We start from the raw sequence: 57,671 nt of genomic DNA on the forward strand, positions 1-57,671 counted from the left end.
CTTTGCTTGAAGTGGGAGCTTCTCAGTTCCACGACGAGAGCAACCTTTCGTCTCCCTGAGCGTAACTTCGGGTCGTCCCAACCCTAGGTGTCCGATGTGACAGAAGTTCTTTTGCACCTTGGCTATTTTACGAGTGGAAGGATCTGCTTGGTTTTCGCCGACTCATTTGTCCACTCAACCCCATATAGCCACTTATCAAAGAACATGGTATACATTTAGTTTATCATGCGTTTTGGCTAACGCCAATCGAAATTCATCTCCCGCTTATCGCTGGGCTATGCCCTTCACGCGCTTGAAGCGGGAGACTTCTTTCGGAACTATGTTAAAATTACTCATGTCAGCGGAGACGGAACGGTTAATTTTGGGGATGTATTACAAATTGCACCAAAAAGTACACTTAAATCAAATACTGGCTCTGGCGGCAGCAATAACGGCGATTTTCTTCAAACAAATACGTTTGCGAGCTTTACCAACACCGGCGACCAGGATGTTGTTGATTCCAATACTGCTGCAAATAATTAAAACGCTCACGTTTTTACCACCGCGCCCATACACTATGATAAGAACAAAGAGAAAGGTGCATTCCTTATGCCAGCATTTGTCGGAGTCGTTAAATTAAATAGTATTGCAAGCAGCGGCGTGTTTCATATTGGAGATGTGTTTGCGATTTCGCCTCAAAGCGTTGTCAAAACATTCGCCGGCGCCGGCTCGTTTAACACGGGGGATGGTCTGCATGTTTACAACTATTATAGCAATACAAATATCAATGACGCGGATATCGCCGATGAAAATGTAGTAGCCAACGCTTAAAGGAGGAGAAGAAATTGAATTTTTACATTAATCAAAGTATATGTATTTACCAATTGAAAATTGGCTCTGTCACGAACTCATCCGTATTACAAATCGGCAGTGCAGGCAGCATCCAAGCGCTTTCTACATTAATGAACACAGGAGGATATACGGAACCTGCTCCACAGGCGATCGCTACCGTTCCGCTTGCAGGAGAAGCAGTCGCTCCTCTCGTCCCGCTTCATGGACCAACTCGCTAAAAAAGCATGAAAGTGGTGATGACAACAACTGGTCGTCCATATATTGAAATAAGAAGGGACTTTGGAGAGGATGAGTTCACGATTATGCTCCTATATGATTATTTGATAAAGCTACGACGCTATTTGTCATGGCAAACAAAAAAAATACAGTCGATAGAACAGCGGCTTCTCCTTCTAGAAAATCAGTTAAAAGAACTGGAACAGCAACCGCGCACGACCATTGAACGAATCGAATACAAATTTGATCAATTAAAAGTGGAAACACTCGAAGGAACGTTAAATATTGGCATTACTCCTAACAATGCTGGCAACGTGATCGAAGATTTTGCCGTTCAACCTGAAAAAACAGTGGTTCCAAAGCCGGAACCCGTCTTATTCCGCAACATTCAAGAAAAAGTTCATAATTATTTAGAAAAGGAAGCAAAGGAGACGTTAAAAAGATTCGAAAAACAGTACGCGCATCGTCTTGATGATGCGTATCGTCATTTTATTTTGCAAGACATTGCCCGGCAAGTAGACGAACGTATTCGTTTTTATTTGCACCAAAAAATGAATAACGGATATGTTCCTACATCAGACAATGATGAGACCGTCGTAAACGAAATTTTTCAAAAAATAAAGGTGGATATCGAACAATCGCTTGACCTTTTTCTAAAACATTTGCCAAAACAAGGAGGAGAATAATGAATTATACCGTGATCAACCGCGATGTTCATGTTGGTGATATTCATGTGATAGCTGTAACAAGTTCCGCTATTTTTTTAATCGGGGATGCAGATGTCATTAATATCGCTTCCGCTTTTGACACTCCTCCAGAATCATTAATCATCGGACCGTTCGTTCCACTCATCCAAAGAGGAGAGCAGTGATGAAACGAACATCGATGGTGGAATATTTTCACGGAGAAACTTTTATTATTAGTTCTGTCCTACAAATCGGTGATTCACGAGAAATTACCTCGCGTTCTCGTGTTTTAGCAGTTCAACGACAATATGAATTATTTTTCGGCAGCGAAGGAGAAGGAATTTTTCCTACCTTTACAATGCCAATTCCAAAACTCCAAGCAAACCGTAACCGTATTTCCGTACAGACACTTCATCAATCTCCAATTATTTCGGTTCGCTCCATTCGTGTATTAGCGGCTTCCACTTCTGCTGTCGTTCATATTGGATCGACTTCTACTGTTAATGCAGAAGCAAGAATTAAACATATCCGCCAGCTTGCTCCGAATTTTTCAGCATCTTCTATGAAAAATACTCAAACACCCACACCAATAGTAAAGGATGAGAAATAATGCCTTCTGTCGTCGGGCCCATTAAAATTAATAACGTCAGCAGCGGAGCGGTCGTACAAATGGGAGATTGCCTTTATATCGCCCCAAAAGTGGCAACGAAAACAATGGCTGGTTCAGGAGGATTCAATACTGGAGATTTTGTCATTACGAACAACGGCATCAATTTAACAAACACGTTTGACTCTGATGCGTTTGACAGCAATGTAGCGGCAAACAACTAGCAAAGCCGCCATTCCTCTAAGGAACGGCGGTTTTTTCATGTTTACATTACTTCTAATTTCACACGCGTCCCCCGCCCGGACGGTTCCGCCGGCTCCACGATAAGCCGTTTCGGCAAGCGAGCGCGAATTTCTTGTACATGGCTGATCACACCGACGGAAAGCCGCTGCGAATGAAGTTTCTCAAGCGCAGAAATAACGGTATCAAGAAGTTCGGCATCCAGCGTGCCAAACCCTTCGTCCAAGAAGAAAAACCGGAGCGGATATTCGCCGCGCAATTGAATTTGCGCCGACAGCGCCAACGCAAGCGATAATGACGTTAAAAACGTTTCTCCACCTGATAATGTTGTCACTGGCCGCCTTACTCCGCCATTGGCATCATCGCGAATGAGAAACCCTCCTTGCGAATCGACTTCCAACGAATAGCGCTGTCTCGTCAACGAACTTAAACGTTCAGAAGCCATCCTTGTCACTTGAATGAGCTGTTCTTCCGCCAAAAACTCGACAAAGCTGTTTCCTTTTAAAACCGACTGCAAATGTTTATAACGGTCGACAAGAGCGGTCAGCTCTTGCTGTTTTTTCTCTAATTCGGCAAAACGTTTATGTTTTTCCGTTAATTCTTCCACTTTGTTTTGCGCGGCGCCTACTTGCTGCATCGTACCATCTACCTGTTGTTTCACTTCTTCGTATACAGCCTGCAATTGCTCCCATTGTTGTTGATTGATCGTTTCCCCTCCCATCGCTTCGGCAAGCTGCTCGAGGCGATGCTGGGCATGTTGCACTTTTTGCCAATAAGCTTTGATTTGCTGTTCCCACTCGAAGCGTTTTTCCTCTGCTACTTTTGCTTCTTTCACTTCGTTTTCGTCGGCAAACGCCGTTTTTTCCAATTCCTGAAGCCAACGCGATTTCGCTTCCTCATACTGCGCTTTTCCTTCTTCCAACGACTGCTGTATCGCTTTCGCCTCCGCTTCCAACGTTTGATATTGTTTTTGCGCCTGCAACCATCTTTGATAAGCTTGTTCTTCCTCTTTTTTTAAATGAAGCAGCTGCTGTTCTATTTGCAAAAGTTGCTCTTCCATTTGCACCGTTCCCGCTTTTTCCAACAGCTGTTGCCGATAGCTGTCGATCTGCTGCTGTTTCGCCTTGTGCAACGAAACGAGCCGAACTTTTTCCGTTTCTATTTCCCGCAGTTGTTGGGCCAACTGTTCTTTTTCGCTTAATTTATTGTCAAGAAACGGTATGCTGTCATCGATCCGTTTTTGCAATTGCCGGACGATTTCTTCACGTTTTCGCATTTCGTTGCGGATCGCTTCGATCTCCGTAAAAGAAAAGTCGGCATATTTTTCGCGCCAGCTTGCTTGTAATTGATTGTATTCATTGACGCGATGCTGCCATTCCGTTTGCAACTCTTGTATATCTTTTTCTAGCAATCTTATTTCATGCTCGATCTTTTGTTGCGACGATTCGGCGTCACGCCATGTTTGCAGCGCCTGCTGAACGGCTTCTTTTAATTGTAAGCAATCTTGTTGCAACGCCTTTACTTCCACGGCAATATCGATATTTTCTTCTACCTTCCATTTACTTACGTCGAACCGTTGAAACACCCAACCATTTCCGAGGAATTGCGCCAGTTGCTCCAGCTGCGCTTTTAATGCATGCAGCATTTGCATATACGATTGCCCTTGTTTTACATGCTGTTCAAACATAGCGATTTTCCCGCTGTTGCCATCATGGTGTTCATATACATACGGATTCGGATGCTCACGCGATCCGCAAACAGGGCACGGTTCCCCTTCGCGAAGCTGTTTGGCAAGAACTGCCGCCATCTCCGCAGTTTTCGCCTGTTCCACTTTTTCCCGTTCTTGCTCAAGTTGTTGCTCATACCAATATATTAGTTTTTCTAGCTGCCATTGCCGCTCACAAACAGAATGATAGATTTTTTCTATCTTTTGAAATAAAAGATGCAATTTTTCTTTTGCCACTTCTGCTTGACGTTTTCGTTTTTCCGATTCTTCGTTTGCTTGCTGCTGCGCTTGCTGTTTTTGCGCCAGCCGCTGTTGAATACGTTGGAGCGCATCTGCTATTCTTTCGATTTGCTGTTTTTCATCGTATGCACGTTCAACCACTTCCTTTTGCTCTATGGAAGCTAAATGCTTTTGCAACTCTATTTTCAGCATCTGTTGTTTTTCAAGCCCGCGTTCATATAGCGCTGCCGCTTCTTGCCACTGCTCACGTTTTTTTCGTTCTTCCTCTTCCACCCGGCGAATTTGTTTTTCCATTTCGTTTCGTTCCGCTTCAAGCGAACGAATTTGCGCCGCCAGTTGCTTTGCTTGGGACAGCTGTTCTTTTTTTGCCAACAAGTGGGGTTCGGAAGCGGCTTTTTCTTGGCGAACGCGATCATAATGGCGCATCGCCTTTTCATAAAACGCTTCAGCTTGTGCGAGCTTTTGCTGCAATTCATGCTGTTTCTGCACCGCATTGGCAACAAATCGGCGCGTTTCCTCATACCGTTCGAGATATGGCCATATTCGTTCTGCTTGTTCCGCGCGTTCTTTTTTATTTTCCAACGCGCGAATATGCGATTCTTCCATAGAAAAACGCGCTAGTTCCGCTTCAAGAGTTTCTTTTTCCTTTTGCCATGCCCATAGCTGTTTATTTCGTTCTATTTTCACTTCCATCTCATGCAATTCTGCTTTCCGCTTTTTTAATAACTCCAAAAGCATGTCCAACTCTTGTTTCGCACGTTCGAGCGCTTCATTCGAGGCGTCTCCTAACCCCGTCTTCTCAGCGATCACTTCATTTAATTCACTGGAAATGGCGGCAAGTTTCTCTTTTAATTTTTTGTTTAACTTATCGCCATACGGCTCCAAGTGAAAAAGCCGCTGCAGCATTTGCCGGCGCTCAGCGCCTTTCAATGACAAAAATTCAGCGAATTTTCCTTGCGGCAGCACGACGGCGCGCGTAAAATCTTTCATCGTCAAACCAAGCAATTGCTCTACCGCTTTATTGACTTCCGTCGCTTTATCCGCCAGCACGACCGTTTCTTGTCCAACTTCGATAAGCCGACATATGCCGCTTTTTAACCGCCATTCATCGCCGCGCTTAAAGCTGCGCTCCACCGTATAGCGCTTCGTGCATGAAGCGTTTTCTAATTCAAACGTAAAAGAAACGAACAGTTCGTTTTCCGCGTGATTCATAATCCCATATGTATTGTTTGGCGCGCGTTCCACGCTGCCAAATAGCGCAAGTGTCATCGCGTCTAAAATCGTTGATTTTCCGCTTCCCGTTGGACCGAAAATACCGAAAACGCCGCCTTCGCATAACGATTGGAAATCAATCGTTTGTTTTTCGCGGAAACTGTGCAAACCAGCTATCGTTAACGAAATCGGCTTCACTCTTCCGCCTCCCCCTCTTCTTCCTGTTCCGCCACCAGTTCTAAAAACAAGCGAACAAGCTCGTCGTCCGCCTTGCCGCCTGTTTGCCGCTCATAAAAGCGGCGGAACATCTCTTCCAATGATAATTGCTCCCGTTTGCTGCTCTCAATATGCTCCTCTTTTTCTGGAAAGACCGGACGAATATGGACAAAACCAGAATGAAGCTTGCGCAATCGGTAAATTTCTTCCATCGATAACGGCTGCGAAAGGTGAATTTCTAAATCAATCCATGCGGATCGGTCTTTTCCTTCCTCGCACCAACGATACACTTGGGCAATCCCTTCCGTCGCCTGCCATTTTACTAGCGGTTTGCCAGACGACAATGGAATTTCGGAAACTGCCGCTTTTTCCCCGGGTTTTACATCAATGATCGTAACCGATTTGGCATATCCTGCCTCGGAAAAGCTATATGCGAGCGGCGAGCCGGAATAGCGCGCTGCCGTTTCCGCACGTTTTACATCTTGCGGCCGATGCAAATGGCCGAGCGCGACATATTGGGCTTGTTTTGGCAAACTAGCGGCAGACACCGTGTAGGCACCGCCGACTTCGATCGGCCGCTCCGAATCGGATGTGCTCCCTCCCGCCACGTAAATATGGCTCATGGCTACGTTTACCGTCTTTTCCGAAAACGATGCGGCCATCGTCGCAAACAAATGGCGAATCCGCTCGTCGTATCGATCGCGCAAAGAAATTTCCGAATGTTCTTTGGACAGCAATTCCGCCAAACGCGATTCAGAAGGATACGGGAGCGGAGCGAGCATCATTGTTTCGTCTAACGCCGGCACTTCAATGCGATAGACGGTCGTATCCGGCCAGCCAAGCAAAAGGATGCCGTAATCGGCTACTAGTTTTGCAGCAGCGCTAATTCTTTCTGGATGATCATGATTGCCGGCAATAACGGCGACAGGCCGCTTCCCTTTATCCGAAAGGCGAGCGAGACTTTCGTAAAACAATTGTTCGGCTGCCGCCGGCGGATTCACAGAATCAAACACATCTCCCGCCATTAGCACAACATCAATTTTTTCTTTTTCCACGATATCGACGAGCTCGTCAATAAATTGTTCCTGCTCCGGCAGCCGGCTCCTTCCTTCCAACGTTCTTCCTAAATGCCAGTCGGCTGTATGTAAAATGCGCATACGCTTTCGTTCCTTTCTCACTGAAAAGTGTTGGGAAAGGAGGCTCCATCTTTTCCCTTTTTCCTTAAATCGGGAGAAGATGAGAGCCATCAAATAAATATAAATAACATTCGTCTACGTTCATTTTCCAAATTTGTTCCACAGCGCGGCGGTATAATTGCATTTGTGTTTTATAACGGGAGATCATCACCTGTTTTGCTTCGCGCCATCCTCCTGCGAACCGGTTCGTTATCGCATCGGTTTTAAAGTCGATTAGTACAAGCCCGTTTTCGTCGGCAAACAAACAGTCAATGACACCTTGGACGAGAATTTTTCTTTCTTCGCCAACTCCGTCTCCATATACTTCTTGTGCCGGAAGCGCCAAGCTAAACGGCACCTCGCGTTGAATTTCGCTAGCGGCGCAGAGGCGCTTGCCGATTTCCGTATCGAAAAATGCGACAATGCTTGAAACGTCGACCGTTTCCGCCTGCTCGTGCGTCAATAGTTCCATTTGCACTAATTTCGCGATTTGCTCGCGGACCGCTTCTTCCGTAATCGGCGCTGTGAAATCAACATGCCGCATCACAATATGCAGCGCCGTTCCTTTTTCTGCTGGTGTCAATGTTTTTTCTCTCATAAACATTGGACGTTCAAACAGCGGAGTGGAAAACGAATGAAGCAGCATTCTGTCCGCATTTTCCCCGAAAATTTCACGATGCCGTTTTAACTCGGATACCGTCTGCTTCGCACGGACAAGCGTTTCTTTCTCATATGCATACTTCCATGAAAGGAGGCGCTGCACTTCTTCTGCGCATTCGCCTGCCGGAACACGTTCTCCCCGCATCAGCGCAGTAGCGATTTGTTCATCAAACCGCTCTGCTTCTTGGTCAGCGTCATGCAGCTCTCTAGCTGGAATTATCGTTATATGCCAAACGGACGGATGGGAAGCGATCTCCTCGCACACATGGGACAAGTCGCCTAAGTGATGTCCGTCGCGGTGGCGAATAAGCGCCCTTCCGATCCAATCTAAATAGCAACGCGCAGCGGCGCGGACGTCATCCGGCAAAAGCCAATTTTCTTCGGACGCAGTGCTTTTCCATTTTTCTATTTCCTTTTGCGCATCTTTCACCGCTCCAATTAAGTATAGTTTCTCTTTCGCTCTTGTTAGCGCGACGTATAAAATGCGCATTTCTTCCGCCAAAAAATCGAGCCGTTTCTTCTGTTTGATCGCGATTTGCGGCAATGTAGGATAGCTGATGCGCAGCTTCGGATCGACGAAGCGCGCCGCAAAACCGAGTTCTTTATCAAGCAAATACGATCCATATAAATCCCGTTTATTAAACGAGCGCGCCAAGCCAGCGACAAAGACGATCGGAAATTCAAGACCTTTGCTGCTATGAATCGTCATAATGCGAACAACATCTTCTTGTTCGCCAAGCGCACGCGCCGCTCCTAAATCATCACCGCGCTCTTGCAGGCGCTCGATAAACCGCAAAAAGCGAAACAGCCCGCGAAATGACGTCGCTTCGTATTGCCGCGCCCTGTCATAAAGCGCGCGCAAATTCGCCTGGCGTTGCTTTCCACCGGGCAATCCTCCGACAAAATCGTAAAAATGCGTATCTCGATACAGCTGCCAAATCACATCCGCTAACGAACGCTGCCGCGCCATCGTCCGCCATTGTTTCAGCTGTTCGGAAAAAAGGCGCAATTTTTGCTGCAGCATTTTCTCTTCCTCGTTATCCGCCGCTTTGTTTAAAAATGATATCATCGCTTCGTAAAACGTTCCTTTTTTCTCGTGAATGCGGATCAGCGCCAGCTCATTTTCGTTTAAGCCGACAATCGGAGAACGCAAAACCGACGCAAGTGGTATATCTTGATATGGATTGTCGATCACGTTTAATAGCGACAACATGACAGATATTTCTGTCGCTTGAAAATAGCCGGAAGATAGATCAGCATACACCGGGATGCCTTGCGCGCGGAACTCTTCCATGATTTGCGGAGCAGCCGTCATCGAACGGAGAAGAATAACGATGTCCCGATACATGGCGCGGCGCATCCGCTTCGCTTTGCGATCGTAGATATGGAGCGGCTCGGAGACGATCTCCTTTATTTTTTTCGCCATCATGCGCGCTTCGAGCTGGGCTGCCGCCAGTTCGTTTGCGTCCAATTCCCCGCTTTCTTCCTCTCCTTCGCCATTCCGGTCAATTAAAATCAGCTCTGGCGCGGCTTGCACACTGTCTGGATAGTCGACAGCGCCATATTTTAGTTCCGCCGCTTCGTCATATTCGATTTCCCCGACCGTTTCGCCCATAATTTGCTTAAAAATAAAGTTCGTGCCGTGCAAAACTTCCGCGCGGCTGCGAAAGTTACGGGACAAATCAATTTTCATTCCCGAATGCGCGCCATCTGCCGTAAATCGTTTGTATTTGCTTAAAAATAGCAGCGGCTCCGCCAAGCGGAAGCGGTAAATGGATTGCTTTACGTCACCTACCATAAACAAATTTCCGCCTTTTGTCACAAGCTGCAATATTGCTTCTTGCACCATGTTCGTATCTTGATACTCGTCCACAAGCACTTCAACAAATTGGGCACGATAATCCAAAGCGGCATCGGACGGAAGCCACTGCCCATCAGCTGAATCAGGGTGACGCAAAATTTGTAAACAGTAATGTTCCAAGTCAGAAAAATCGACGATTCCTTTCTCGCGTTTTCGCGCTTGATACATTTCCGTAAATCGTTTTACTAACCGAACAATCGTTTCAACAATCGGTTTCATTTCCCGCATATGGCGAAGCCACGTAGCTGGGCGGAGCGAAAACACATTGTCGCGCAACGATTCCAATTTCTTTTTCGCTTGATCGCGCAATGAATTGGCTTCTTCGAGCAATTGCGGATCATACTCATCGCCGCGGCACGATTTTAAACGCGAGAACGATAATGACCGAAACGCTTCATACAGTTCATCCCATGAGCGGTCCAACAACGTTTCTAAACGGGCAATTTGCTGCAAATCATCGCGATAATTTTCGGCGCGCGGCAATGGACCCCTAGGCAAATTCGCCAGCTGCAACGCTCTTGAAATGAGGCGCTTCGCCGCTGCCAATTCCATCTTTACATACTTTTTCAGCCAAGAAATATATGGAATTTCCTCCAATGGAGTATTTTCATCTACATCATACATTGCAACAAGGCGATCAAGCCATTTGTATGGTTCAGGATGCGAACGGGAAAACTCATGGATGGCTAAAATCATTTCTTGCAGCTCGGCGTCGCTTCGATCTCCTGTATAGCGGTCCACTACGTCAAAAAACGGCTCATTATTTATTTTTCCATATTCTTCTTCGAGAAGCTCCTCCATCACTTCTTCTTTCAGCAATTCCGCTTCCGTGTCATCAGCGACGCGAAAGACGGGATCGATATCGATGAAATAATAATATTTGCGAATGACGTCTAGGCAAAATGAGTGGATCGTGGAAATCGAAGCGCGGTTCAATAGGCTAAGCTGCCTCCGCAAATGAAGCGAGTTTGGCTGTTTGTCCAGTTCGCGTTCGATCGCCTCCGCAATTCTCATTTTCATTTCTGACGCAGAAGCGTTTGTAAACGTTACGACAAGCAGCCTGTCGACATCAACCGGATCTTCTTTCGCCGTAATTTTTTGGATAATCCGTTCGACAAGCACCGCCGTTTTTCCCGATCCCGCCGCCGCCGCTACTAAAATGTCGCAACCGTCCGCCACAATAGCCTGCCATTGTTCATCCGTCCACTGGCTTTCCTTCGGCTTTGGACAAAAAACGTTACTCATTGAAGTCCTTCCCTTCCGATAATTTTCGCACGATTTCGTGATTTTCTTGCGGAACTAACAGGCGATAGCGATTATTCGGAAACGATTCATCAAACTGGCAAACCGACTTAAACGCACAAAACTCGCAAGGCGTCTGTTCATTCAGCTTGTATGGCGCAACATCGACGATTCCGTCAGCAATTTGCATGCCGATCATTTGAAATAGATGTCGGATATGCTGGCGAAGATGCCAAAAATCTTCTTCGCTGACGACAGAAGATTTGGCGTGAATCGCTCCTTTTTTTGTAATTTGCGCCGGAACGATCAGCGACCATTTGCCTTCCTCCATTTGCGTATCCATCAAGCGGATCGCTTCCGCATCCCCGAGCAAAAGCCCGCGCATTTTAAATTGTTCCAGCAGCTTCCGTTCCACTTCTTTTTCATCATGAAGAAGCTGATCGCTTTTAATAATCGGATTGTGCACATGGAAATAAAGAATCCCGGCCGGAAAAGCTTCCTTGCCGACTAGCTGTTCCGCGTAAGTGAGCACAATATCCAAATAAGTGAGCATCTGCAGTGCAAGACCATAGTACACTTCCGTTAAATTGAGCGTTTTGGCGCTCGACTTATAATCAATGACGCGCAACAGCACTCCCCTTGAACTTTCCGCTTTATCAACGCGATCGATGCGCCCGACAAGTTCCATTACCGTTCCGTCCGGAAGGCGGAACGTAAGCGGCGGAAGCGCGCCGTTTGGCCCAAACTCCAGTTCAAGGCCAATCGGCACAAAGCTGCTTGCTTTGGCGTGCTCGCTTAATACGTTCGTCGTTCGCGCCACAACGTTTTGCAGCTTTCGTTTCATATAGTGATAACGATTGGAACTGAGCAACACTTGCTGCTGGATGAGCGGCGCGATTTGTTCCACCGCTTCTTTGGACAACTGCTCGCATTGTTGTTTGGACAAATTGCGCCAATCTATTTTCGCTTCGCGGAGGCGGTCGGAAATGATTTTTAGCGCGTAATGAAACAGTTGTCCGATGTCAGGAGCATCAAGACGAAAAACTTCCCGCTCCTTTAACCGCAATCCGTGGGAAGCAAAGTGGGAAAACGGACATTTTTGAAACTGCTCCATGCGCGATACGCTCGCCTGAATTTTTTTTCCGTATAGCCGCTTGCTAATTTCTTTTTTCAGCGGCGTTGCCTCATTCGCATAAAACAGTCCGGCAATCGCTTTGCGCGCATGACTCCTCCATTGCGGATCGCTTGCGTAAAAGTTATATACATCCCACCAAAGCGGCGCAATCGAATAATGCCGTTTCCATGCTTGCAGCTGCGCCACAAGATATGTCAGCGTCGTCCGCGGAGCGGTGACAAACGCTTGTTGTTCTGCAAGTTCTGCATCAAGCGGATCGTTTCCGCAGACACGCTTTTGCAAATTCGGAAATAAATCGGCAAGATGCTTAATAATGATCGAAGGAGAGAGCGCTTTTCCTTCTTCGTTTGCCAGCGGATATGTCACATATAGGCGCTCGCTTGGGCTCGTTAACGCTAAATAAATGAAAAACGGTTCATAAAATAACTGTTCTCTTCCTCCCGGCGCGACTCTCGTTCCAAATTGCTGCAAAAGTTCACGTTCCGTTTCTGCGAGCAATCCGTCTTCTTTCGCTTTCGCCGGAATGATTCCTTCATTTACACCAATAATAAACGCACATTTAACATCAATAAGCCGCGAACGGTCTAATTGGGCAACAATCACTTGGTCGATCGCAGGCGGAACGAGCGAAAATTCAAGGCGGTCAAGCCCCGTTTCGATGATTTTCGCAAACTCCGCGAGCGGGATCGATTCACTTCCTAACATTTCCACATATTGATTCAATAAATCAACCACCGCATTCCATACTTGCTCATGCTGTCTCGCTTCCATCAGCCTTCCTTGTTCTTCCGCTTCTTTGCTCATTTTCTCTAGTTTTCTCGGAATTTGCAATTCTTCTAAAAACAAATAAATCGCTTCGCAAAGGCTTTTTCCATCTTTTGCTCTGCGCATGCGGCGCTCTAGCATCGAAAGCGGCGTTGCGATCATATCGCGCCATTGATTCAACTTTTCTTCGTATTGCTTTTCCTCATCCGTTTGTGGGATGGATAGTCCTTCTAACGCCTGGTAGCGGCGGTACGTCCACCGTTCTCCATTCGTCCATTTTTCCCCTTTCATCCCGTACGCGAGAACATAGTTTTCTAGCTGGTCCATCGCTTCGCGCAGCGCGGCAGTATCTTCGTCCGCTGGAAATAGTAAATCGGTTTTAATGGCGCGAAACACCGCTTCGTACCGCCAGCGCGATGTAATAACTTCCATGCTGGCCCGCAGCAACTCAATAAGCGGATGGTGGTGCATCGGCTCTTTCTCATCCATGAAATATGGAATATGAAAATCAGAAAAAATCGTTTTTACTAAATCACGATAATCTTCCGTATTGCGAACGATCAAAGCGATATCGCGGTAGCGATATCCTTCGTCGCGAACAAGACGAACGATTTCGCGGGCAACCGCTTCGATTTCCGCACGGCGGTTTGCCGCCTCATATACGATGATGGAATTCGTTTTTTCCGAGAAGGCGATGGCAGGACGTACATGATAATGCGCCTCAAGATGGGCAAGCGCCTTTTCTTGGTGGCGCATATTTTTTTTAAGAATGATTGCATCTTCCATCGCGACACCGTTTAACAACGCCATTTGCCGAATGTCATGATACGTTTTCCCTGTTAAATAAAATAAATGTAACTCATTTGGCAACCGGTCGTCGTAAGGGGCATCGACCGTTAATGAAACAGTGACTCGCTTACAATGAATAAGCAGCTGTTCAAGCACCATGTACTCCTGCGGCGTAAATTGGTGAAACCCGTCAATATAGATTTCCGCATTTCGCAAATAGTGGGAGTGCGGGATTTTTTCGGAAAGCAGTCGCAAATAGTCTTCGGAATCTATATAATGATTCAACAAGCTTCTCTCCAGTTCCTCATAAACGATGGATATATCGTTTAACTTATCGGCTAACACCTTTTCGGCCGGTTTTTGTCCTTGTTCCGTCAGCGTTTTTACTTGTTCGCGAAGATGCTGCGGAGTTACGCAATAGCGTTTGCATTCTGTAATCATATCGTGAAGCTGTTGAATAAAGCCCGCTTTATCGACGGCGCGTCCAAATAATTTCAATTGTTGTTTCCGATGTTCGACAATTTTTCGAATCATCATCTGCATTCCGATATCATTAATATGGTATCGGCTCATTCCCCCTGTTTCTTGCAAAACGCGCCACGCCAACCGCGTAAAGCTAAACACTTGCGCCCGTATCATTCCGTCTAATCCCGGCGTATGTATTAACGCATATTCCGATTGAAACGTCATTTGTTCCGGAACAAGATAAACAATCGGGTTTCCTTTTGGATCTTCTTTTAGTTTATCGCGAATTTCGTTAAGACACGTTGTTGTTTTTCCGCTTCCGGATCTTCCTAAAAGAAATCGGAGCGACATCGGCATCACCTTCATTTTCCACTATTTCCTTCATTCTAGCACATATGTTCGTATTACGGAAGAAAAAATCCCGCTTCCATCCATTTTCATTTCGCGAATGCATAAAGAAACCTATACTAATTGAAAAAAGTATTCACGAGCTATGCCGCGCGATGAATACTTTTTTCTTTAAAAGCGGACGGAAAATTGTTGAACAGGCCAATAGCGCAAATCGACCTTTCCTACTACTTGGCTTATTTTTACAAAACCAAAATGCCGACTGTCCCAGCTGCTTAACCGGTTATCGCCAAGGACGAAGACGCATCCCTTCGGCACTCTTTTTTTCCCTGTAAGTTCTTCTAGCGTAAAATCCCCTGTCAACTTTCCGCCGCTCCACTTATGTTTATATGGCTGCAAATACGGTTCAGCGATTTTCTTTCCATTAATATACAGCACATCATTTTTGTATTCAATTTGCTCGCCAGGCAGCCCAATCACGCGTTTTACGTAATCTTCTTTTTTATTTGCGTGAAAGACGATAACATCAAACCGATGAATGTCGCCGATCTGATAGCTTAGCTTATTGACAATGAGCAAATTTCCTTCCTGTAATGTCGGCATCATCGATTTTCCCTCGACCATATAGTTAGTAAAGCAAAGGAAGCGCAATATCAAAATAAGCGCGAGTATACTTCCAAAAAGAAATGACTTGCGCCGCCGTCTCTTTTCGGCCATCTTCCAATCGCCACCTGTCATTATCAATTTTCATGATCGCGCTGCTTTTCCGTTAATGAAAACTTTGCTTCCACTCTTTTTCCAGCATACCATAACAATGCGATAACAATCGCTATGATGACTGTGCGCAACGGCTGTTTCACCAGTGCAGCGATATCATACCCAATAAAGCTAATCGTAAAAATCATCACCATCTTGCCGCATAATACGGCTAAAATAAACTGTTGATGGCTCATCCGCGATAATCCGGCAACAACATTGACAATTGCCGATGGAGTAAACGGAAAACAATATAATAAAAACACTGGACCAAACCCATGGCGCTCAATCCAATGCATAAACTGTCTCACTTTTCGATGGCGGCTTACAAAATGAAAAAAACGCTTTTGTCCGATTTTTCGCGTAATCGAAAAAACAAGAATAGAACCAAGGCACGCGCCGATCCATGAAATAAGAAATCCTTGCCATAAACCAAATGCTGCTGCATTCGCCATTACAAATACAAACATCGGCAAAATCGGAAGAAAAGATTCCAGTAACGTCGCCGCAATGCCCGGGACCACTCCAAACGAACGATATTGTTCAAGCATTGATAGCACGTTTTCAAGAGTGAACCATTGTTTGATTGTTTCGATGTCCATGCATACTCCCCATTCACATCATGCTATATCTTTATTTTACACATTTGTATGAAGAATTTGAACTACTCTCTTTACATATACTAACTATCGAAATAATGGAATTTGAATGAAGCCGCTCTCTCCCACTTGCCTTCATATCCAAGTGAGAGAGAGTTTTCGGCTTTTTAAAAATTATCGTTGCTGCCATCCTTTAGAACGGTCCATGCGAAATACATATTGCAATTTACGTTCTCTCGCCTCCATTCGCTCTGACAATTTCGTCCGCAACTGCGCCGTGCGATAAAGCTGATTTACAAAAGAGTGATAGGAAACATCAAGCAAAATGCTTTTTTCGTTGGTGAAATAGACGATCGTTTGATCATTTTTTGTGGGTTCATATTTGTATACATGAAGGTGAGAAAGCCAAACACAGCGGGAATCGTTTGGGGAAATCGTTGGAAAAACGTAAATTTCGTTGAGCGGTTCAATCGCGATCGGAGCTTTATGCGTAACGCCAATGACAGCTCTTGTTCCATCTTTTCTTCCGCGAAAACTAGCACCGTAATAGTCACAGCTGCGCTTCACAATATCAAGCGGCCTCATTTTGACAACATACTCTCCATCTTCTTCGACAACTTTAGCATACGAATTGCCGTGCAAGTAATGTGGTAAAATCGCCATGGTGTATCGGCTAATAATAAATTCATCTAGGATGATAAACTCATTTACTTTCATTCCATTTTCTCTCCTCTCTTCATACATTGTACCTATTTCTATCATATCATTAATAGTTATATTTTTCTATATTTTCAAAAAATATAAGCGTTTTTGTGATGAAAATCGCTTAGGAATTATGAAATATTTGCCGAATTTCTTCTTCCGCCAAATATTCGTTCGCTTGTTCTAGCGCTGTATGCTCTCCGACAGAATCCCCGGCATACGTTTCCTCATTCAAAAAAGCTTGATGGAAATGAAAATCTGTACTCATTCGAAATTCAGGTTGTAACGTCGGTCCAAACGGCATTTCTTTTTTTTGTTTTCCTTTTTCACATTGATCGCCTCCTGTGATTATGATGCGTCAATGTTCGTAAATTTATGCAATCATCGCCTTTCGCTATATTGCCATGTCGATTTCGGCCGCCTGCCCAATGAGCGTTTTTGCGCTTTGGATAAGAATATAGTTAAACTTCTGCAATTGGGCACATTTAATAGATTATCCCGCGCTGTTTAGATCCCATGTCGCTCCATAGGCGCTATCGTTTCTCGATCACATAATTTTGCAGTATGTATCTATCGGGACGCCTCAACACGAAAAGGGCACGCTTATATCAAGCATGCCCTTTCCTTTATATAAAATCCCCCATATCCCCCTTATGCTGTGGTAAATTGTTCTTCTTCTGTCGAACCTTTTAGCGCAATTGTCGATGATTGACCCCCAGAGATCACTTGTGCTACTTCGTCGAAGTAACCAGTACCAACTTCGCGCTGATGTTTTGTAGCCGTGTAACCATATTTTTCTGCGGCAAATTCCGCCTGTTGCAATTCTGCATATGCTGCCATGCCGCGTTCTTTGTATCCGCGAGCCAATTCGAACATGCTGTAATTTAACGTATGGAAGCCAGCAAGCGTCACAAATTGGAATTTGTATCCCATTTTTCCAAGTTCTTTTTGGAAGTTAGCAATCGTTTCATCGTCTAATTTTTTCTTCCAGTTGAATGACGGCGAGCAGTTGTAAGCGAGCAATTTGCCCGGGAATTTTTCGTGAATCGCTTCCGCGAATCTGCGCGCTTCTTCCAAGTTTGGCTCGCTTGTTTCGCACCAGATTAAATCCGCATACGGCGCATACGCTAAGCCGCGGGCAATCGCTTGGTCAAGACCCGCCCTCGTGCGGTAAAAACCTTCCGGTGTCCGTTCGCCAGTAATAAATTCATGGTCGCGCGGGTCAATGTCGCTCGTAATTAAATTCGCTGCATTCGCGTCTGTACGGGCGATTAACACCGTCGGCACACCCATGACATCTGCCGCAAGACGTGCCGCAATCAAGTTGCGTATCGCCGTTTGCGTTGGAAGCAATACTTTTCCGCCTAAGTGGCCGCATTTTTTCTCCGAAGAAAGCTGGTCTTCGAAGTGAACACCTGCCGCGCCTGCTTCAATCATCGCTTTCATTAATTCAAACACATTTAGCTGACCACCAAAACCAGCTTCCGCATCAGCAACAATCGGCACGAAATAATCGATATCGCCGCTACCTTCCAAATATTGAATTTGATCGGCGCGCTGCAGCGCTTGATTAATCCGTTTCACCACATGCGGCACGCTATTGGATGGATATAAGCTTTGGTCCGGATACATTTGCCCGGCAAGGTTTGCATCAGCCGCAACTTGCCATCCGCTTAAATAAATTGCTTTTAACCCCGCTTTTACTTGCTGAACTGCTTGATTTCCAGTTAACGCACCAAGCGCATTTACATAATCTTCCGTATTCAACAACTTCCAAAGTTTTTCTGCTCCGCGGCGTGCCAACGTATATTCGATATCGAGCGAACCGCGCAACTTAATGACATCTTCCGCGCTATACGGGCGGACAACTCCTCTCCATCTTTCCTCATTTTTCCAACTTTCTTCTAATTGTTTGACACGTTCTGCAAAACTCGCCATTTTCCTTCCCCCATCTCTATTGTTATAATACATTATTGATTTGTACGTTGTTATTATATAACAGAATCCTAAAAAAGAAAACAGTTTTTTTTGAAATTTTTTAAAAAAACTGCAAAAAACTTTTTTGTTCGCAGAAGATTTTCTCAATAGCAATTCATGAGAAAATCGTTGTCATCGAAACAAAAACCGTCTTCGATCCACAGATGTTTTTCTTGTGCAGCATAGCCTTATTAGCACACCACTTACGCCAAAGAAGTGTCACAAATACCGTGCGTATAAATGGCTATTTTCCTGTATGATAATGATAGGAGAGTGATGACGGTGAAAAAATTATATTTATCGCTAACCATCTTATTGATTCTTTGTATTGGTGCCGGAGCGTTTTACTTCACCATATACCGGCAAGCAAAAATGGAACTACCTAACGATGTCGTCATGGAAACAGCCTGGGGGGAAAAATATCGTCTCAATGATGGGGAGCCGAAAATTCGCTTGCTGGAATTTATGTATACGAACTGTCCGGATATTTGTCCAAACACGACGTTTCAAATGACAAAATTACGAGCAAAGCTAGAACGTGAACATGTATTTGGAAAGAACGTCGAATTCATCACTATTACGATCGATCCAAAGCGGGATACCCGTGAAAAACTACAAGCGTACGCGAAAACGTTTGGAGTCACCAACAGCAAGCAAGGCTGGCTGTTTTTGCGCGGGAGTGAGGCAGACACAAAAAAAGTTGCCGACGCCTTTGATTTCCAATATCGCGATCCCGGAAACGGCATGCTCATCCATACGACGCTAACCTATTTATTAGATGAAAATGGGCGCGTTATTGAACAATTTGGCATGGGAAAAAAACGATTTCACGTACAGGATGTTTATGAGGCGATTATGGACGAAATAAAATAAAGAGCGTCTCAACATTCTTGTTTCATCTATTTCTCATTCAAAAGCTGTCGTCGCCATTTTCTGCATAGTAAAAAAACGTCCAAAGCGGACGTTTTTTTATACAAACAGCGCATAAACGCTCAATACGATAACGGACACGAGAACGACGATGATGACGTTCGCGCCAAGCCACGCCGCTACAAATGCGCTTATCAATCCAAGAATGCCAAACCAAACATCATCATTAATAAAAAAAATTCCCGGAATGATAAGCGCACCTAATGTCGCGTACGGAACATTTTTCAAAACACCTTGCCAAAAAGCTGGCAGCTTGACGCGCTGAAATACGACAAGCGGAAGCATGCGCGGAATATATGTCACAAGCCCCATGCCGATAATCATCCAAATGATCGTGCTATTCATCTTGTTCTGCCTCGCTTTCTTTCGCAAACCATTGCATGATGATCGCCGCCGCTAATGTCGCGATCACAACCGCCCATCCTTTAGAAATATGTAGGAAAATCGTGCATATGGAATTGATGATTGCTGCCATTCCTGCAAGCAAAACCGTTTTCCGCTGCTTTTTCAGCGCCGGAACGAGCAGGCCGATAAACATCGCGTACAGCGCCACGGACATGCTTTCCTGCAAACTTTTTGGCAAGTTTGCGCCAACGATGTATCCGATCGCTGAATTCACCACCCAGCTTCCGTATGCCATCAAACCGAGCCCAAACATGTAAGAAGCATTGACCGTTCCCTCTTTCATCGCCGCCACGGAGAACGTTTCGTCGGTAATTCCAAACGCGTAAAGCGCTTTTTTCCAAAGCGCATCCGGTTCCGCTTTTTCATTTAACGAGGCTGACATTAAAAAATGGCGAATGTTTAAAATAAACGTTGTCATCACAATTTCCAACGCCCCCGTACCGACGGCAAGCAAATTTAACGCGATATATTGCGCCGCACCGGCGTATACGATCGCGCTCATCATAATCGTTTCTACAAGCGTTAACCCCGTCGTTTTTGCAAGCAAACCAAACGTAAGGGCAATCGGCATATAGCCGATCGCAATCGTTGCCCCTGCTTGCACGCCTTGGCGAAATGATGATGAAGCGGTCTCTGTCCACGTTGTCTCCACCGTTTCTCCTCCTATCCTTTTCCACTTGCATATTTTTATTTGTCTAAAAATTTTATCCTTTTTTCAACCGCGCTGCAACAGCCTTGGTTCATTGGCAATCGAAAAAAGATTGTTTACTGCAAAACGAATGGTTACCTCAATCGAATCGAACGAATAAAATATGACTGACCTTTTGTGATATACTCGAATTATTACTACATAAACGAAACATCAGCAAAAGGGGAGGAAGGAAATGGCTTTAAAACCGTACGTGCTGACAGAAAAAAATTTTTTTCTTTATCAAGAAGTAACATATCCGCCCGAAGAACGGGGATTGCAGTTTGGCGACGGCGTTTATGAGGTAGCCCGCATCTACCAAGGAAAATATTTTTTATTGCAAGAACATATCGATCGCCTATACCGCTCAGCGGAAGCGATCCGCCTAGCTGTGCCGTTCGAAAAAGAAGAACTCATTGACAAGCTCGAACAGCTGCGGGAAATGAACGACGTCAATGAAGATGCGATCGTCTATCTCCAAGTTACAAGAGGAAGCTTCCCGCGCACTCACGCGTTTCCGGTCGAAAATCGTCCGAACTTGTACGCCTATATTCGCGAAATGCCAAGAAAATTGCGGGAAATCGAAAACGGAGTGCGGGCGATTTTAACGAGAGATGTCCGCTGGGAATATTGCTATATCAAAAGCTTAAATCTTCTTCCGAACGTGCTGGCCAAACAGGAAGCTACAGAACGCGGAGCATTTGAGGCGATCTTTCATCGAGACGGAAAAATCACTGAAGGTAGCTCCTCCAACATTTTCCTTGTCAAGGGCGGAAAAGTGTACACACATCCGGCGACGGAGCGCATTTTAAACGGCATTACCCGCACGAAAGTGAAACAATTTTGCGATTCATTACATATTCCATTTGTCGAAGAAGCGTTTTCTATCGAAGATATCGCCAAAGCGGATGAAATGTTTTTAACAAGTACGACATCAAGCATCATTCCAATCATCCAAGTCGAAGAGCAGCTCATTGCCGGCGGAAAACCGGGAGAAGTGACAAGAAAACTGCAAGCTGCCTATGAAGAAGCGGCGGGACTTGCTGTGAAAAACGAAAACGCATAACGTGAGCAACTTAGGAAAGCGGGGAGTCACTCCCCGCTTTTTTATCAACCTAGCACCGCGCGGTCGCTGGCGAATTGGCTGCCGCGGATGCGCTGAAATTCTTGCAGAAGCCGTTCGACCGTCAATGATTGTTTTTCATTTCCGCTCGCTTCGAAAATAATTTGCCCCTGATCCATCATAATCAGGCGGTTGCCCAAGCGAAGCGCCTGCTCCATATTATGCGTAACCATCAATGTCGTCAGTTTATATTTTTCGACAATTTCTTTCGTCAATTCCGTAACCAACTCCGCCCGCGCCGGGTCGAGAGCCGCCGTATGTTCATCCAAAAGAAGCAAATCCGGTTTTGTAAACGTCGCCATTAAAAGCGACAAAGCTTGGCGCTCCCCTCCGGACAACAAGCCGACTTTCGCGGTTAAACGATTTTCCAAACCGAGATGAAGCGTCGCAAGCGCCTCGCGGAAAAAATCGCGGCGCTTTTTCGTCACCCCGAATTTTAGCGTGCGCCGCTTCGTACGGTTATAAGCAAGCGCCAAATTTTCTTCAATCGTCATATTCGGAGCCGTGCCAGCAAGCGGGTCTTGAAACACGCGGCCGATATAGCGGGCACGCTCATGTTCCCGAAGCGACGTTACGTCTTTTCCGTTGATCCAGACAGAACCAGTGTCAGGAAAGAGCCGGCCGGAAATAATGTTCATCATCGTCGATTTTCCCGCGCCGTTGCTGCCGATGATCGTGACAAAATCACCGGGAGCTAATGTCAAATTGATCGACCGCAACGCCACTTTTTCATCGATCGTTCCTTCGTTAAATACTTTTGTAACTTGTTTAAGCGCTAGCAACATGCTCCCCCCTCTCTTGCGCTTTCCGCTTTTTGCGCCGCTTTTCTTTTTGCGCCGCGATCATGTTTGGAACAATGAGGGCAATCATGACGATAACTGCCGTAATGAGCTTTACATCTCCAGTTTCCAAAAATTTCACGCGCAAAGCAAGCGCCAAAATGATGCGGTACACAATCGCTCCGCCAATGACCGCCAATGTCGCACGGGCAATCGTGCGAGCTCCAAACAGCGCTTCCCCGATAATAACTGAGGCAAGCCCGATGACAATCATGCCGATTCCCATGCCGACATCGCTAAACCCTCCATATTGCGCGACAAGCGCTCCCGAAAAAGCAACGAGCGCATTCGATAAACCGAGTCCGAAAATGGTCAGCCAATCGGTATTGGCGGAAAAACTGGAAACCATTTGCTTGTTATCACCCGTCGCGCGCAACGCTAAGCCAATTTCCGTTTTTAACAGCTGATCAAGAAGCAATTTGATAACTATAGCAACCAAAGCCATCGTCACAAAAATCGCCCATGTGCGCGGTACAAATCCCGAAAAAGAAAAGATGCCGTTGATCGCTTCATCTAGCCCTGCTTTTTGCCACGCTTCCGTCATCGCCGTCATCACCGTGTCTTGCTGTAAAAGCGGAACGTTCGAACGCCCCATAATCCGCAGATTGATGGAATAAAGCGCAATCATCATTAAAATTCCCGATAATAGCGGATTAATTTTCCCTTTCGTATGCAATATTCCGGTGACTGAACCGGCGACGAACCCGACTAACAGCGCAACGGCAGAGGCGAGAAACGGATTTGTTCCGTTAACAATAAGCACCGCTGCTACCGCCGCTCCTGTCACAAAACTTCCATCCACCGTTAAATCAGGAAAATCTAAAATACGAAACGATAAATACACTCCCAACGCCATAATCGCATAAATGAACCCTGATTCAATCGCGCTAAAAATCGCTGTCGACATCACAACCCCGTCCTTTGAAAGTACATCCCTCCTTGCGTGAGGAGGGATGCAACTATAATTTACTCGATATACTCGGCAATGGAATCCCATTCTGGGTTAAGCTTGATGCCCATGTCTTTTGCCGCTTTTTTGTTAATAAGCAATTTCAGCTTTTTCGGATATTGTACTGGTAAATCAGATGGTTTTTTACCATCTTTAAGAATTTGTGCTGCCATTTCTCCCGCTTCATATCCAATGTCGTAATAGTCGAACCCGTAAGCGGCAAACCCGCCGCGTTTCACGGAATCCAATTCGCCGACAAATAACGGAATATCATGGTCGCTCGCTACTTTAATCACCGACTCGAGCGCGGAAACAACAGTATTATCTGTAATAATGTAAATGCAGTCTACCTTTCCGACAAGCGACTCCGCCGCCTGCTTCACCTCCGCCGATGTCGATACAGAAACAGGAACAATTTTCAAATCTGTCCCTTTCATCGCTTTTTTGACGGATTCCACTTGCGCGACGGAATTTTGTTCTCCAGAGTTATAAATCGTGCCGACGCGATTTCCTTTTACGTATTTATCAATAAACTGTACTGTTTTCGGAATCGCGTCCGGATGCGTATCAGTCGTTCCCGTGACGTTACCCCCCGGTTTTTCCATCGATTGGACAAGCTGCGCCCCGACCGGATCTGTAACAGATGTAAACACAATCGGAATATCCTTTGTCGCGTTCAATGCCGCTTGGGCGCTTGGAGTGGAGTTGGCGAAAATTAAATCGACTTGATCGGAAACAAAATTATTGGCAATCGTTTGGTTGTTGTTCATATCTCCTTGGGCGTTTTGCACATCATAGGAAACAGACAGCTTCTTGTCTTTCAGCGCCTGCTTAAATCCGTCCAGCGCCGCATCCAATGATGGGTGCTCGACAAATTGCGTCACACCGATTTGATACGTTTTCTCTTTATTTCCATCGCTTTTGCTTGTTTCTTTCGCGCCGCACCCGCTCAACAATAAAAAACTTGCCGAACATAACATTGCCATTCGTCGAATTCTTTTTTTCATCATCCCATCCCCCCTAGCATACAATGCTTTATCACTTTTATACTTTTTAGCTTTTATGCATTAAATTATATAAATTTATTATTCTATTTTCAACTATTAATAAAAAAGTACCGAAAATTCGGTACTTTTTACGATTTTGACGATATTAACCGTTCTTTCAACGCACGCCGCAAAATTTTTCCTGTTGTATTTTTCGGCAGTTCATCTAAAAACTCAATCGAACTTGGAACTTTATATTTCGCTAGATGCTGGCGGCAATATTCGATGAGCATTTCCTCCGTTAATTGCGGGTTTTTCGAAACGACAAAACACTTCACCGCTTCCCCGTAATCTGGATCAGGCACGCCGACTACAGCTGCTTCGACTACATCCGGATGGGCGTATAAAACTTCTTCTACTTCACGCGGATATACGTTATAGCCGCCAACGATAATCATATCTTTTTTCCGATCGACAATGTAGAAGTATCCTTCTTCATCCATCTTCGCTAAATCCCCGGTATAAAGCCATCCATCGCGGAGCACGTGCGCCGTTTCTTCGGGCATTTTGTAGTAACCTTTCATCACGTTCGGACCGCGGACAACAAGTTCACCGACTTCTCCGACCGGCACTTCTTCGCCAAATTCGTTTACTACTTTGTTTTCCACATTGATAATGCTTGTCCCAATCGACCCCGGTTTGCGAGGACGATCTAACGGATTAAAGCAAGTTACTGGAGACGCTTCAGACAATCCGTATCCTTCCGAAATAATCACTTTAAATTTTTTCTCAAAGTTTTTCAAAAGCGCGACCGGCATCGAAGAACCGCCCGAAATGCAGAGACGAATCGTTCGAAAATCATCCGCGCTTCCGCCTTCGTATTGGTACAGGAAGTTATACATCGTCGGTACGCCTGCAAAGATCGTTGCTTTTTGTTCCCGTGCAATGTTGAAAATTTTCGCTGGGCTAAACTTCGGAACAATAATCACCGTGCCGCCATTCATTAACGGAGCGTTAAGCGCGACCGTCAAACAAAAGACGTGGAACATCGGCAACGCCGCAATAACGCGGTCGTTTTCATTGATTTTTAAATAATTGGCAATATCTTGAGCGTTGCTATATAAGTTTTTATGGGTTAACATCGCTCCTTTTGGTTTTCCCGTCGTTCCCGATGTATACAAAATCACAGCGACATCATCATCCGCCAACTCCGGACCTTGGAAGTTCATATCGCCAGATTGCAATATTTCTGAAAACGGTTTCATTTGTTTTTGTAAAGAAATACCTTTTTCTTTTCCTTCCGGAGTTTCACAAATAATCACATGTTCTAATAGCGGCAAGCGTCCTTGCATTTGCGCAAACAGCGGCACGAGCAAATCGAATGCAATCACCGTTTTTACGTCTCCGTTCGTTAAAATATAGCTGATTTCATCCAGTGTATAGATCGGATTAATCGGAATAACGGTTGCTCCAAGCCGCAATGCTCCGTACAATCCAATAACGAAATATGGCGAGTTCCCGACTAACAAGGCTATGTGGTCACCTTTCCGAATTCCCATGTTATGCAGGCCGCTGGAAAACTTGGAAACCGCCGCATCCAATTCTCCATATGTGCAGCTCTCCCCTTCAAACCAATACGCTTCCTTATTTGGCAGCTGCTTTGCTATCTCTGCCAGCCGCGACGTTAAATTCATCAAACTCCCTCCCCCAGCAAATATACTGAATGAATTATCATTCATTTTATAATAAAAAAATTCAGATTTTACTTATATTATATGAAAAAAGAAAAAAGAGAGCAAGCAAAAGCTTGCTCCCCTAATCCACTATCGTTTGTCTTTTGTAAAAAAAGCAAATAAATGGATCGACATCGTGAATAGGGCAACCCTTTTATTTTTATTTTTCCCACACAAGCCCTGTCTTTGCTAATTGCACTTTGCCGGAAAACACTGCACTCGCCTCGCTGACAAGCTGCGCATGTTCTCCAAAATGCGGCAGATGGGTGAGCCATAGTTCTTCCGCGTTTGCGTCACGGGCGATCGTCGCCGCTTCCTCGCTCGTCATATGGCCAGCGGGAGCGGCGTTTTGTCCTGCGTAAAAATTGCATTCACAAATAAGCAAATCCGCATTTTTAGCAAATGGCGCAAATTCCGGCAAATAACTAGAATCAGCCGTATAAACGACCGTCGCGCCCCCCGCTGTAATTCGCATCGCATAACAAGTAACGGGATGCACCGTCTTCATAAAAGTAATGTGAAACGGCCCGACTTGAAGCGGTTGTTCTGGATCATAAGCGATTGCCTCAGTGATTCCTTCATGCGCTAAACGCGCAAATTCACCTTTGTCAAACGGATGTCCGTAAACCGGAAGCGTTGGCAACGGCGCCCCAAGATTTTTTTTGATCAGCCGCGCATATTGCAACGGACCGATATCCGCAATGTGATCATGATGATAATGCGACACCACTACTGCATCCAATTTTTCGACAGATACATAATTTTGCAGTTTCGCAAGCACGCCGCTTCCACAATCCACTAACATGCGAAATTCATCATGCTCAAACAAATATCCTGACGTTGCTTCATTTGCTGCTGGAAACCCGCCCCAATATCCGATAACCGTGACTTTCATCGTATTCCTCCTTTACATTTTGTTTTTTTCATCATACATAATTTCAAACGATTTTGCATCTTTGTTGAAATTTGTTTTAAAACAGATATTGACAAAATATATTCTGTTATAATACAATACAACTAACAAAACAACGGAGGCGATCGAAATGTTAGGAAAAGTGTTAGAATTTTTCAAAAACCTACCACCAAAAAAATGTGCGCAATGCGGCAAAGAAATAGAAGAACAGCACGAATGCTACGGAAACGTATGTGAAGATTGCTTAGGCGCCGCTTATCATCGATAACTAAACACTTTCTATCTGCACTTTGCAAAGATGCTTCAGACAAGAAGCATCTTTATTTTTTGCATCAGCCGCCGTCGAATCGACCATCGTACCATTTTTAAACGTTGCGCTTATAAAAATGCTTCCGAAGCATTACGCTTCGGAAGCTTCATTCATTCGTTGTGCGACTGTATAAAACTGACGTTTATGCTGAACAATGAAGTATAAAATTGTAGCCGTTATGAAAACCGCAATGAACAAAGCTAAAATCGCCGCGTTATGCCACATAAACGCAAAGTCTCCACTAGAAATCACCGCTTTAAATCCGAGAACGGAATACGTCATCGGCAGCCAAGCGTTAAAATGTTGCAATGCGTCCGGAATTAATTCGAGCGGGAATGTTCCGGCGCTTGTCGTAAGCTGCAAAATTAATATAATGATTCCGATAAAGCGCCCCGGATCCCCCAGCGTTGTCACTAGGAATTGAATTAACGCGATAAACGCAATGCTTGTCATCATCGTAAATAACATAAATCTCGGGACGCTTTGTACATGAATGTCCAGCGCGCCAAGCAACACCGCATCTACCAGCAATGATTGAATGATGCCAATGACGAATAAAATGCCAAATTTCCCGATAAACCAGCTAAATCCAGATTTCGGCACACCAGCCGGTTCGCGCAATGGAAACACAATCGATAAAAGCAGGGCTCCGACGAACAATCCTAACGATAAAAAGTACGGCGTAAATCCGGTACCGTAGTTTGGCACATGATGCATTTTTTCATTTTTCTTTTTCACTGGATCGGCGAACATTTTATAGACATCGTCATTCGCTTTGACACCACTCGCTTTTTTCGCGCCGTCAGCGAGTTTGCTTGCCAATTCATTCGATCCATCATCCAATTTTTTCATTCCGCTGACAAGCTGATCGGAACCGTTAGCAAGTTTGTCCATGCCATTGGAAAGCGACGCTGCGCCATTTTCAAGATCGTTCATGCCTCTCGCAAGTCTTCCCGATCCATCGGCAAGCTGATTTGTACCATCTTTCAATTTGCTCGAGCCTTGGGCAAGCTGCCGCAATCCGGAAGATAGTTGATCGCTTCCTGCCGCCAGCTGGTTAACACCATTTTTTCCTTCTTGCAATTTTTCGCCAAACGTTGTTAATCCTTGCACTACTTTCGCCTGACCGGCAACAAGCGCATCAGCTCCGTTTGCTAATCGTTGCTGGCCAGCTAAAAGCTTTTCAACACCTTCGCTTAACGCAAGCTGTCCATGGTGAAGACGAGAAGCACCATCGGCAAGCTGATCCGTACCTGCTTTTAATTGACTAGCGCTATTCGCTAGCTGTTCCATTCCTTGAGCGACTTGTTTGCTTCCTTCAGATAAAGGAAGCAATTGTTTTTTCAACGTTTGCAATAGCGCTTTCTCGTTTGGATCTGTCGCCTGCGCCGCTAACGCGTCCAGCTGCGCCACCGCTTTTTCTAATCCTTGACTCACTTGGAGAGCGCCTTGATTTGTCTTCGCCGCTCCTTGCTGCCACTGTTCCATCGACGCAGAAAGTTTTTGCGCCCCATTTTGCAATTCCTGCGATCCTTGCGTCAATTGAGGAATGTTTCCTTTCATTTGTTCCATTCCGCCAAGCGATTGATGAAGCCCGCCGGACAGCTGTTTCGCGCCATTCTCCACCTGTTTCGCGCCGGCTAATAATTGCGAATGACCGTCTTGCATTTTTGCAAAACCGTTTTGCAATTGATGAAGCCCGTCGTTTAACCGATCGGCGCCATCGCTCGCCGATTGCATCCCATTTTCAAATGTAAGCGATTTTTCGGCAAGCAGTTTTAAGTTTTGATAAAGTTCTTCAGCACCATTTTTCGCGGCATGCGCTCCTTGCTGCAGCTTTCCACTTCCTTCTTTTGCGGAATGAAGGCCGCTTTGCAAAGCAGCGCCTCCGTCTTTCGCTTTTTTCATCCCGTCGTGCAGCTGTTTTGCGCCGTCGCTCGCTTGATTAAGCCCTTTCGCCATCTCGCGGATATTGTCAAACATTGTTTCGGCATATGTTTCCGTCACGGTATTGGAAACTTCTTCTTTTATCTTCTCGACGGCGTTATCGCCAATTTGCGCCGATAAGAAGTTAAACGCTTCATTCGGTTTATAGATAAGCTTCATCGGTTTCGGATGTTCGTCTTGTAATGTTGTTGCATTTTTCGAGAAATCTTCCGGAATTTTAATGGCCATATAATATGTTTGGTGTTGCAGCCCTTTTTCCGCCTCTTTTTCAGAAACAAAATGCCAATCAAATTTCTTGTTTTCTTTCAGTTTTTCAACTAACTTATCGCCAATCGCCAATTTTTCACCGTTCATCGTCGCTCCTTTATCGCTGTTCACCACAGCAACAGGCAATTGGTCCAAATGAGCGTACGGATCCCAAAACGCCCATAAAAACATTCCGCTATACAATAATGGGATAAATATTACTGCAATAATCGGAATCAGTACTTTTCGATTTTGCAAAATCGCCTTTGCCTCTTTCCATAATAATGCAAATCCTTTCATTTTCCCCCTCCTCTACGATTGACTAATTTGTCCATTTAGTCAGTTTTAGCAAAAAAGAGAAGGACCATCTATTTCGACAATCCTTTTAGAAAGTAAAGTTCAAATAATTGTGCAATTTTTTCCTTTGTCAGTGGTTCATGGTCTTTTTCCCAATCGACAATTAAAGCAATATACGTTTTCAGCATTAAAAACGCCGTAATCTCGGCGTCGCAGTCGCGAATTTCCCCTTTTTTGATGGCAATGTCGATTTTTTCGCGAATGTAATCGATAATAGCCCAATCCAATTTTTTCATCACTTCTTGAACCGCTGGTGTTCCAATGTTGCGCACCTCTTGAAGAAGCCTCGCTGTTAATTGATGTTGCTGGCGAAACTCTAAAATGCGGTATAAAGCGCGGTGCACGTTTTCCGAAAAAGGACGATCAGGGTTCATCGCCTGCTCGGCTTCTTTTTTTATTTCTAAAATAAGCGCCGAAATAATTTCATCCAACAAGTCTTCTTTATTTTTAAAAAACGTATAAATCGTCCCTTTTCCGACGTTGGCGAGTTTCGCTATTTGCTCCATTGTCGTTGCTTTGTAGCCAAATAACGAAAATGATTTTGTTGCTGCTTCAATAATTTGTCGTTTTCGATCAATAGACATATTCCTCATCCTTTAAGATGACTAAATGAACATTTTGGTCATTACGTTCAAAATCATAGCACACTTTTCACAAAAAAGAAAGAGGTTAACTCATTTTTAGTTAACCTCCGCCAGCTTCCGACGGGTCGTTTGCAAATAATCAAGCACTTTTTTTACCGCTTTTTCTTCTTGGTCGATGCAGTCCGGCAGCCCTAATCCTTCGTATGAACTTCCCGCCAAAAACACGCCTGGGAGTTCAGACTCCATATGCGCTTTTATTTTTGCAAGTCGCTCTTTATGCCCTACCGTATATTGCGGCATCGCCTTTTTCCATCGCGAAACAACAATAAACTCTGGACGTCCAGAAATGCGCATAATTTTGTTTAAATCGTCCATCACGACACGGACGATTTCGTCATCCGACTGTTCGACGATTTCTTCATCGCCGGGGCGCCCGACATAGCAACGCAACAGCGCCTTTCCATTTGGCGCGGTATGCGGCCACTTTTTATGCGTCCATGTGCAAGCGGTAATCGTATAATCGTTGCGGCGGGAAACGACGAAACCGGTTCCGTCAATATCTTGCTCAATAGCACTTTCTGGAAAGGCCAACGCCACAGTGGCGACGGATGTCGACGGAACAGATTGAAACGGTTCGAAAAACGGGTAATCTGCAAACATCGCCGGCACAGATGAGTGCGGCGTCGCGACGATGATGCTATCCGCCTTCCATACGTCGCCGTTGCTTAAGCGCAGACGGTATCCCGTCCCTTCACGCCGTATGCTTTCTACCCGCACTCCTTTCATCACGCTTCCTTGTTCGAGTCGTTTTTCCACTTCATCGATTAACGATTGCAAGCCCGTTTTTAATGTTTGAAACGCACCTTTCCGCTGTTTCTGCGCTTTCGGTGTCGTCCGTTTTGCCCCACGCACCAAACTGCCGTATTGCTGCTCGACTTGGAAAAACTGCGGGAATGTCGCCATTAAACTCATTTGATCAATATCGCCGGCGTAAATACCCGATAGCAGCGGTTCAATTAAGTTATCTACCACCTCATCTCCGAGACGGCGGCGGAAAAATTGCCCTAACGATAAATCGCCTTCCGCTTTTGTCGGCGGCAAAACAAAATCAAGAGCAGCGCGCAGCTTTCCTAATGGAGAAAACAGCCCTGTCGTGATAAACGGACCGATCCGCGTCGGAATCCCCATGACGGCTCCACCCGGTATTGGATAGAGCTTTCCGTTTGCAAGAATATACGATTTTCCCGTCGCATTATGGACGATTTCATTTTCTAGCCCAACTTCACGCACAAGGCGAAAAGCGCTTGTTTTTCGCGCCAAAAACGAATCAGGTCCACGTTCAATCACAAAGCCATCGCGCACCACTGTTTGTACTTTGCCGCCTAAACGATGCGTCGCTTCGACCAGCTTGCATTCAATCGGAAGTTGTTGCTCTTTCACCGCTTTTTGCAAATAATACGCAGCAGTAATTCCCGTTATGCCGCCTCCGATAATCACAACCGTATATTTTTCCTCATTCACTGTTCATCGCCTTCTTTATAAAAGTTTGATCCGTTTTAATACAACCGTCGCTAATGCATCGATGAATTTTGCATTCGCATTTGGCATTTCTGGGCGATAATAGTTTGCGCCGATTTCTTCCGTCACTTGTTTACATTCAATATCGTTATCATATAACACTTCTAAATGGTCTGCGACAAACCCGACCGGAACATAGACAAATGACGTATATCCATTTTCTTGATGCAACTGTCTCGTTAAGTCTTGAACATCCGGACCGAGCCAAGGCTCTGGCGTGTTGCCGGCACTTTGCCAGCCTACCGCATAATGTTTTACGCCGGCTTTTTCGGCAATTAGTTTTGCCGTTTCCGCAAGCTGCTGCGGATACGGGTCACCCGCTGCAATAATTTTTTCCGGCAAGCTATGCGCCGATACGATGAGCACCGCTTTGTCGCGTTCTTCTTCGGTCATCGAAGCATACACTTCTTTTACTTTTTCGACCCAATAGTCAATAAATTTCGGTTCATCATACCAGCTGTCAATCGTATAAATCACCGGCCCTCCCAATTTTTCCGCTTCCGCTTTTGCCCGTTCGTTGTACGATTGAATGCTGAACGTCGAAAAATGCGGCGCAAGCACAATGCCCACGGCTTCTTTAATGCCATCTTCATGCATTTGCCGAACGGCATCTTCAACAAACGGTTCAATATGTTTTAACCCTAAGTACATTTGAAACTCGATGTCCTCTTGTACATCGTTAAGCCGCTTTTCGAGTTGCTTCGCTTGTTCAAGGGTAATTTTGGCCAATGGGGAAGTTCCGCCAATCGCTTTATAGCGTTGCTTTAAGTCTTCCAATAGTTCCGGGGAAGGCTTTCTGCCATGACGAATGTGCGTATAATATCGTTCAATGTCTTCTTCTTTATATGGCGTCCCGTATGCCATCACTAATAAACCCATTTTCTTCTTTGCCATGCTATAACACCTCTCATTTTCTTGATGTATAATTATGGATAAACGCTGTTAGCCGTTTTAGCGTCTCTGGCTGAATTTCCGGAAAAATGCCGTGGCCTAAGTTAAATATATATCCAGGCCGTTCCATGCCTTCATCTAAAATTTGTTTCACGCGTTTTTCAATGACTTCCCAAGGTGCAAGAAGAACCGCTGGATCTAAATTTCCTTGAAGCACCTTCGTAATTCCTTTTTCCCGTGCTTCGCGAAGTGAAAGCCGCCAATCAAGCCCGATTACATCAAGCGGCAAGTCGTTCCACTCTTTTGCCAAATGACTTGCGCCGACGCCGAACATAATGAGCGGAACGTTTTCTTTGCGAAGCTCCGCAAAAATCCGGGCCATCGTCGGTTTAATAAATGTGCGATAATCATCCACACTCACGGCGCCGACCCATGAATCAAAAATTTGGATCGCATTCGCACCAGCGCGGATTTGCGCCTTCACATAGCGAATCGTCATATCGGCAAGCTTGTCCATCAGCGCAAACCACGCTTTCGGCTCCGCGTACATAAACGCTTTTGTTTTATTGTAGTTTTTCGACGGGCCTCCTTCAATCATATAGCTCGCGAGCGTAAACGGCGCGCCGGCAAATCCGATGAGCGGAACGTTTAGCTGTTCAGTCGTCAATAGCTTAATCGTTTCCAATACGTACGGCACATCTTCTTCTGGATGAATTTCCCCAAGCTTTTCTACATCCGCCAAGGAGCGGATTGGATTGGCAATCACCGGCCCAATCCCCGCTTTAATCTCTACATCGACGCCAATCGCCGGAAGCGGAGACATAATATCTTTATACAAAATCGCCGCATCGACATTGTACTGTTCGACCGGCAGTCTTGTTACATAAGCGCAAAGTTCCGGTTGGTGCGTAATTTCAAATAACGAATATTTCTCTTTAAGCGCCCGGTATTCCGGCTGCGACCTCCCCGCCTGCCTCATATACCAGACTGGAACATAATCCGTTTTTTCGCCGCGGCAAGCGCGCAAAAATGTATCGTTCATCCGTTTTGACATCTTCATCCGCCTTTCTTGTCTATCATCGATTGATAAACAGTTCGATCAAAAGCTACATTTACAACTATACAAGGTTCTTATGACAATGTATAGCAACAGGGGGAAACTGTCAAAAAATTGACGATTTGTTTCCACTTATGCCGATACCGCTTTATTCGTCCGCTTTCAAAATAGACGGCCGGCTGTCTTTGCCTAACTATCGTTTTCCATTCTTTTCATCGGTGTAACGATGTTGCGGCAAAAAATTATTCTTCTTTACATTATAACAAAAAAGCCGCCTCGCTCCTACGAGGCAGCTTATCGATCAAGTCCGTGAAATTGTGTAAAAACAAAACGGTAAAAGGCGATTTTATTTTCCCGTAATCCAAGTCTATTGTACTGGCAATGGAATTTTACACAATAATTAGACTTCAGCCATTTTCACATAAGAAACATCGCCGCAATCGTTGTAATCACGATGCCGATCGTCACCGGAACTAAGTTGCGCCGCGCCAGTTCAAATGGATCGACACCGCAAATGGCCGCAGCGGGAATAAGCGCCCAAGGAACAAGCGTGCCGCCTCCAACCCAAATTGCCGCAATTTGTCCAAGCGCAGTCAATGTCGCGGCACCGCCACCAATCGCCGTCGCAAATAAATGCGCAACCGAACCTGCTAATGAAATTCCAGAAAAGCCTGAACCATCCAATCCGGTGATTGCTCCGACAACCGTTAACGTTACCGCGCCAATCTCATCGTTAAGCGGCACGATATGGGCAAGCGCCACTCCTAAGTCGTTCACAATTCCTTGCGATAGTTTCGGCAAGTGCTCGCCGATAATTTTGCCAAACCCTGCGTCGCCAAGATAAAAAAACGCCGCGATCGGAATGACTGGTCCAAACACTTTAAAGCCAAATTGAAACCCTTCAATCAAATAATTAGTAATTTCTTCGAAGCTTTCTTGTTTATGCGCAAAAATCGAAATAAAAATTAAAATAAAAATCGCCGTTCCTCCGATTAACGCAGTCGCTTCCCCGCCTTGCAAGCGTAAATAAAACATCGCGATGACATCTAAAACAAACATAACCGGAATGATGACCGCCATTATATTTTTCGCTTGATTAGACAACAATCGTTCCGTCTTTTCGAGCGCTGCATCCGCAGTTACCGCCACTTCGTTCGCTTCATTAGCAAAATACCCTCTCTTCATATCACGGCGAAGCAATAAAAAAGCAGTGATCGTAGTTGCCGCTCCCATTACTAACACGAGCGGCACGCTAGCAGAAATGACTTCCGAGACAGGAAGACCGGCGGCATCCGCCGTCAGCTTTGGCGCCCCCTGAATAACGAAATCTCCTGACAGGGCAACACCGTGACCAAACAAATTCATTGCCATGGCTGCTCCTAACGCTGGCAGCCCAACGCGAATCGCCACAGGAAGCAACACCGCTCCCATTAGCGCAACGGCAGGTGATGGCCAGAAAAAACAAGAAATGATCATCATCAAAATTCCAATCGTCCAATACGCCCATCCCGGTGTGCGAATAAACCTAGTAAATGGCGAAATCATCACATCATTAATTCCCGTTGCTGTCAGCACTTTACTCATTGCCACAATAATGGAAATCACTAAAATGGTCGGCAAAAGCTCTGTTATTGCGTAAATAAAGCTATTAAACACCCCGCTGATCGCAGCGCTTAACGAATGGGTTGCAGTAGCTGCTAACAAAAAGATCCCAGCGATACAAACGAGCGATGTATCTTTTCTTGCGATCATAAATCCGATGATAAGCACGATAAACGCTAAGTAAATCCAATGCAGCACCGTTAATTCGACACCCATTTATATTCTCCTTTCCTTGTTTCATGGGTAAATAGGACATTTACCTAACACGGATGTACTACAGCATATGAAAGGAGAATAAAGGTGTGAAACACTTCTCTATTTTGATCGCATGATAACAAAAAACACCCCGCTTTTTCATTGTGGAAAAAGCGAGGTGGATCAAGTCCGGGAATTTGTGTAAAAAGAAGCGGCAAAAAGCAGGCTGATTTCTCCAAAATGTCCATTCGCCTGGACCAGGAAATGAAAATTTACACAATAATCAGGACTTGATCGCGAGGGGTAAAAAACTGTTTTATCGTTCTTGAACAACCGAATAGGTCGTTACATAAGATGGGCGCGGAAATATTTGCCGAGATGGCTTTTGTTCGTCTTTTCGCCGCTCATGCGCTTTTGCAAACGCGTTAGAACGCTGCCATTGTTCAAAATATTCTTTTCCTTCCCATAATGTCATAATCACATACGTATCGTTCGAAAGCGGACGAAGCACGCGAATCGCGACAAATCCAGGCTCATTTTCAATCAATCTCGCCCGCTGCTGAAAGCGATGTTCAAAAAGCGGGCGCCCTTCGTCGGTCACCGGAATATTGTTGCATACAACAAACGCACCGCCCAACTCGCCAGACGCATCGATCACCTCATAACAGCGCGGCTCGTTAAATACCGTTTCCCCATCTGTTTCATGAAGCAAAACAGCATCTTCCCCATTTTCCAACAATAACATCGTTTCGTTCTTATACATGTCCTTCACTTTTTGCAAATAATCGGCCGTTCCCGTCGTGATATACATTTTTTTCATTTTTTTCCCTCCTATTTGCGACGTTTAGAAAGATAATGAAACAATAGCCAATAACTAAAAACAGCGCCTGCTGCCCATGACGCAATCCAAATCCAGCCGGCGTCAAGCAGGAACAAAAACACGCTGAACACGCTGTTTTCCACGATTAATAAGAAAAAGAGGAGCCGGCATACCGCCTGTTTCCGCACATCATCAGAGAGCGGATATAATCGGATCACCAAGTTTGTCCGATGATGGTCGATTAGCGCGAATAGTTGAAAACCTGTAATGTAAAGAAAAAATAACGACACGGCGATTTTTCCGTATTCCGATGGAACGATATAAAGCAATAACAATCCAATCGCGATTAAGCGGATATAAAGCCCTAAATAGCCGCCCGAACGGATGAATGTTCGCACATACAAATAAAGAAATGCATTTTTTTGCTTGTACGCAATCAGCGAAACTAGAAAATCAAGCCAGCGCCGCCGCTTCGCCTCCTCTTTCCATTGCGGAACATCGGTAAACAAATTGGCGATACGGTAAAATGCACGCACCGCTTTTGCCTCCTGTTCGATGATCCGCTCCCATTTCCATCCTTTTCGCTTTGTTGCTTGCGCAAAATAAACGGTAATGCCAGCCATCAGCGCGCATATGGCAAGCAAAAAGAAGAAGGAAGCATCGGCAAGCAGAAAATAAACGAACGCGGCATTTAGCCCAAACCGGGAAATCGCGCTGAGACGATGGGTAAGCGGCTCGATAAAATAATTGCCTTTCCAGCTGATAAACAAGTTCCATCCTTTTAGAACGAGCAGCACAAAAAACAGCAGCCATATGGAAACATCGGAAAACTTTCGGTGAAGCGGCGCGATGGCAAGCCAGACAAGAAGCAGCCCATATGCTTGCAAAAGAAAACTTAGCGAAAACGCCCGCTGAATATATGGGCGGAGCTTCGTCTCAGCCGGCAATAAAAACACGATATCCGCTTCCTGAAACAACGTGCGCAGCGAACCAAACGTCAATACAAAAGCGAAAATCAGCGCGGCAACGATCGGATAAGGAAAATGCGGCGGAAGCGTTTGTACCCAATGACGGTAGGCGACCGCCCCTAATCCAATGCCAATCAGCAATACAAACAATAGATGGTCGTTCAACATATAGCGCAAATAACGCCGCATTTTGCGCGCCTCTTGATAAAGGCGGTCGTTCCATAACTGCTTTCCGTCTATCATACGCCGTCTTCCTTTGTTAATTCGATATATAATTCATCCAACGTTGCCGCTGGTGAAGAAAATTGTTCGCGCAGCTCCGCAAGCGTTCCTTTCGCCTTTACTTTTCCGTTATGCAAAATGACAAACGAATCGCAATATTTTTCCGCCGTCGCCAAAATATGCGTTGACATTAAAATGCCCGCTCCTTTTTTCTTCATTCGCTGCATTTGTTCAAGCAAAGAATGGATTCCAAGCGGATCAAGGCCAAGAAACGGTTCATCAATAATATAAAGCGCCGGTTCGACCAAAAAGGCGCACATAATCATAACTTTCTGCTTCATTCCTTTGGAAAAATGCGCAGGAAACCATTTCAGCCTTTTTTCCATGCGGAATTCTTTTAACAACGGCGGAAGCCGCCGTTCGTATTCGTCTTTTTCGAGTCCATAAGCCATCGCCGTCAATTGCAAATGCTCTTCCAAAGTCAGCTCCTCATACAAAATCGGCGTCTCTGGTATATATGTAAATTGCGAACGATACGCATCCGGCTGTTCTGAAAACGTTTTTCCGTTAATCGTAATCGTCCCTTTTCGCGGTTCCATCAGCCCGATAATATGCTTAATCGTCGTGCTTTTCCCCGCTCCGTTCAGCCCGATTAAACCGACGATTTCGCCGCGGTCAACGGTAAACGAAACATCTTCCAGCACGTTTTGCTTCGTATATCCTCCCGATAAATGGTGAACTTCCAAAAGCGCCATCGTCTGCTTCCTTTCTATTCATAAATTACGGATTACGTTTTCATTTTATCAAAGCGATGAGCACTTTCCAAAAATTATCTATCTCCTTTTTTGCATACATTCTTTTCCCATGGGCATGATAAATAGCGAAAAGGGGAAAGAAACAGCGCAAGATGAATCATCCGCTCGAAATGAGGTGTTCGCGAAAGACACTATTGTCGAAGCAACACCGTTGCATACGGTGAGGCAGCGCGAAACTCCATAACAAAATGGGGTGTTTGTGAAAGACAGGACCATCTTGCCATGCTGTGAAGCAATGAACCTCTACACAAGAGAAAAGACCAAAGGATGGTCGTCTTGAACAACGAAAAACTTTCCGCAAATGGGGTGTTCATCAAACGCTACCTCGTTTGAACCATCTTTCTCCCCTTTTCAGTGCGGCGGGATGCAATCAATACGGGATTGCATCCTGCTTTTTTTATGGTAAAATGGAACAAAAAAATAAGAAAGGTGGGCTTTTCCTAGTGAGTGAATGCATTTTTTGCAAAATTGTAAACGGAGACATTCCTGCGGCAAAAGTGTATGAAGATGAACACGTGCTGGCGTTTCTCGACATCAGCCAAGTAACGAAAGGGCATACGCTTGTCATTCCAAAAGTACATAAAGAAAACATTTTTGAACTCACTCCTGATGTTGCAAGCCACGTCTTCACCGCTGTTCCAAAAATCGCGAACGCGATCAAAAAACAGTTTTCCCCAGTCGGCTTAAATTTACTGAACAACAACGGCGAACAAGCAGGACAAACGGTCTTTCATTACCATGTCCACTTAATCCCGCGCTACGGCAAAGGCGATGGTTTCGGCGCCGTATGGAAATCGCACGCTAGCGATTACACGTTTGAAGATTTGCAAACGATCGCCGCAACGATTCAAAAAGGATTGGAATAACAACAAAAGGAAGCGGGCAAGAGCGCTTCCTTTTGTTGTTATTTACTGTTGTTTTAACACGTCTTGCAAATCTTTATCTTTGATTTCTACTTTTGCGTCTTTTACCAATTTTTCCACTTTCGATTGCACTTTCGCTGGGTCAAGCTTGCTTCTTTTCACTTCAAATTCAATTTCATCTTTCATTTCATTAAACGGCTTTTTCTCTTCTTTATCCGTTACTTTTATAATATGATAGCCGTATTCGGTTTTTACCGGATCGCTAATTTCCCCAATTTTTAACTTATATGCCGCATCTTCAAACTCTTTCACCATTTTTCCTGATCCAAACCAACCTAAATCGCCGCCGTTTGATGCCGATCCTGGATCTTGCGAATATTGTTTCGCAAGCTTCGCAAAATCTTCACCTTTATCCAGCTTCGCTTTAATTTCTTTCGCCGTCTTTTCATCTTTCACCAAAATATGGCTCGCTCTAATTTTCGGCTTATAGTTTTTATAATAGTCTTTTAATTCTTTTTCCGTTACTTTGATATCTTCCATCGCCGCTTTTTGCCGCAAAAGATCGAGTTTCACCATGTCGCGAATCGCTTTTTCCCCATTTTGCTGGACTGCTAAATCGTATTGCGTCCCATACATTTCCTTTAAGTTTTCGATTTCTTTATCGATTTCCTTGTCCGTCACTTTATATTTTTTGCTTAACACTTTTTCATCGATAAGGTCACGAATCACTTCCTTACCTACCCGCGCCTTCATTTCATTGTAAAATTCCTCTTTTGTAATATCGCCGTCCTTTGTTTTCACAATCACTTCGGAATCGCCGTTATTGCACGCCGACAGAGCGAAAACAGAGGCGACGGCTGCCGCAATCATCCATTTTTTCATTTGTTCCACAACTCCTACGCCAATTTTTTTACAAAAAAAATTACAACAATAACTATATCATATTTTTCACTAAGAAAAAAACCTTTTTCCGTTAGTCATCCGCCCATACACGTATTTTTGCCTCACATATGATGATGATGAAGCGGATGTGGCTAAATGGCTCCTTTTTGAATTCGAAAGGAGGTGTTATAATGAGTGCACCTTATGCGGGAGGCTTTGCGTTAATTGTCGTGCTGTTTATTTTATTAATTATTGTTGGATGTGCATGTTTATTCTAACCGCCGCGTTTTTCCCTATCCACCAAACGCCTGCAAAAAAGCTGGCAGCATGAGCTGTCAGCTTTTCTCTATGTAAATAGCACTTCAAAATAGGAAGAAATTAACAAAATCGTAATGAGGACATTGATCGTGCGAAAGACACTTGGTTGCTTTTCTTCCGGTATTTCTCTTTGTACACAAAGGCGAGACGTTAATTGATTAATGAGAAATAAAATAATGACAGCAAGGGGTATAAAATACACCGTCAAATCTATTTCCCCTCCTATTCAATGGTAAAAATATCATAATTACTCATTTACTTTACAATGTTTCGTTTTATAAATCAATATGATTTTTACAGAAAAATCCTCTTCCTCCGAAAAAAACTTTTTTATTGGTTGTTTTTCGCCAATTAGGTAAAATATACGTAACAACTTGTCCATTATGTTTGACAAAAGGAGCACGCATATGGAAACGCTGGAGGAACGAATCGCCAAACTGGAATTTCATCGATCGTTGCTAATGGAAATGGTTGATAAAACAAAAAAGCCGTTTTATTATCTTGTTATTCAAGCCAATTTGACAAAAGAAGAAGTGGATGAGGTGCTCGCCCTTTGCCAACAGTTAAGCGAAGAATACGAAAAACAAAAAGCGGAAGGGCTGACGATCTTCACCCCGCTTCTCCTTCATTTCGCGGGAATGCTTCATCCAAGCCTTCCGCTCGAACAGACGGTCGACGCTCTCCTTCAACAGCAAATGTTTGTTCCTCTGATGACTGAATTGAAAAAGTTAATCCAAACCGTTAGCTAGGTTGACCTGTCAGTTCTTTTTCCTTTTCTTGTTGCTTCGCGTTTCGTTTCACTAGCTTTCCGTCTTGCTCAACAAAATCATTTTTAATATTTTCAAACGCCTTTTCGAAAATTTCCATAAAATCATCCCCGTAAATATTGCGGATGATACACATCATTTCTAAAATTTCTGGAAACTTCCCATACAAATCGCGCAACGGCAACGCCCCGTTAAATACAGCGTTTTTCGTCGGATCGTACGATTCCATTAGTTTTAACAACACTTCTTCTCCTTTTTCTGTCAGTTCAATATACGTATTGCGCTTATCATCTTGCTTTTTCGAAAAGGAAAGCAAGCCTCTTTCTTCTAATTTTTTTGAAAAATTAAACGCCGTCGACACGTGCATGACGCCAAATTTCGCAATTTCCGAAATCGACGCCCCTTTAAAATGATACGCAATCCATAAAATATGATGTTCATTAATATTTAAGTCAAACGGCTTAATCCATTGCTGCCAATCCTTTTCGATCGATTTCCAAAGCGCCTTGCTTAATTGTGCAATCCGTTGGCTAAATAGCAGCGCCTCTTTTATAGAATAATTTTGCTCTGTCGTTTTCATCGTTCCACCCACTCTTCCCTCACCGTGTTTTTTACTTTCTATTATGCCAGTAAAATAAAAATTAATAAAGGATAAAAATGTTTAATTTTTTTTATTTTTATGACCATTACCGTCATTCATAGCGGAAAAACAACGGACATATAGTAAACATAGGGGGAGAATGCAATGATATATATGCGGTCGTTTTTTTTTATTGTTGGCTTTGTGTTTTTCTGCCTTTTCATCCATACGCTTTTTTCATTATCGAAAGCAAAAATGTACCCACCAAAAAAAGTTTTGCGGCATCGTGCTCTCGTTTATATTGGAATAACATTTTTTTGCTTTGCCACCGTCTGGCTTCTGCGGTACGTATAGTGTGATAGCAAAAAACCCGACCAAGATGATGATCGGGTTTTTTTTGCGATTGTTACGCATGCGCTGTCATGTTCATCCGCTTAAAAATCGACGAGACAATTGGATAGATAATCACCATCACAATCGTATTAATTGCGGCCGTCGGCAATACAACAGTCAGGAATAAAGCGGAAAAAGTCGCTCCTCCTGGCAGCCCGGCGAACAAAAGCGCTGCGGTTAAAAAGATCATACCGGAAATGACCGTGCCGACCGCCGTCAATATTGCGGCAGAAACTACCGTCTGACCATATTTTTTTAAAAGGCATACAAATGAGAAAAACACAAAAGCGGTAATGATTTTGTCAATAATATTTGGAACTTGTCCTCCCGGAAATCCTGTTGTCATCGCGGAGATAACGCCTGTCACAATCCCGACAAGCCCCGCTGTTTTTACATTTGGAAACAACAAGATGGCCAGAAACATCATCGTTAGCATCATGTCCGGCTTCATCCCAAAGAAAATTCCCGGAATAACGGCATGCAATACCGCCCCGATTCCAACTAGCAATGCCAATGAAACTAACACTCGCGTATTCATGCTCATCTCTCCTCATCTATTCTAGCCTAAACTCCTCTAATCGCGTGTTCGCACCTATACGAGAATTTTTTTATCATTATATCACTTTGCAGTGTAAAAGTGAAGCAAAAAATTCAGCTGAACCGCCGGTAAAAGTCATTCATAAATTCCGCTAACGCTTCACACGCCTCAAGCGGAACAGCGTTATAAATCGACGCGCGGCAGCCGCCAACGGAACGATGGCCGGCTAGTCCAACGAATCCTTTTTCCTTTGCCTCTTCTAAAAATTTCTTCGTTAACTCTTCATTTGGTAATCTAAATGTGACATTCATGAGCGAACGGCTGTCCTTTTCCGCATGCGGAGCGTAAAACCCGTTGCTTGCATCAATCGCTTCGTACACAACGGCCGCTTTTTCTTTATTGCGCGCTTCGATCGCTTTCACACCGCCTTCTTCTTCCACCCATTCAAGCACGAGCGAAAGCATGTAAATCGCAAACGTCGGCGGCGTATTGTACAGCGAATTTTTCGAGCTGTGCGTGCGGTAATCAAGCATCGTCGGCAAGTTATCAGGAATGCGCTCTAATAAATCATTGCGAATGATGACGACCGTCACACCGGAAGGCCCAAGATTTTTTTGCGCCCCCGCGTAAATCAACGCAAATTGTCCAACATTGATTTCCCGGCTTAAAATATCGCTTGACATATCGGCAATAAGATCGACCGGCAAATTCGGAAATTCACGCCATTGCGTGCCGAAAATCGTATTGTTGGAAGTAATATGTAAATAGGCCGCGTTTTCGGAAAGCTGAATGTCTTCTAGACGCGGAATGTACGTATAATTCGCTTCTTTGCTTGATGCGGCAATATGGGTTTTCCCAATTTTTTTCGCTTCTTTGAGCGCTTTTTCCGACCATGATCCTGTAAGTACGTAATTGGCCACTTGATCTTTGCCGAGCAAGTTCATCGGCACCATTGAAAACTGCAAGCTCGCTCCGCCTTGCAAAAACAGCACATCATGCGTATCGGGAATGTTCATTAATTTTTTTAGCCGCTGCTTCGCGCTGTTGTGCACCGCATCGTATTCCTTGCTGCGATGGCTCAGTTCCATCACCGACATTCCCGTATTTTGAAAATTGAGAAGCTCTTCTTGCGCCCGCTTTAATACTGGAAGCGGCAACGCGGAAGGTCCTGCGTTGAAATTGTATGCCCGTTTCATCATTTCATCCCCCACTTTATCTCTTTAATGAATAACAGTTACTATTATCCTAACATGAATTAAAAAAAAATAAAAAGAATTTTTCAAAAAAAATCAAGTCCTTGTGTTCTACAAGGACTTTGCCTGCTGGCGCCGCTTTCGCTCCTCGCGAATGCGCTCCATATAAATCTCTCCTTCTTTTTCGATCATCGCCTCATCGATTTCCCGTTCTTTCGCGGCCGTCCTTACCGTCATATAACCGCTAAAAATAATGCCAGCAACGACCAAGTAAATCCACCATGGCATGCTAAACATGCGCATCCCCCCTTTTTATGTAGCTTGTCTTACTAAAACTATACGCTGGCGCCGGAAAATATATGCGTAAGAAAGAGGCAATAGCCTACACTTTTGGGATAACGCATGCCATTTCGCCTTTTTTCTCCATTCTTCTTTCGCCCACGGACTAAATGGCGCGAAGCCCGCGGCTTCAGCCGCCGCCCAGCGGCTTATGACATCCCGCTTTTTCTTATTTCGCAACAGTCGAGGCAGATAAAAACATTGGCTTATAAAATGAACGATTCTCCAGCGCATAAATTCGCTCCGTAAATTCCCCCGGCTTTACTTTCTCCAGCGCCCGGTCGATCATGTTCAATTTTGCGTCCAAGTTGTCAATATAATGCAGAATTTCCGCTTCTTTCACCATCGGCGGCTTCGGGCTGCCCCATTCCGCTTTTCCATGATGGGAAAGGACCATATGTTGCAGCACGACAACTTCTTCCCCGCTGATGCCAAGATGTTCGGCCGCTTTGCTAATTTCGCTCACCATAATCGAAATATGGCCAAGCAAATTGCCTTCCAGCGTATACGAGGCCGACACCGGACCAGATAATTCGATCACTTTGCCGAGATCGTGCAAAATTACGCCAGCGTACAACAAGTCTTTATTCAACGACGGATATAAATTCACAAGCGCTTTTGCCAATTCTAACATCGACACGACGTGGTACGCCAATCCGGAAATAAACTCATGGTGATTTTTCGTTGCCGCCGGATAATCAAAAAATTTCTGTTCGTATTTTTTTAACAAATAGCGGGTAATCCGTTGAATGTTCGGGTTTTCCATATCAAACACGTATTGTGTAATTTTTTCCATCATCTCTTCGCGCTTCATCGGGGCGGTTTCGAGAAAATCGGATACGCGAACATCGTCCCCGGCGTGAGCGGGACGAATCGAACGAATCTTCAGCTGCGTTTTACCGCGGTAATTGTGAATATCGCCAAACACTTTGACGATGCTTTCCGGCACGTAGACGCTCTCATCTTCCGGCGACACGTCCCATAGTTTTGCTTCAATGTCTCCCGTTTTGTCCTGCAAAATTAACGTTAAAAACGGTTTCCCGTTGCTGGCGATCCCTTTTGTCACCGACTTAATCAGCAAGTAGACGTCTACTTGTTCGCCGACATCGTAATGAATGATCCCTTTCGCCAACCTATTCTCCTCCGTTTCCATGTTTGCGTATAGTTAAGTATACCACAATTGCATAAACGCTAAAAATATAAGACCTTGCGCATGCAAGGCCTTACTTTTTCGTCAGCTGCACCGCTTTTTTCATATCTTTCAATGAACTAGCTTTCCCGTACATCAACACCCCGCCGCGGTACACCTTTGATCCGAAAAAGGCGAGCAAACCGATCGTGACAATTAATAAAGCAAGGCTGAGCGCCACTTCCCAAACTGGAACAGGCAGCAAGCCGACCCGCAAAAACATAATCATCGGCGTAAAAAACGGAATGAATGACGTTGCCGTGATAAAGGACGACTCTGGCGCACCTAAGCCAAACATTGCGATCATAAACGCGGCAATAACGAGCGTCGTTACCGGCATAATCATTTGCTGCACGTCTTCCACGCGGCTGACGAGCGAACCAAGTACAGCAAATAACGTAGCGTATAAGAAATAGCCTAAAAAGAAGAAAATAATCGCATACACAAATGTCGAGACAGGAAGATGATCAAAGCCGAGAAACTTCCACAATTCCTGCCCGCTGCTTTTCAGCGCCGCAAAACCGACGGCAAATAAAATCGCAAACTGCGTTAAGCTAAGAAGCGCAATTCCAAAGATTTTTCCAAATAACTGCTGTATCGGTGGGGCGCTTGATACTAAAATTTCCATGACGCGCGACGATTTTTCCGTCGCCACTTCCGTTGAAATCATGCCGCCGTACATAAAAACGAACATGTACATCGCAAACAGCAGCACGTAAACGAGAGCGCGCGCCTGATTCAGCTCTTCTTCCGTTTTCGCGTTTTTTTCCAACGCCGCTTTTTTAAACGGCACCGGCTCATATAGCTGGGCAATTTGCTCTTGTTTCAGACCGAGTTTTGCCGTCGCCAACGCTGTTTTCAGCTGCTGGAGCGCTTGCTCGATTTCCTTCGGCGTATCGCTATCAGCAAGCGTGTTTGCATAATACGCCGCTTCTGGAAGCTGCTCATTGTCAGCTGAAAGGACAAGGAGCGCATCCCACTTGCCAGCGCGGACGTCCGCCTTTGCCTTTTCTTCCGAGCCGGTCACCTTCTTTAGCTGGAGATCATCGTGTTTTTCTTGTTTTAGCTGCGCCGCAAGCGGTTCGTAAAACGCTCCCGTTGTATCGATGACCGCCACCGTCGTTTTTTCATCCTTCGTAAAAAACTCAATAATATGCTGAATGTTCGCGATCGTAAAAACTAAGAGGCTCATAATGATCGTTGTGATGAGAAACAATTTCGCTTTCAGCTTTGTCGTATATGTATGCCAAAGCACAATCCAAAACTTATTCATACGCCGCACCCACTTTTTCAATGAAAATATCGTTTAACGAAGGCTCTTCTAGGGCAAACTTGCGAATAAATCCTTTGTTGGCGATATGGGAAAGGATTTTTTGCGACACGCCTTCGCTTTCGATTTGCAAATGGACGCCTTCCGCTGTCCGCTTCATTTTGACGACTCCCGGAAACTCCGCGAGTTCATCGAGCGGCATATCGGCATGGATAATAACGTTCTTTTTGCCAAAGGACCGTTTTATTTCTTTTAGCGCCCCGTATACAACCGGCCTTCCTCGGTGCATAATGCAAAGATGTTCGCACAATTCTTCCACATGCTCCATGCGGTGGCTTGAAAAGACAATCGTCGTGCCATTGTTTTTTAAATCGATGACCGCCTCTTTCAACAGTTCAACGTTGACGGGATCAAGCCCACTGAATGGCTCATCTAAGATTAATAGTTTCGGCTTATGCAAAACGGCAGCGATAAATTGAATTTTTTGCTGATTGCCTTTCGACAGCTCTTCAATCCGCTTTTCCGCGTACTCCGGCACGTGAAACCGCTCGAGCCATGCCTCCATTTCTTTCACAATCGCCGCCTTGTCCAAGCCGCGCAGCCTGCCTAAATAAATAAGCTGTTCCTTTACTTTCAGCTTTGGATACAATCCTCGTTCTTCCGGCAAATAGCCGATGAGATGGCTTTTCGAATAGTCGATTTTTTCTCCGTTCCATGTAATCGTTCCTGCTGTCGGTTCGAGCAATCCCAAAATCATACGGAACGTCGTCGTCTTTCCCGCCCCGTTCGCACCAAGAAATCCGAACAAGTTTCCTTCTGGAATCGTTAATGTGACATCATTCACTGCGGTCACTTCACCAAATCGCTTTGTCACATGCTCTAACTGTAGCGCCATTCTCACTCCCCCAGTTTTAGATAAAAATTCCACCATCTTATTACACGTTTATCATAGCGAAAAGTTTCGTAATTTAGAAGGAATTTTTCAAAAAATAACAAAATAATAATATGAACCACTATTCAGCAAAGGAGGAAACTAGCATGCCAACGTACACGTTGACGGCTTTCGACAAAAGCGGGGAAAAACTGTTGGACGAAACGTTCGAAGCTGCAAACGACGAGGAAGCAAAAAAAATCGGCGAGCAAAAATTGCGCGAGCATAACTGCTACGATAAAACGCACCGTTGTGTAACATCAAGCGGAAAACTGATTTTGTTCCATCGCTGACATGACCCAGTGTTGCCAAAAGCAATCGAAAAGGATGTGGAAAACAATGAAAGATATTCATGAAACGCAATCAACGGAACAGCTCCACCATAGTGATGACAAAACCTTTGCACCGATCGAAGACTTGCAAAGGATCACAGGAGGCGTGTGGAACCGAAAGAGCTTCGGCTCGATTCACAGCCGAAAGGAGTTAGATGGATTGGGTATGTTATAGTTGGCTTTGTTCTTTTGCTGGCAGCGTTGGTTCTCCTGAATGTCTTTGACTAATCCGCTAAACAACCAAAAAACAGGCCTCAGACATTTGTCTGAAGCCCGCCTTATCCAAACAACGCTTCCATCATTTTTAGCTTTTCTTCCGTATAGTGGACAACGTTTTCGTTGTACGCTTTCGGCTCCTTCGGGTTAGCGAAACGGGTAATTTTCCGCGTTTTCGGATCGACAAATTTGCTCGAGGCGCCGCAGCCAAGCCCGATAATCGATTGCTGTTCTTCCATAATCATAATGTTGTAGATGCTTTCTTTTCCCGGCAAGGCGTAGCCGACGTTTTCAAGGTTGCCGAGAATGTTTTTTTGCCGGTACAAATAATACGGGACGTAGCCGTGCCGCTTCGTCCAATCTTGCGCCGCTTTCATCATTTCGCTGATTTCGCCGCGGTCGGCGACTTTGTATTTCGCTTTGTTTTTCGTCATTTCCGATGCCCGTTTAAACGAGAGCGTGTGCACGGTTAACGACTCCGGCATCAGTTTTTCCGTTTCCGCCAACGTATGCGCAAACTCTTTCAGCCCTTCTCCCGGAAGGCCGATGATTAAATCCATGTTAATGTTGTTCATCCCCATCCCGCGGGCGAGGTGGAATTTTTCAATCGTTTCGTCAACCGTATGATGGCGGCCGATCGCTTTTAACGTTTCTTGAATGTACGACTGCGGGTTAATGCTGATGCGGTCGATGTTCCACTTTTTCAGCACGTTCAGTTTCTCCGGCGTAATCGTGTCGGGACGCCCTGCTTCGACCGTGATTTCACGGACGCGCTCAACGTTTGGAAACGACTCGTACATCTCCGCATACAGCCGGTCCATTTCTTCAGCGCTAATGCTCGTCGGCGTGCCGCCGCCGTAGTAAATCGTCGTAATATGGATGCCGCGCTCTTTTAAAAAACGGCCGATTTCCCGCATTTCATAATGCAGCCCGGCTAAAAAAGCATCGACAGAACCTTGGCGCCCATTAATGGCATAGGCAGGAAACGTGCAATACGCGCATTTCGTCGGACAAAACGGAATGCCGATATAAATGCTTACTTCATGGGCGAGATCGTATAAATCCGGCACGACCGCAAGCTGGCGGTCGACAATTTCCTGCATCAGCTGGATTTTTTCTTCCGTCACTAAATACTCTTCGCGAAGCTGGCGGTGCGCTTCGTCTTTAGAAAGCCCGGAACGCAGCATCTTATGCAATAATTTGACAGGGCGGATCCCCGTCAGCACGCCCCATTGCTGGATAAGGCCGGTATATTGCTGCAATAATGTAACGTATACATAAAGCACCGCGTATTTTACTTGTTTAAAACGCTCTTTCTCGTCAAGACAGCCGGATACGTCTTTTTCATGATCCGCTTCATATTTGTTTCCCGCCGCTTTTTCTGTCAATATTCCATGAACATAAACGCGCTTGCCGCCGCTTACGGAAAGCGCGACCGTTATATCCGCGTCATAACCCGGTTCCAGCACTAGTTCATATTCTTCAAAAAATAATCCTGTGATGACTTCCAACGGGCGTTGAAACCGCCCGATATCGTGCAATCCTTCGATTTGGATACGCAATGGCATCACCTTTCCCACGTCAAGCTTATTTCAGTGTACAGAAGGAGATTCTGCTTCGTCAAGCGGAGAGATTCACCAATGAAAAGAAGCCGGGACGAACGATCCCAGCTTTCTTGTTTATCGTTTCATTTTCAATTTTTGCAAAAATTCTAGACGTTGCTGTTTACGGAAATGTTCTTTAATCATGTAGGCGACTCCGAGCTGTTCGTTCGAGCGCGTCACCCAGTCAGCAACTTTTTTCACTTCCACAGGGGCATTCCCCATTGCGACTCCTAAACCAGCCGCCTCAATCGCTGGCATATCGTCTAGGCCATCGCCGATTACCACCATTTCTTTCAAAGAAATGCCTAAATGATTGCCGAGGCGTCGCAATCCGGCAAGTTTGGATACTCCCCGCGGCACGATTTCCATTTTTCCATTTTGTTGCATGATCATATCGATGGTCGGAAACGCCTTTTCCAATACCGCTGCTGCTTCATTGCGCTCTTTTTCGTTAGCAAAATACACATCGATTTTCGGAACCGCTAATGGCTCATCGATTAATATGTCGCCAAGCGAATCAACGAACTGGGTCGGATAAAAAAACGGATCGCCAGATGATAGCACCGTTTTTGCGACTAAATTTTTTTGCACTTTTTTCCGGTTGCTGATCGAATAACGTTCATGCATCAATCGAATATTACAATGGAAATTTTCAAGCACTTGCACGATATTAAATGTCCGTTCTTCTGGAATAAGCGCTTCAAATATTTTTTCATTCAGCGATTTTCCGAGCATCGCCCCTTGAAACGTGATCAATTCGCTATTCAATTTTAACGCCTTTGCGATTTTTCGTGCCGCAAGCAAATTTCTGCTTGTCATCAGTGTCACGTAAACTCCTTTTCGTTTTACGTATTCGACCGCTTCTTTCGTTTCCCGTTGCAAGCGGCCGTTGTTTTTTAAAATCGTTCCGTCAATATTGAGAGCAAGCAACTTATATGCCACGCCGTCTCCCCCTTTTCGAAAAAGTTGAATCTTGCCCGCTTCTCTCCTATCACTTCATAGCTATGATAAAACGGACAAAAAAAGAACACTCAATATGAGTGTTCGCGTTTATTCTGTGAATGAACGATATAGTTCCTCCAACGGCTTCATTGCAATTTGTTGAACGTCAGCCATCACCATGCTCATCCGTTGTTCGAGCGCCATCAGCTGGGCAAGCTTTTCGTTTTGCTGGGCGAGCGTCATCGCTTTTTGCGCTTGTTCCACTTCTTCCGGCAAAATTTCAGCGCCAGTCATTTGTTTTTCATGAAGGCGCATTTGCAAATCGCGGAAATTCGTAAATATGCGATACGCCGTTTCATCGCGACGCACCGCTTCGTACGCCTGCTTTAATTGTTGAAAATCGCTGCTTGTGCGGATCGCTTGCCCCAGTTGCTCGGCAAGGGCATATAGTTGATTCGACATAAAAAAGCCTCCTATGAAAAAGTAACCTATCACTATCATAACGTATGCGCTAGGAAAAAGCGATATGACTAACAAAAAATGGGACATCCTTACAGCCATAAGCCAATGATTCCTTGGAAAAATCCAATGATTCCGCCTAATAACGCGCCTAAATATGTAATCATTTTAAACTCGCGCCGCGAAATCGCCAAAATCATTTCTTCAAGACGTTCTACGGAAAACGACTCGACTTCGGAACGAACGATATCGGCTAATTGCAGACGCTCGATGATCATTTCGACTTGACCGCTGATCCATCTTCCGCCTGCTGCCACCGCCTTTGGAATCCATTCATCCATGATTCGCTCTTGATATGGGGCAATGAAGTCAGCGAGCGGCCGTGCTAAAAAATCATCTCGTTCAACAGCGCCGATGACCAAGCGGTGAAAAGATTGGCGAATCCGCTCTTTGCCAATCAGCTCCTCAACCACTGCAAAAGGATGACTCGTTAGTTTATTCCATTCGTTAAACAACAGCTGCGCAAATAGCTCCCTCGTTCCAGAATGGCGGAAAAATTTAATGATTTCCGGCTGCACTTTATCGACAAGGTTGGCGTTGTTAAGAAACATTTGCAGCATATTGCCTAACATCCCGCGGCCGCTAAAAAATTCATCGATCATTTTAGCGATTCGCTGTTTTCCCTCTTCACTTTGAAAATAGTCAAGCGCTCGGTCAGCGATGTAATTTGCTAAATCGCCAATCCGTGTTTCCATTTTCTTTTGTACTTCGTCAGGAAACACGTCGCGAATCGCTTTTGACCTAATCGGCTCCATCCACTGTTCATACGCCTTGTCCAACCATTGTGCCGCTTTTGTGCGAATGAGCTCCTCCGGTTTTCTGATTCCCATTTGTTCTAGAAACTCCCGCACCGTTTGTCCGCGGGAAAGCCACGTTTTTACAAACTGTCGTACCTGTTCGACCACGCCGTTCATCCATTCGCTTTCCATCAATTTGCGGCGAATGCCTTCTGGTGTTAATAAATGTTCGACGACCATCTTTCCAAGCTGTTCGGCAAGTTCCTCGCGCCGCTTCGGAATCAGCCCCGGCGTGAACGGAAGTTGCTTTCCGAACACATATATCGGATGGTACGGGTGGAACAACATTTTAATAGCAAGGAAGTTTGTTACTCCACCAATTATCGCACCAACGACGATCATAAACAACAAATAAATAATCGTCCCCATATTTCTCTCCTTTCACGTATGTCCACTATCACCAAAATTAGGCGAGAATCATACGATACGATATGAAACGGTTGCCTAATTTTTCATTATAGAGATTGTGAAACGAAAGCGCAAATGAGGGAGGACAATGAATCATCCTCGTTCCATCGCTGTGATGACGGAATTTTTCCAGACGACGGACTCCCGCGTTCACTTTGGCTCCATCCATGAATTTTGCAAGGAATTAGCGGAATATAGCAAGCAGCATCATCTTGCTCTATACGTGACCTCCTTATCAATGTACTTAGAAAATGAAAAAATCGGCTATCAGTGGATGAATGGGGAATGGGCGAAAACGGAAGTCCCCCCGGCGAAAGTCATTTATAACCGCATTCATTCGCGAAAAACAGAATATTCCCGTTTGTTTGAACGTCTTATCCGCAAGCTCCAAGATGAACATGTCCTTATGTTTAATCACCGCTTTTTGCACAAATGGGAAGTGCACGAACGTTTGCTCAACTATGCGCATTTGCATCCGTATTTGCCAAAAACGGAATTGTTCGCGAAAAAACAAACGCTCGACCATTTTCTCGAACAATTTCCCGTTACTTTTATTAAACCGGTTCATGGCAGTCAAGGACGCCATATTTTCCGCATCGAAAAAACGGGAAGCGATTTTCGCCTTGACTATTCTACGCTCACAAAAGATATGGAGCGGCACTACACTTCTACTTCATCGCTGTTTGCGGCTTTGAAGGAACGAATGAGATCAGCGGCCATCGTTCAACAGGGCGTTGCCATCCAGACGCTGGACGGGCGCCCCGTCGATTTCAGGCTGTCATGCCACCGCATTCATGGCGGCGAATGGCGCGTGACATCCGCTGTCGCACGCATCGCCCAGCAAGAACAATTTGTTGCCAATCTTGCCCGCGGCGGGGAAATCGTTTCCATCGATACGGTGCTTGGACAATTATATAAGAGAAACAAAGCGTTCCATCAAAAAATGTTGTTAAAAGAAATCGCACTGGAAACGGCTTCCGCGCTAGCATGCGAAGCCGACGGATTATATGGAGAATTCGGCATTGATATAGCGATCGATCAAGAAAACAAACCGTGGATCATCGAAGTAAACACAAAACCGTCAAAACAAACCGATACGGCAATGCCCAACGTCCTTATTCGCCCTTCCGCTAAAGCGATTATTGACTATTGCTTATTTCTGATCGAACAAAAGGAGTGAATACTATTGATTTCGTTTGGATTCGTCACGATCTATGATCAGCAAGAAATCGATTATTCCACGGAAATGGCCAAACGAGCTGAGCGTTATGGCATTACCGTCTACCGCTTTACCCCGCTTGATATTGACCCGTTGACAGAAAAAGCGCGCGGCAAAAAGTTTCATGCCGCCACGCAATCATGGATCGAGAGCGTTTTTGATATTCCTGCTATTTTATATGACCGCTGCTTTTACCGCGCCGATGAGCGTTCGAAAAAAAGCAAACCGATTATGCAGTGGATCAAACAGCGTCCGGATATTACATTTTTAGGATACGGGTTCCCAAGTAAATGGGATTTGTACAAAAGGATCATCGATCATCCATTGCTTTCCTATTATGTTCCGAAAACCGTACTCCTTCGTTCCCCAACCGATTTGCTGCACATGATCCGGAAAGAAAAATCCGTCATTTGTAAGCCAGAACACGGTTCGCAAGGCAAAGGCATTTATGTTGTAAAACAAGTGGAAAACCATCTGCATATTCTGGACACAAGCGGTCAAACTATCGCCGCCATCAAGCGAAAAATAGATTTACAACATTGGTTAGAAGCACTGCTTCACCGCTCTTCGTATCTTATCCAACCGTTTTTCCCTTTAAAAACGAAGCAAAACGAGCCGTTCGATGTGCGTTTCTTCTTCCAAAAAAACGAACATGGAACATGGAGCGAACGCGGCAGAGGAGTGAGAGTCGGGCCTCCGGGAACAATCATCGCCAACGTCAGCGCCGGCGCTTCCATTTTCGATTTTTCCAAATGGTTCAGCCAAATTCCTTCTCCGCAGCGCCTTTTTATTGCCGACGGAATCGAAACGATTACGAACGTGCTGCCATCTTACTTGGAAGAGCAGTTCGGTCCGCTGTTTGAATTAGGTATTGATCTTGGAATCACAGAAGAAGGCGCCGTATGGCTGATCGACATCAATTCGAAGCCGGGCCGAAAAATGATTACCACGCTTTCCCCTGAAAAACGCGACACGATATATGAAGCACCCCTTCGCTATTGCCTGTTTCTTGCAAACGAGGTGAATGTCCGATGAAATATTCATTAACGATACAAGAGGGAGAAGAAAATACGATTTACCTTCCTCCCGATGTCTCGCTTTCCGGGCAAACGATGGCATCGTTTGGCAGCATATCAACAACATGCCGCTTCGTTTCGTCTCCGCTTTTAGACAAACAAATTATCATGACGAATGATGTCGCTAAACGCTTATACATCCCATTTTCCGCCGACGTTCATCTATTTTTCGATGAAGATACCGTCCATCTTGGCCCGCTCGTCGGCATTTTTACCGCCGGATTTACGAAATCGCCGCTTCGTCCAGTGGGAAAACGAAGCTTTTTCTTTGCTAAATTGCTGTCACAACAAAAAAAGATTGGAGTATTCGCCTTCGTTTTCGGCACACATCATATCAACTGGGAAAAAGGAACGATAACCGGCTATTTTTATACAGAAAGCGGCTGGACGCAACGCGAAGTTCCGTTTCCAACCGTTATTTACAATCGCCTGCCAAACCGACGAATCGAAAACGCCGAAGCATTCCAAGCAATTAAAACAACATTAAAAACAAAATACGGAATCCCTTGGTTTAACGAAAACTTTTTTAACAAATGGGAAGTATACCGTCTGCTCGAAAAACATCCATTATCGCGACCGTATCTTCCAGACACATCGTTTTATCCTACGATCGAAACGGTCGATCAATTTTTAAAACGTTATGGCGAAGTATATTTAAAGCCCGCCAATGGCAGCCACGGTTTAGGCATTTACCATATTTTAAAAAAAAATAGGAAATACGAATGCCGATTTCGCAATCAACGCGGCGTGAACCGCTCGCAATCGTTTCCAACATTATCATCCTTATGGAAAAATATCTTTTCACAACAAAAATTAGATTCATATATTATTCAACAAGGGATTAGACTCATCGAAATCAACGGAAGAAAAATCGATTTTCGCGTTCATACGAATAAAAATGAAGAAGGGATTTGGCAGGTGAGCGCGATCGCGGCGAAAATCGCCGAAAAAACGAGCGTGACAACCCATATTCATAACGGTGGCATCGTCAAAACAGTCGAAGAAATTTTCCCTGACCGAAGCGCTCGCGACCGTATCCTCCGACAACTTTATGACACCGCCCTTACCTTAAGCCGCTGCCTTGAGGAACAGCTGCAGATAAATATTGGCGAAATCGGATTTGATTTTGGCATCGACCGGCAATGTCGGATTTGGATGTTTGAAGCAAATTCAAAGCCGGGGCGATCCATTTTTACACATCCGAAGTTAAAACGATATGATGAATTAACAGCAATGCTTTTACTTGCGTACGCCGTCTATTTAAGCAAGAAAACGATCGATAAACGAGAGGCGTCATTCACATGACGGTCATTTTCTACAATCACGAAAAAAAGCAATGGTTTCACCAAGACAAGGACCGTTCCTATATGTTTGGATACCGGCATCGACTGCGTTTTGCTAATGACGCGCCATCTTTTTCGTTCCCCGTGAAAGAAAGGAACGGAAAAATCGGACCGCTTGTCGGCATTGTCATTAGCGAATCATCTATTCCCGCGCTTTTAAAACGAAAAAAACAATATGTCGAACTCATCGCCCATTCGCTACAAAAAGCGGGAAGCATCAGCGTGGTGCTTCCGTTCAGCGCCATCGCAGAACGATCCGTTCAAGGATATGTATTCGTTAATGATCTTGGGCGATGGATGCCCGTTACCGCCCCGCTTCCCGACGTTTTTTATAACCGCATCAAAAGCAGAGCAGAAGAAAAAACGGAAGCGTTCCAACAGACAATCGCCTTTTTAGATAATCTCCGCATCCCATTTTTTAATCGTTCTTTTTTGACGAAATGGGAACTATACGAAGCATTGAAAAACAACGAGCGATTGCGCCCGCATTTGCCAGCAACGATTGAAGTTCATAGTATTGACGATATACGAGTGATGCTGCAAAGATACGGAAGTGTTTACATGAAGCCAAATGAAGGAGCGAAAGGAAAAGGAATTTTTCGTTTAACTTCTTCTCCTTCGCAAACATATGTCTATGAACAAATAAACGGTCAAAAAACGCTTGTTTCCCTTGACGCACTCGCTCCGTTGTTTGCCTCGGCGCGTTATGTCGCTCAACAAGCGATCGATGCCGATACGTGGCAAGGCAGCCGCTATGATTTGCGCGTTCTCGTTCATTATCGGCGCGGCGCTTACGCAATAAGCGGCATCGGCGCGCGGCTGGCGCAAGCGCAGCAACTGACGACACACGTCCTAAACGGCGGGAAGCTTCTGCCATATTCCAAGGTGGAAAGCCGGATCGATGAAAGGCTGCTGTGCGATATCATGGACGAATGCGGGAAAGAAATAAGCAAACATTTCGGATTCATCGGTGAGTTTTCCGCAGACATCGGCCGAAGCAAAGATGGGCAGTTATATTTGTACGAACTAAACGCCAAACCGATGATTTTTGACGAACCCGACATTCAGCGTTCTGGTGCAAAGCAACTTATCGCTCTATTTGAGGAGCTAACTGGGTTTGCATCATCGTAAAAAATAGCCGGCTATATTGAATCGCCTGTTGCAATGATTGGTCCGCCGCTTTTCGCGCAGCGCCCGACAGCTTTTCACTTGCTTTTTGGCATAGCATCCCTTTTTCTAATTCGTTGCAGCAAAGTGCATGCACAAGGCCAGCAACCGAAGCTTTCGCCGTCTTTTCCTCGCCGCTTTCTTCATATGCCCCGGCAAGTAAATGATGAATGTATTGC

General features: G+C 45.0%; 60 protein-coding genes (1 of these 60 running past the window's edge). 20 read left to right on the forward strand and 40 right to left on the reverse strand.

Annotation, left to right across the window (positions count from 1 at the left end):
- Nucleotides 1–270: 270 nt before the first annotated feature.
- The 7 genes from BM278_RS06835 (at nt 271) to BM278_RS06865 (ending at nt 2,564) form a co-directional block, all read left to right on the forward strand.
- Complete coding sequence (locus tag BM278_RS06835) at nt 271–522, forward strand: spore germination protein (protein WP_090948692.1); 252 nt, start codon at nt 271–273, stop codon at nt 520–522.
- 66 nt (nt 523–588) lie between these two features.
- Entirely contained in the window at nt 589–810 is a 222-nt protein-coding gene (locus BM278_RS06840; protein WP_090948613.1) for a spore germination protein, read from the forward strand.
- 14 nt (nt 811–824) lie between these two features.
- The gene (locus tag BM278_RS06845) at nt 825–1,049 is read left to right on the forward strand and encodes a spore germination protein GerPB (RefSeq protein WP_090948614.1); all 225 of its coding nucleotides are present in this window, start codon (nt 825–827) and stop codon (nt 1,047–1,049) included.
- A gap of 84 nt (nt 1,050–1,133) precedes the next feature.
- A complete protein-coding gene (gerPC, locus tag BM278_RS06850) occupies nt 1,134–1,733 on the forward strand; it encodes a spore germination protein GerPC (RefSeq protein ID WP_090948615.1) in 600 nt (199 codons plus the stop codon).
- The gene (locus tag BM278_RS06855; RefSeq protein WP_090948616.1) at nt 1,733–1,918 is read left to right on the forward strand and encodes a spore gernimation protein GerPD; all 186 of its coding nucleotides are present in this window, start codon (nt 1,733–1,735) and stop codon (nt 1,916–1,918) included. Before gerPC ends, BM278_RS06855 begins: the two co-directional genes overlap by 1 nt.
- Entirely contained in the window at nt 1,918–2,343 is a 426-nt protein-coding gene (locus BM278_RS06860) for a spore germination protein GerPE (RefSeq protein WP_090948617.1), read from the forward strand. The genes BM278_RS06855 and BM278_RS06860 overlap by 1 nt, the downstream gene beginning before the upstream one ends.
- Nucleotides 2,343–2,564: a spore germination protein gene (locus BM278_RS06865; protein ID WP_090948618.1), complete on the forward strand. Its 222-nt coding sequence runs from the start codon at nt 2,343–2,345 to the stop codon at nt 2,562–2,564. Before BM278_RS06860 ends, BM278_RS06865 begins: the two co-directional genes overlap by 1 nt.
- Before the next feature lie 41 nt (nt 2,565–2,605).
- Here the strand turns inward: BM278_RS06865 and BM278_RS06870 are convergent, their stop codons facing one another.
- The 10 genes from BM278_RS06870 to aceA all read right to left on the reverse strand — a co-directional run bounded on the left by BM278_RS06870 (nt 2,606) and on the right by aceA (nt 18,409).
- Nucleotides 2,606–5,956 (reverse strand): AAA family ATPase, encoded by a 3,351-nt coding sequence (locus BM278_RS06870; protein WP_090948619.1) that lies wholly within the window; start codon nt 5,954–5,956, stop codon nt 2,606–2,608.
- Nucleotides 5,953–7,131, reverse strand: coding sequence for an exonuclease SbcCD subunit D (locus BM278_RS06875; RefSeq protein WP_090948620.1), 1,179 nt, complete (start codon nt 7,129–7,131; stop codon nt 5,953–5,955). The genes BM278_RS06870 and BM278_RS06875 overlap by 4 nt, the downstream gene beginning before the upstream one ends.
- Before the next feature lie 64 nt (nt 7,132–7,195).
- Nucleotides 7,196–10,915 (reverse strand): helicase-exonuclease AddAB subunit AddA, encoded by a 3,720-nt coding sequence (gene addA, locus BM278_RS06880; protein WP_090948621.1) that lies wholly within the window; start codon nt 10,913–10,915, stop codon nt 7,196–7,198.
- Nucleotides 10,908–14,417: a helicase-exonuclease AddAB subunit AddB gene (gene addB / locus BM278_RS06885; protein WP_279625753.1), complete on the reverse strand. Its 3,510-nt coding sequence runs from the start codon at nt 14,415–14,417 to the stop codon at nt 10,908–10,910. Before addB ends, addA begins: the two co-directional genes overlap by 8 nt.
- A 168-nt stretch (nt 14,418–14,585) precedes the next feature.
- Nucleotides 14,586–15,071, reverse strand: coding sequence for a signal peptidase I (gene lepB / locus BM278_RS06890; protein WP_244151114.1), 486 nt, complete (start codon nt 15,069–15,071; stop codon nt 14,586–14,588).
- On the reverse strand, nt 15,043–15,165 hold the full coding sequence (locus BM278_RS19460) for a hypothetical protein (protein WP_279625754.1): 123 nt from the start codon (nt 15,163–15,165) through the stop codon (nt 15,043–15,045). Before BM278_RS19460 ends, lepB begins: the two co-directional genes overlap by 29 nt.
- Nucleotides 15,155–15,772 (reverse strand): TVP38/TMEM64 family protein, encoded by a 618-nt coding sequence (locus BM278_RS06895; RefSeq protein WP_090948624.1) that lies wholly within the window; start codon nt 15,770–15,772, stop codon nt 15,155–15,157. The genes BM278_RS19460 and BM278_RS06895 overlap by 11 nt, the downstream gene beginning before the upstream one ends.
- 171 nt (nt 15,773–15,943) lie before the next feature.
- Nucleotides 15,944–16,486 (reverse strand): competence protein ComK, encoded by a 543-nt coding sequence (locus tag BM278_RS06900; protein WP_090948625.1) that lies wholly within the window; start codon nt 16,484–16,486, stop codon nt 15,944–15,946.
- Nucleotides 16,487–16,595: 109 nt separating this feature from the next.
- Nucleotides 16,596–16,775, reverse strand: a complete 180-nt coding sequence (locus BM278_RS06905) for a hypothetical protein (protein ID WP_090948626.1) — start codon at nt 16,773–16,775, stop codon at nt 16,596–16,598.
- A gap of 347 nt (nt 16,776–17,122) precedes the next feature.
- Nucleotides 17,123–18,409, reverse strand: coding sequence for an isocitrate lyase (gene aceA, locus BM278_RS06910; RefSeq protein ID WP_090948627.1), 1,287 nt, complete (start codon nt 18,407–18,409; stop codon nt 17,123–17,125).
- Between the two features lie 321 nt (nt 18,410–18,730).
- Between aceA and BM278_RS06915 the strand changes: the two genes are divergently transcribed.
- Nucleotides 18,731–19,321, forward strand: coding sequence for an SCO family protein (locus BM278_RS06915; RefSeq protein WP_090948628.1), 591 nt, complete (start codon nt 18,731–18,733; stop codon nt 19,319–19,321).
- Nucleotides 19,322–19,417: 96 nt separating this feature from the next.
- Here the strand turns inward: BM278_RS06915 and BM278_RS06920 are convergent, their stop codons facing one another.
- Nucleotides 19,418–19,723, reverse strand: a complete 306-nt coding sequence (locus BM278_RS06920; RefSeq protein ID WP_090948629.1) for an AzlD domain-containing protein — start codon at nt 19,721–19,723, stop codon at nt 19,418–19,420.
- Nucleotides 19,716–20,435 (reverse strand): AzlC family ABC transporter permease, encoded by a 720-nt coding sequence (locus BM278_RS06925; RefSeq protein ID WP_090948630.1) that lies wholly within the window; start codon nt 20,433–20,435, stop codon nt 19,716–19,718. Before BM278_RS06925 ends, BM278_RS06920 begins: the two co-directional genes overlap by 8 nt.
- A gap of 232 nt (nt 20,436–20,667) precedes the next feature.
- On the opposite strand from BM278_RS06925, the gene dat reads away from it, so the two are divergent.
- The gene (gene dat, locus BM278_RS06930) at nt 20,668–21,537 is read left to right on the forward strand and encodes a D-amino-acid transaminase (RefSeq protein WP_090948631.1); all 870 of its coding nucleotides are present in this window, start codon (nt 20,668–20,670) and stop codon (nt 21,535–21,537) included.
- Nucleotides 21,538–21,581: 44 nt separating this feature from the next.
- On the opposite strand, the gene BM278_RS06935 is transcribed toward dat, so the two are convergent.
- From BM278_RS06935 to BM278_RS06955, 5 genes are all read right to left on the reverse strand, one after another.
- The gene (locus BM278_RS06935; protein ID WP_090948693.1) at nt 21,582–22,376 is read right to left on the reverse strand and encodes an ABC transporter ATP-binding protein; all 795 of its coding nucleotides are present in this window, start codon (nt 22,374–22,376) and stop codon (nt 21,582–21,584) included.
- On the reverse strand, nt 22,363–23,340 hold the full coding sequence (locus BM278_RS06940; protein ID WP_090948632.1) for an ABC transporter permease: 978 nt from the start codon (nt 23,338–23,340) through the stop codon (nt 22,363–22,365). Before BM278_RS06940 ends, BM278_RS06935 begins: the two co-directional genes overlap by 14 nt.
- Nucleotides 23,341–23,399: 59 nt before the next feature.
- Nucleotides 23,400–24,389: an ABC transporter substrate-binding protein gene (locus tag BM278_RS06945; protein ID WP_208601764.1), complete on the reverse strand. Its 990-nt coding sequence runs from the start codon at nt 24,387–24,389 to the stop codon at nt 23,400–23,402.
- A 128-nt stretch (nt 24,390–24,517) separates the two neighbouring features.
- A complete protein-coding gene (locus BM278_RS06950; RefSeq protein WP_090948634.1) occupies nt 24,518–26,062 on the reverse strand; it encodes a fatty acid--CoA ligase family protein in 1,545 nt (514 codons plus the stop codon).
- A gap of 199 nt (nt 26,063–26,261) precedes the next feature.
- Nucleotides 26,262–26,996 carry an MBL fold metallo-hydrolase gene (locus BM278_RS06955; RefSeq protein WP_090948635.1) on the reverse strand — a complete coding sequence of 245 codons (735 nt, stop codon included), beginning with the start codon at nt 26,994–26,996 and terminating at the stop codon, nt 26,262–26,264.
- Between the two features lie 148 nt (nt 26,997–27,144).
- On the opposite strand from BM278_RS06955, the gene yhfH reads away from it, so the two are divergent.
- A complete protein-coding gene (gene yhfH, locus BM278_RS06960) occupies nt 27,145–27,282 on the forward strand; it encodes a protein YhfH (RefSeq protein ID WP_090948636.1) in 138 nt (45 codons plus the stop codon).
- A gap of 132 nt (nt 27,283–27,414) precedes the next feature.
- On the opposite strand, the gene BM278_RS06965 is transcribed toward yhfH, so the two are convergent.
- The 9 genes from BM278_RS06965 to BM278_RS07005 form a co-directional block, all read right to left on the reverse strand.
- Complete coding sequence (locus tag BM278_RS06965) at nt 27,415–29,817, reverse strand: YhgE/Pip domain-containing protein (RefSeq protein WP_090948637.1); 2,403 nt, start codon at nt 29,815–29,817, stop codon at nt 27,415–27,417.
- A 68-nt stretch (nt 29,818–29,885) separates the two neighbouring features.
- Complete coding sequence (locus BM278_RS06970; RefSeq protein WP_090948638.1) at nt 29,886–30,458, reverse strand: TetR/AcrR family transcriptional regulator; 573 nt, start codon at nt 30,456–30,458, stop codon at nt 29,886–29,888.
- Nucleotides 30,459–30,554: 96 nt separating this feature from the next.
- Nucleotides 30,555–31,979 (reverse strand): protoporphyrinogen oxidase, encoded by a 1,425-nt coding sequence (gene hemY, locus BM278_RS06975; protein ID WP_090948639.1) that lies wholly within the window; start codon nt 31,977–31,979, stop codon nt 30,555–30,557.
- A gap of 15 nt (nt 31,980–31,994) precedes the next feature.
- On the reverse strand, nt 31,995–32,930 hold the full coding sequence (gene hemH / locus BM278_RS06980) for a ferrochelatase (RefSeq protein WP_090948640.1): 936 nt from the start codon (nt 32,928–32,930) through the stop codon (nt 31,995–31,997).
- A gap of 13 nt (nt 32,931–32,943) precedes the next feature.
- A complete protein-coding gene (gene hemE / locus BM278_RS06985) occupies nt 32,944–33,981 on the reverse strand; it encodes a uroporphyrinogen decarboxylase (RefSeq protein WP_090948641.1) in 1,038 nt (345 codons plus the stop codon).
- A 420-nt stretch (nt 33,982–34,401) separates the two neighbouring features.
- Nucleotides 34,402–35,802 carry a hypothetical protein gene (locus BM278_RS06990; RefSeq protein WP_090948642.1) on the reverse strand — a complete coding sequence of 467 codons (1,401 nt, stop codon included), beginning with the start codon at nt 35,800–35,802 and terminating at the stop codon, nt 34,402–34,404.
- A gap of 295 nt (nt 35,803–36,097) precedes the next feature.
- Entirely contained in the window at nt 36,098–36,601 is a 504-nt protein-coding gene (locus tag BM278_RS06995) for an antibiotic biosynthesis monooxygenase family protein (RefSeq protein WP_090948643.1), read from the reverse strand.
- An 11-nt stretch (nt 36,602–36,612) separates the two neighbouring features.
- Complete coding sequence (locus BM278_RS07000; RefSeq protein WP_090948644.1) at nt 36,613–37,812, reverse strand: ABC transporter permease; 1,200 nt, start codon at nt 37,810–37,812, stop codon at nt 36,613–36,615.
- The gene (locus tag BM278_RS07005) at nt 37,809–38,546 is read right to left on the reverse strand and encodes an ABC transporter ATP-binding protein (RefSeq protein WP_090948645.1); all 738 of its coding nucleotides are present in this window, start codon (nt 38,544–38,546) and stop codon (nt 37,809–37,811) included. The genes BM278_RS07000 and BM278_RS07005 overlap by 4 nt, the downstream gene beginning before the upstream one ends.
- Nucleotides 38,547–39,049: 503 nt before the next feature.
- Here BM278_RS07005 and BM278_RS07010 point away from each other — a divergent pair.
- Nucleotides 39,050–39,472 carry an HIT family protein gene (locus BM278_RS07010; protein ID WP_090948646.1) on the forward strand — a complete coding sequence of 141 codons (423 nt, stop codon included), beginning with the start codon at nt 39,050–39,052 and terminating at the stop codon, nt 39,470–39,472.
- A 42-nt stretch (nt 39,473–39,514) separates the two neighbouring features.
- Here the strand turns inward: BM278_RS07010 and BM278_RS07015 are convergent, their stop codons facing one another.
- Nucleotides 39,515–40,351, reverse strand: a complete 837-nt coding sequence (locus BM278_RS07015; protein WP_090948647.1) for a peptidylprolyl isomerase — start codon at nt 40,349–40,351, stop codon at nt 39,515–39,517.
- Nucleotides 40,352–40,542: 191 nt separating this feature from the next.
- On the opposite strand from BM278_RS07015, the gene BM278_RS18290 reads away from it, so the two are divergent.
- A complete protein-coding gene (locus tag BM278_RS18290; protein WP_099458908.1) occupies nt 40,543–40,629 on the forward strand; it encodes a YjcZ family sporulation protein in 87 nt (28 codons plus the stop codon).
- Between the two features lie 68 nt (nt 40,630–40,697).
- Here BM278_RS18290 and BM278_RS07025 read toward each other — a convergent pair whose 3' ends face one another.
- Complete coding sequence (locus tag BM278_RS07025; protein ID WP_090948649.1) at nt 40,698–40,877, reverse strand: hypothetical protein; 180 nt, start codon at nt 40,875–40,877, stop codon at nt 40,698–40,700.
- A 199-nt stretch (nt 40,878–41,076) separates the two neighbouring features.
- On the opposite strand from BM278_RS07025, the gene BM278_RS07030 reads away from it, so the two are divergent.
- Complete coding sequence (locus BM278_RS07030; RefSeq protein WP_090948650.1) at nt 41,077–41,418, forward strand: YhaI family protein; 342 nt, start codon at nt 41,077–41,079, stop codon at nt 41,416–41,418.
- Here BM278_RS07030 and BM278_RS07035 read toward each other — a convergent pair.
- The gene (locus BM278_RS07035) at nt 41,411–42,016 is read right to left on the reverse strand and encodes an HTH-type transcriptional regulator Hpr (RefSeq protein ID WP_208601762.1); all 606 of its coding nucleotides are present in this window, start codon (nt 42,014–42,016) and stop codon (nt 41,411–41,413) included. The two genes, BM278_RS07030 and BM278_RS07035, sit on opposite strands and share 8 nt — an antisense overlap.
- Nucleotides 42,017–42,190: 174 nt before the next feature.
- On the opposite strand from BM278_RS07035, the gene yhzF reads away from it, so the two are divergent.
- Nucleotides 42,191–42,370, forward strand: a complete 180-nt coding sequence (gene yhzF / locus BM278_RS19765) for a membrane protein YhzF (protein ID WP_482809931.1) — start codon at nt 42,191–42,193, stop codon at nt 42,368–42,370.
- Between the two features lie 52 nt (nt 42,371–42,422).
- On the opposite strand, the gene BM278_RS07045 is transcribed toward yhzF, so the two are convergent.
- The 6 genes from BM278_RS07045 to BM278_RS07070 all read right to left on the reverse strand — a co-directional run bounded on the left by BM278_RS07045 (nt 42,423) and on the right by BM278_RS07070 (nt 47,833).
- Nucleotides 42,423–42,947 (reverse strand): tryptophan transporter, encoded by a 525-nt coding sequence (locus BM278_RS07045; RefSeq protein ID WP_090948653.1) that lies wholly within the window; start codon nt 42,945–42,947, stop codon nt 42,423–42,425.
- Between the two features lie 113 nt (nt 42,948–43,060).
- A complete protein-coding gene (serC, locus tag BM278_RS07050; protein WP_090948654.1) occupies nt 43,061–44,143 on the reverse strand; it encodes a 3-phosphoserine/phosphohydroxythreonine transaminase in 1,083 nt (360 codons plus the stop codon).
- Between the two features lie 108 nt (nt 44,144–44,251).
- Nucleotides 44,252–44,437, reverse strand: a complete 186-nt coding sequence (locus BM278_RS07055) for a sporulation YhaL family protein (protein WP_064552577.1) — start codon at nt 44,435–44,437, stop codon at nt 44,252–44,254.
- 211 nt (nt 44,438–44,648) lie between these two features.
- The gene (gene yhaM, locus BM278_RS07060; protein WP_090948655.1) at nt 44,649–45,611 is read right to left on the reverse strand and encodes a 3'-5' exoribonuclease YhaM; all 963 of its coding nucleotides are present in this window, start codon (nt 45,609–45,611) and stop codon (nt 44,649–44,651) included.
- A 91-nt stretch (nt 45,612–45,702) separates the two neighbouring features.
- Nucleotides 45,703–46,941, reverse strand: a complete 1,239-nt coding sequence (locus BM278_RS07065) for an ABC transporter permease (protein ID WP_090948656.1) — start codon at nt 46,939–46,941, stop codon at nt 45,703–45,705.
- Complete coding sequence (locus BM278_RS07070) at nt 46,934–47,833, reverse strand: ABC transporter ATP-binding protein (RefSeq protein WP_090948657.1); 900 nt, start codon at nt 47,831–47,833, stop codon at nt 46,934–46,936. The genes BM278_RS07065 and BM278_RS07070 overlap by 8 nt, the downstream gene beginning before the upstream one ends.
- Nucleotides 47,834–47,976: 143 nt before the next feature.
- On the opposite strand from BM278_RS07070, the gene BM278_RS07075 reads away from it, so the two are divergent.
- Both BM278_RS07075 and BM278_RS07080 read left to right on the forward strand, forming a co-directional pair.
- Nucleotides 47,977–48,162, forward strand: a complete 186-nt coding sequence (locus tag BM278_RS07075; protein WP_090948658.1) for a YhzD family protein — start codon at nt 47,977–47,979, stop codon at nt 48,160–48,162.
- Between the two features lie 46 nt (nt 48,163–48,208).
- Nucleotides 48,209–48,376, forward strand: a complete 168-nt coding sequence (locus BM278_RS07080; RefSeq protein ID WP_244151111.1) for a hypothetical protein — start codon at nt 48,209–48,211, stop codon at nt 48,374–48,376.
- A gap of 103 nt (nt 48,377–48,479) precedes the next feature.
- Here the strand turns inward: BM278_RS07080 and BM278_RS07085 are convergent, their stop codons facing one another.
- From BM278_RS07085 to BM278_RS07100, 4 genes are all read right to left on the reverse strand, one after another.
- Nucleotides 48,480–49,985 carry a coproporphyrinogen III oxidase gene (locus tag BM278_RS07085; protein WP_090948659.1) on the reverse strand — a complete coding sequence of 502 codons (1,506 nt, stop codon included), beginning with the start codon at nt 49,983–49,985 and terminating at the stop codon, nt 48,480–48,482.
- Nucleotides 49,986–50,096: 111 nt separating this feature from the next.
- Entirely contained in the window at nt 50,097–50,963 is an 867-nt protein-coding gene (locus BM278_RS07090; RefSeq protein ID WP_090948660.1) for a Cof-type HAD-IIB family hydrolase, read from the reverse strand.
- A 108-nt stretch (nt 50,964–51,071) separates the two neighbouring features.
- Nucleotides 51,072–51,425, reverse strand: coding sequence for a YlbF/YmcA family competence regulator (locus BM278_RS07095; RefSeq protein ID WP_090948661.1), 354 nt, complete (start codon nt 51,423–51,425; stop codon nt 51,072–51,074).
- A gap of 89 nt (nt 51,426–51,514) precedes the next feature.
- Nucleotides 51,515–52,648, reverse strand: coding sequence for a DUF445 domain-containing protein (locus BM278_RS07100; protein WP_090948662.1), 1,134 nt, complete (start codon nt 52,646–52,648; stop codon nt 51,515–51,517).
- A 127-nt stretch (nt 52,649–52,775) separates the two neighbouring features.
- Between BM278_RS07100 and BM278_RS07105 the strand changes: the two genes are divergently transcribed.
- The 4 genes from BM278_RS07105 to BM278_RS07120 are packed head-to-tail and all read left to right on the forward strand — an operon-like array spanning nt 52,776 to nt 57,456.
- Nucleotides 52,776–53,867, forward strand: a complete 1,092-nt coding sequence (locus tag BM278_RS07105) for a YheC/YheD family endospore coat-associated protein (protein ID WP_090948663.1) — start codon at nt 52,776–52,778, stop codon at nt 53,865–53,867.
- 6 nt (nt 53,868–53,873) lie between these two features.
- Complete coding sequence (locus tag BM278_RS07110) at nt 53,874–54,941, forward strand: YheC/YheD family endospore coat-associated protein (RefSeq protein ID WP_090948664.1); 1,068 nt, start codon at nt 53,874–53,876, stop codon at nt 54,939–54,941.
- Nucleotides 54,938–56,287 (forward strand): YheC/YheD family endospore coat-associated protein, encoded by a 1,350-nt coding sequence (locus tag BM278_RS07115; RefSeq protein WP_090948665.1) that lies wholly within the window; start codon nt 54,938–54,940, stop codon nt 56,285–56,287. The genes BM278_RS07110 and BM278_RS07115 overlap by 4 nt, the downstream gene beginning before the upstream one ends.
- Entirely contained in the window at nt 56,284–57,456 is a 1,173-nt protein-coding gene (locus tag BM278_RS07120) for a YheC/YheD family endospore coat-associated protein (protein ID WP_090948666.1), read from the forward strand. The genes BM278_RS07115 and BM278_RS07120 overlap by 4 nt, the downstream gene beginning before the upstream one ends.
- Here BM278_RS07120 and BM278_RS07125 read toward each other — a convergent pair.
- On the reverse strand, nt 57,413–57,671 hold the 3' portion of the coding sequence (locus BM278_RS07125) for a hypothetical protein (RefSeq protein ID WP_244151112.1). Its footprint extends 146 nt past the window's final position; 259 of the gene's 405 nt are visible here — the last part of the coding sequence; the start codon falls outside the window, past its right edge; it ends in the stop codon at nt 57,413–57,415. The two genes, BM278_RS07120 and BM278_RS07125, sit on opposite strands and share 44 nt — an antisense overlap.

The sequence above is a fragment of the Parageobacillus thermantarcticus genome (genome assembly GCF_900111865.1).
GTDB classification, from domain to species: domain Bacteria; phylum Bacillota; class Bacilli; order Bacillales; family Anoxybacillaceae; genus Parageobacillus; species Parageobacillus thermantarcticus.

Bases quoted from the DNA above. Each gene is read 5' to 3' on its own strand.
- BM278_RS06995 (WP_090948643.1), bottom strand. From the start codon at position 36,601: ATGAAAAAAATGTATATCACGACGGGAACGGCCGATTATTTGCAAAAA.
- BM278_RS06940 (WP_090948632.1), bottom strand. From the start codon at position 23,340: ATGTCGACAGCGATTTTTAGCGCGATTGAATCAGGGTTCATTTATGCG.
- BM278_RS06905 (WP_090948626.1), bottom strand. From the start codon at position 16,775: ATGCCGTTTGGACCGACGTTACAACCTGAATTTCGAATGAGTACAGAT.
- BM278_RS07005 (WP_090948645.1), bottom strand. From the start codon at position 38,546: ATGGCGCTTTTGGAAGTTCACCATTTATCGGGAGGATATACGAAGCAA.
- BM278_RS06970 (WP_090948638.1), bottom strand. From the start codon at position 30,458: ATGTCTATTGATCGAAAACGACAAATTATTGAAGCAGCAACAAAATCA.
- BM278_RS07065 (WP_090948656.1), bottom strand. From the start codon at position 46,941: ATGAATAAGTTTTGGATTGTGCTTTGGCATACATATACGACAAAGCTG.
- BM278_RS06955 (WP_090948635.1), bottom strand. From the start codon at position 26,996: ATGAAAGTCACGGTTATCGGATATTGGGGCGGGTTTCCAGCAGCAAAT.
- dat (WP_090948631.1), top strand. From the start codon at position 20,668: ATGGCTTTAAAACCGTACGTGCTGACAGAAAAAAATTTTTTTCTTTAT.
- BM278_RS07000 (WP_090948644.1), bottom strand. From the start codon at position 37,812: ATGATAGACGGAAAGCAGTTATGGAACGACCGCCTTTATCAAGAGGCG.
- BM278_RS19460 (WP_279625754.1), bottom strand. From the start codon at position 15,165: ATGAAAATTGATAATGACAGGTGGCGATTGGAAGATGGCCGAAAAGAG.
- BM278_RS06840 (WP_090948613.1), top strand. From the start codon at position 589: ATGCCAGCATTTGTCGGAGTCGTTAAATTAAATAGTATTGCAAGCAGC.
- BM278_RS07105 (WP_090948663.1), top strand. From the start codon at position 52,776: ATGAATCATCCTCGTTCCATCGCTGTGATGACGGAATTTTTCCAGACG.
- aceA (WP_090948627.1), bottom strand. From the start codon at position 18,409: ATGGCGAGTTTTGCAGAACGTGTCAAACAATTAGAAGAAAGTTGGAAA.
- BM278_RS06945 (WP_208601764.1), bottom strand. From the start codon at position 24,389: ATGAAAAAAAGAATTCGACGAATGGCAATGTTATGTTCGGCAAGTTTT.
- yhfH (WP_090948636.1), top strand. From the start codon at position 27,145: ATGTTAGGAAAAGTGTTAGAATTTTTCAAAAACCTACCACCAAAAAAA.
- BM278_RS07030 (WP_090948650.1), top strand. From the start codon at position 41,077: ATGGAAACGCTGGAGGAACGAATCGCCAAACTGGAATTTCATCGATCG.
- BM278_RS06860 (WP_090948617.1), top strand. From the start codon at position 1,918: ATGAAACGAACATCGATGGTGGAATATTTTCACGGAGAAACTTTTATT.
- BM278_RS06950 (WP_090948634.1), bottom strand. From the start codon at position 26,062: ATGAATTTAACGTCGCGGCTGGCAGAGATAGCAAAGCAGCTGCCAAAT.
- hemH (WP_090948640.1), bottom strand. From the start codon at position 32,930: ATGGCAAAGAAGAAAATGGGTTTATTAGTGATGGCATACGGGACGCCA.
- BM278_RS06855 (WP_090948616.1), top strand. From the start codon at position 1,733: ATGAATTATACCGTGATCAACCGCGATGTTCATGTTGGTGATATTCAT.
- BM278_RS06865 (WP_090948618.1), top strand. From the start codon at position 2,343: ATGCCTTCTGTCGTCGGGCCCATTAAAATTAATAACGTCAGCAGCGGA.
- BM278_RS06895 (WP_090948624.1), bottom strand. From the start codon at position 15,772: ATGGACATCGAAACAATCAAACAATGGTTCACTCTTGAAAACGTGCTA.
- serC (WP_090948654.1), bottom strand. From the start codon at position 44,143: ATGAAACGGGCATACAATTTCAACGCAGGACCTTCCGCGTTGCCGCTT.
- BM278_RS07120 (WP_090948666.1), top strand. From the start codon at position 56,284: ATGACGGTCATTTTCTACAATCACGAAAAAAAGCAATGGTTTCACCAA.
- BM278_RS07015 (WP_090948647.1), bottom strand. From the start codon at position 40,351: ATGAAAAAATGGATGATTGCGGCAGCCGTCGCCTCTGTTTTCGCTCTG.
- BM278_RS07055 (WP_064552577.1), bottom strand. From the start codon at position 44,437: ATGTTTAGCATGCCATGGTGGATTTACTTGGTCGTTGCTGGCATTATT.
- addA (WP_090948621.1), bottom strand. From the start codon at position 10,915: ATGAGTAACGTTTTTTGTCCAAAGCCGAAGGAAAGCCAGTGGACGGAT.
- addB (WP_279625753.1), bottom strand. From the start codon at position 14,417: ATGTCGCTCCGATTTCTTTTAGGAAGATCCGGAAGCGGAAAAACAACA.
- BM278_RS07100 (WP_090948662.1), bottom strand. From the start codon at position 52,648: ATGGGGACGATTATTTATTTGTTGTTTATGATCGTCGTTGGTGCGATA.
- BM278_RS06900 (WP_090948625.1), bottom strand. From the start codon at position 16,486: ATGAAAGTAAATGAGTTTATCATCCTAGATGAATTTATTATTAGCCGA.
- BM278_RS06920 (WP_090948629.1), bottom strand. From the start codon at position 19,723: ATGAATAGCACGATCATTTGGATGATTATCGGCATGGGGCTTGTGACA.
- BM278_RS07045 (WP_090948653.1), bottom strand. From the start codon at position 42,947: ATGAATACGCGAGTGTTAGTTTCATTGGCATTGCTAGTTGGAATCGGG.
- BM278_RS07035 (WP_208601762.1), bottom strand. From the start codon at position 42,016: ATGAAAACGACAGAGCAAAATTATTCTATAAAAGAGGCGCTGCTATTT.
- BM278_RS18290 (WP_099458908.1), top strand. From the start codon at position 40,543: ATGAGTGCACCTTATGCGGGAGGCTTTGCGTTAATTGTCGTGCTGTTT.
- BM278_RS06965 (WP_090948637.1), bottom strand. From the start codon at position 29,817: ATGAAAGGATTTGCATTATTATGGAAAGAGGCAAAGGCGATTTTGCAA.
- BM278_RS07115 (WP_090948665.1), top strand. From the start codon at position 54,938: ATGAAATATTCATTAACGATACAAGAGGGAGAAGAAAATACGATTTAC.
- BM278_RS06875 (WP_090948620.1), bottom strand. From the start codon at position 7,131: ATGCGCATTTTACATACAGCCGACTGGCATTTAGGAAGAACGTTGGAA.
- gerPC (WP_090948615.1), top strand. From the start codon at position 1,134: ATGCTCCTATATGATTATTTGATAAAGCTACGACGCTATTTGTCATGG.
- yhzF (WP_482809931.1), top strand. From the start codon at position 42,191: ATGCGGTCGTTTTTTTTTATTGTTGGCTTTGTGTTTTTCTGCCTTTTC.
- BM278_RS07070 (WP_090948657.1), bottom strand. From the start codon at position 47,833: ATGGCGCTACAGTTAGAGCATGTGACAAAGCGATTTGGTGAAGTGACC.
- BM278_RS07080 (WP_244151111.1), top strand. From the start codon at position 48,209: ATGAAAGATATTCATGAAACGCAATCAACGGAACAGCTCCACCATAGT.
- BM278_RS07085 (WP_090948659.1), bottom strand. From the start codon at position 49,985: ATGCCATTGCGTATCCAAATCGAAGGATTGCACGATATCGGGCGGTTT.
- BM278_RS07075 (WP_090948658.1), top strand. From the start codon at position 47,977: ATGCCAACGTACACGTTGACGGCTTTCGACAAAAGCGGGGAAAAACTG.
- BM278_RS06990 (WP_090948642.1), bottom strand. From the start codon at position 35,802: ATGGGTGTCGAATTAACGGTGCTGCATTGGATTTACTTAGCGTTTATC.
- hemE (WP_090948641.1), bottom strand. From the start codon at position 33,981: ATGTCAAAACGGATGAACGATACATTTTTGCGCGCTTGCCGCGGCGAA.
- BM278_RS07095 (WP_090948661.1), bottom strand. From the start codon at position 51,425: ATGTCGAATCAACTATATGCCCTTGCCGAGCAACTGGGGCAAGCGATC.